Source organism: Terrilactibacillus laevilacticus, assembly GCF_006517395.1.
Classification (GTDB): Bacteria; Bacillota; Bacilli; order Bacillales; family Sporolactobacillaceae; genus Terrilactibacillus; species Terrilactibacillus laevilacticus.
In genome coordinates this window covers 1-57,671 of record NZ_VDCY01000004.1, presented here as the reverse complement: position 1 = coordinate 57,671, position 57,671 = coordinate 1, and the positions used below count along the sequence as shown (strand labels likewise).

The following is a 57,671-nucleotide window of genomic DNA, read 5'->3' as shown; positions in this document are numbered from 1 at the left end:
TTATGATCTCATTATGGTTTTTAGGAGGGCTTCTCCTCATTAGCGTAGGACTCATCGGTGAATACATAGGTAAAATCTATGAAGAAACCAAGCATCGACCACGATTTTCCGTAGAAAATGACCTGTTTAGTTCTGCTTTTAAAGAACGAAAAGTACCTACTCCGATCGTAAAGAAAACAAGAATAAGGTAATGAGTTGATTCGGACTAAAATTATTAATGTGATTTTTATTCGTATAAAGTGAATGACCGCTTCCTATTCAATCGTACAACCTTCACGTTCCTTCCAGGAAGGATTTCTTTCAGGGCTTGTTAAGTAATAATTCGACACGTTCAATGATTTTGAACGTGTTTTTTTTAGCACTGTAAAAAAATCTAAAAATTCAAGGTATAAAGTAGGCTCTGTCCCCGCCTTATAGGATCCCGCAATCGGCAAGTTTTCTTTAGCACATCCCTCCCGATCCGTTCTTATCGATATCAACCTTGGATAATAGGACCAAATAGATAAAATCCATAGGAAATATCATAACCTGTAAAAAATCAACAGGTCTAAAGGTCCCAATTAATAAGTTATATCAACAATTTATCGAATATTTTGTATTTTGATGTTATAATATAATTATTGAAAAGTCTGATGTAGGACCTATTTACTAAAAATAAGTACCGGAGGTTTGCCCATGTTTATACTAAAACCACGTGAGAAATCAAAAACTCAAAATCAACCGGATTTGGAGCCTAAAGAAGACTTAAATAGTCAGATCCAAGTTACGATAGACCAATTACTCGCCGTTAATGAAGAAATGAAGGTAACGACAGAAACATTAGAAATGGCTTCTAATTCAAGTAGAGAAAGCACTTCAGAATTAAAAGAACATACAACAAAAACAGCGCATTATACCGTTCAAGTGACTGAACGGATGCAAATGATCAAAAATTCCGCACGCAAAATCTCTTCAGTTGTTGAAGAAGTTCAAACGGACAGTCAGACAATCTATCAAAACTTAACCATTTCATGGGATGCGCTCAAAGGTTTAAAGTCACAAATGAATCAACTCTTAAAAAGCCACGATACGCTAATTAAACAAATGGATAAGCTCGTCCAACATTCAAAGACGATTAACGGGATTATTGAAACGATTGGGAGCATTTCGCAACAAACAAGTATATTAGCGTTAAATGCTGCTATTGAAGCAGCTAGAGCTGGTGAGCATGGACGCGGTTTCTCAGTTGTCGCCAAAGAAATTGGAAAATTAGCGGAGCAAACGAATGAAGCTGTTGAAGAAACACATATTAATATTAATCTGATCAATAAGGATATCTACCATTCCACAGACATGGTTCACACAGAAACAGGGCAAATAGATACGGGAGTTAGTGGATTAAACAATGTTTTTAATCGATTGGAAATTTTAAAGACGAACTTAAATAAAATGACAACGCTAAGTTCTGAGTCGCTCGAAGCCGTTGATCAACAAACATCAAACATTCAAGAAGTTAGTGAGTTTATACATCACATATCAGATATGACAGAGATAAGTAAAATCCATGTCGACAAGGTGGAAGAGGATATCAATAAACAGTATCAAAGCATCGATCAAATGGTGACCCTCAGTTCCGCTTTAACTGACACTTCGAAAGAGTTACATAAGTCGATTAAAAAAGATAATAAACAGGTTAACATTGAAATTAACCAAGAACTCAGCAAACGACTCCAAATTAAGATGAAAGATCTCGTAAATTCAAATAACCTGAATAGATTACAAAAAGCAGAACATAGCCTTTATCTCATGAAATTTTTTAAAAATGAAACTGATGTTGAAGCAATTTGGTCAAATCGTTCAGACGGTACGTTTATTTTTTCAAATCCACCCGCAGCCCTAGTTAATGGAAAAGCACGTTCTTGGTTTAAGGAGGCCATGAAAGGGGAAAGTTATGTCTCCGATCCATATATTTCTGTTCTAACTAAAAGAAATTGTGTCACTCTATCCTTACCGATTGTAGATAATGACCAAGTTATTGGAGTACTTGGAGCTGATATTACGGTCTAATAATGAGTTTAATTAAAATTAACGAATTAAAAAACCTTTGGAGGCTACTTTTTTGGTGCATTATACATAGCATTTGCAGCTGATACCAATTGCTAAATAGTCGTTTCCGAACGGTAAACAGATTGAAGAAAGAGCGGCAGGCGAAACACCATAAATTCAATTAGTTATTTCAATAAAAATTCGGACTGGACACTATTCGATCCAGTCTTTTTGGTTGTTCAATATCCCTCCTCCCTTGTTCTGTAAGTGTTCCATTTGTTTTTCAATACATAAATCCATGGGATTCCTAAATAAAAATCCTCGATGACTTAGTATATTCTGATGTGATCTTTGGAATACCTCTATAAAAGAAAAGACCCTCGTTAGTAACACGGGGTTGGAAATCAAAATATAATATTATCCTCTAATAGTTCCATGTTAGTAATAATTATTCGATGATCTTTAATGGTTATAATACCATTATGCTTCAATTGTTTTAGAATTCTGCTAACACTACTTGCTGTTGATATGCCGCAGAACTTTGCAATTTCTTCATTCGTAACTTGAAAATCAATCATCATCCCATCAGGTGTTCGAACACCAAAAAGATCACACAAATCGTAAAGTTGTGTACAAACAGCACCTAATTTACCATTTAACAACATCTGTTGCATTTTCTTCATAACATAAAGTAAACGGTATCTATAGAAGTCTTTTACGTAACGTTGGAATTCTGAGCTTTCATTAATATCCTTCCAAAATTCCACACGATTTATTCGATAAAATTCAGCTGACTCTGATTCAACGCGGATATTGTATGGTGAATCAATAAATTGTGAATACTCATCCCTTAATATTGAAACAATTTCAAGATCTCTAATGTATCTAAGATTAAATTCGCGACCATCATTAGTAATTACACTTGCCTTTACAACACCACTCCTCAAAATATAAGTATAACAATCCTCTACACCTTCAAAGGTTAAATACTTATGATATCTCTTTTGAACAATTGGTAAACGTTTTTTTTCAACATATTCTTTTAAAACTCTATTATCCAACAAATCCCCCCCCATCATTGATAAGACCTTAAAAATATGTCAAAATCCGATCTTTTTTACACTGGTAAGATAGTATTCAAGGGTACCAGTAACGAGCAACTAGCATAATCTTCTTCGATTAAGCATCGAGTTGCCAAGAAGGCGAAGCCGTAGTGATGAGCGTTACTTCACGAATATCCTTCGAATTGTCACGTATGCGAAGCAGTAGGGACACCTTTTTTCTACTAGGCCTCTGTCTATGCCTTTCAGGCCCCGCAAACGGCAAGTTTTCTTTAAGTTCGTTCCTAATTCACAAATGATATTAACATTTGTTATTTACTTAAATATATTACCACTGTGTTTTTAAACGTTCTATATATTTATTATACTTTCACTAGTAATTTCTATAAAGAAGGCGATCGAATATGAACTTTTGGGTGATGCTCGCCAAGGCTCAATAGAATTGGTAAAAATAATGGGAAGTGAATCAAATCAAGACTGTAAGGAATTTCAAGACTAGACTTAATCATCTCCACATGTGATCTATTTATTCAACAATTAGTAGATAGATACCCCTCAAATCATCATAATTTAGAAGTTCAATTGAAAAATTAAAAGCTTATTCAAATTAAGGAGACACGAAGTTACATGGAACAGAAACTTTTTAACAAACACTTTGTCGGAATTACATTAATTAACTTTATTGTTTACTTAGTCTATTATCTTTTGATGGTTATCATCGCAGTCATTGCTCAAGATAATTTACACGCTACTTTAAGTGAGGCTGGATTTGCTTCAGGAATCTATATTATTGGAACATTGCTAGCTCGTTTATTTATGGGTAAGCAGTTAGAACTATTTGGGAGAAAAATGGTTCTACGTGGTGGAGCCATTTTTTATCTTTTTACAACGATCGCCTATTTATTTACCCCAAATATCAGTATTCTATATTTAGTTCGGCTTTTAAACGGCTTTGGATATGGAACAATTTCTACGGCAACCAATGCTATTGTTACAGCCTATATTCCTGAAACTAAAAAAGGGGAAGGAATAAACTATTATGGATTAAGTACAAGTTTAGCTGCAGCTATTGGACCTTTTATTGGAATGATTTTGTTAAATATGACAAACTTCTATTTTATTATTTGGTTTTCCATTATTTTAATTTCCTTAGTGACTCTATCTTGCTTTATATTTCCCGTTAAAAATATTCAGTTATCCGGAGTACAAAAAGCTCAATTAAACTCTTGGAGTATTCATAGCTTTATAGAAAAAAAAGCTCTATTTATAACAGGCATCGCCTTTCTAATGGGACTTTCCTATTCTAGTGTGCTATCATTCTTGTCTTCTTATACTAAAGTGATTGATCTGGTTACAGCAGGATCCTTTTTCTTTGTTGTATATGCATTAGTAGTCACATTCACTCGCCCTATGTCTGGCCGAATTTTTGATTTAAAAGGTGAACAGTATGTCATGTACCCTAGCTATTTCTTCTTAACAGCGGGTTTATTTATGCTAAGTATTACGACTAATAGTACGATGTTGTTAATCTCAGGCGGATTAGTCGGATTAGGGTATGGTACCTTTATGTCAAATGGTCAAGCCGTTTGTCTCAAACTTGCTAACCCACATAGAATTGGAATTGCCTTATCTACTTACTTTGTTGGCTTAGATTTAGGATTGGGTGTTGGTCCTTATATTATGGGTACTTTAAGATCTCTCACTTCTTTTAGGGGTCTATACATCATCGCTGGAGTCATTCCTCTTGTTTGTACGGCTTTATATTTTACTAAAAATAAAATTTCACTGAATAAGAGTAAATCGAATGAGAGTAAGATGACTAAGAGTAAGGCTCTATGAACGAATTAAACTTAATCAGTAAATTTGGACTATGTCAGTTGAAAAACAACTTCGAATATTGGATAAATGAATAAATCAAACTTTGTTTTAAAGCAACAAAAAGAACTCGCCAGCTAGATTACTTATAATCAAATGCTAGTGAGTTTTTTAACATCTAAGGAATAGAAGCTTTACGTTTCCCATACCCTTAACCTCGATATATCTACGAACATTTTACCGAACAGTCATCCACAAGTCGAGATTTTATCGTTTCCTAAACAATTAAAAAACCTAGGAGATAAACTCCTAGGTCATGATTCGTTCGTTACATCATTATTTTAAAACATTTGTTAATACAGGAACAATTTGTTTTTTACGTGACACGACACCTTTTAGGACAGCAAGGTTTTGGTCTAATTTAACGTCATACGCTTTTTCAACCGCTTGCGCTTCTTTACCAAGGACTAATGCCGTTGAGTCATTCGTTAAAATATCTGTGATCGCAAATAAAAAGAGATCAAGTCCTTTATCTTTTATCTCACTGCCAATGACATCCTCAAGTTCAGCTTTACGAGAAAGAATATCCGCTGTATCTACCGTGTTCACTTGGGCGATTTCTACTTTGTGATCACCCATTTGGAATTCTTTTGCATCAAGCTTAATCCATTCATTTGTTGGTTTACTGCTTAAATCAGCCCCTGCTTTTAACATATCTAAACCATATTGCTCAGGATCTATCTCCGCAATAGCAGCCAATTCTTTTGCTGCTTGTACGTCTTCTTCAGTGCATGTTGGTGATTTGAATAACAACGAGTCTGAAATAATAGCTGAAAGCATAAGTCCCGCTATAGGTTTAGGTATTTCAACACCATGTTCTTTATATAATTTGTTTAAGATCGTTGCTGTACAACCAACTGGTTCTGCACGATAATATAAAGGATCGCTTGTCTCAAAATTAGCAATGCGGTGATGATCAATTACTTCTAAAACACGCACATCATTAATATCGTCCGCGCTTTGTTGACGTTCATTATGATCGACTAAGATAACTTCGTCCACTTCACTAGCGACTTTTTCGACAAATCGAGGAGCTGCAACTTTAAACGTGTCTAAAGCAAATAACGTTTCGCCATTAACTTCTCCTAAACGTACAGGCTCGACATCGAGACCTAATTGTTGTTTTAAATGAGCATATGCTATAGCTGAACAAATTGTATCCGTATCTGGATTTTTATGTCCAAAAACAAGAACTTTTCCCATGACACTTCTCCTTTATCATTTTAATAAATGGTATCTCTACACTAGATTCTATTCTATCATAAATGACAAATCAATTTGTTTATAACAAGTTGATGACTTTTATATTAAGAAATTATAATATTCCTAAAGCAAGTCAAAAAGTATCCTTTAAACCTCTTTATTTATTTATGAAATCCATATATCATTTATAGTGGTCAATCTTTTTGTAACTGGCCGGAAATCGTTCGTTACAGGGTGGTGTTTGTATCGTCAAAAAACATAAAAACAACAAAGTACGTAAACGTCACTATGTTTTAAAAAGTCTGTTCTTTCTATTCGCCGTATGTATGGTATTTATATGGTCCCTAACAGACTCAAATCAAATCCTCTCACTTTTGCCAAGACATGAACCAGTAAATAAAAATCAACTGCTTAAATACGAACCAACTATTTCACAAGAACTGAATAGTTATGGATTGAAAACTTATACACCTCTACTACTTGCCATCATGTCTCAAGAAAGTAAAGGAGAAGGAAACGATCCGATGCAGGCATCGGAATCTGCCGGATTAAAAAGAAATCAAATCAAAAATCCTGAAACGAGTATAAAACAAGGCGTCTATCATTTCTCTGAAATGTTTAAATATGGCAAACAAAAACATGTTGACTTAGATACCATTATCCAAAGTTATAATATGGGGCCTGGCTATATATCCTATGTCGCTGAACGTGGCCAGAAACACAAAGAAACGCTAGCCAAATCGTACTCTAAGATGAAAGTCGAAAAGTCGCCTAATACGTATACATGCGGAATTCGTGATACCTTTCGAGAGCCATATTGTTATGGTGATTTCACGTATGCAGAAAAAGTGAACAAGCAACTAGAATTAGTTCAAAATATGTTAAAAGAAAAATACGCTAAAAAAAATGATTCAAAAGTGAAGGCGAGTTTTGTTGCAAAGTAATGAATTATAATTTGATAATGAAAATGAAAAAAGCCTCACATCCGTGTGGAGCTTTTTTCTATTTGTAAAACATTTATTTTCCATCTAATACTTCAATACGTTTTTCTAAGTCATGAATTAATTTATAATTGAGGATGAGTTTTTTGATTAATTTTAATTCCGCCTGAGCTGTCATGACATGATCTTGGGCATGAATCATTAAGAAATTTGGAACAACGCCATTTTCACTTTCACGGATTAATTCTGTTTGTGATCGATGACCTTTTACAAATTCTTGTTCTGCAATCTCCAAATGACGATTTGCTTCATCAAACTGATAAACTTGATCTATTTTTCGCAAATCTCTCACTTCCTTGTTATCAATGAAGCTATAAAAAGAGCGATTGTAAACGCAAACGCTTTCTTTTGACCCTATAATTATTAATGATATTATTTATTTATCTGCCTCTTTAAGAGGTTGTTCAAAAAGTCACCAAATGATAAGCTACGAATCTCGGCGTTGGCTTGTTTTTCCGGTCCTCATGTAGTAAAAACCTACATTCCGGTCCTCAAAACGGCGCCGCCTTGATCTTCTTGCTTCTAATTTGTCACCTTTTTGAACACGCACTTTAAGTAATCAGCTAAACGTCTACAGATATCCTTACATTTATATTTAGGAAATGTGCAAAGTTTTTGCATACACCTTTTTTAATTTTTTTCTCAGATTCATATCTTGAAAGTATGTCATTACATTTATTTCATATATAATAATAACAACGACGTTCATTTGTTAACTTTTACAAATTAAAATAAATCAACATACTATTTACTTATTGATATTAATAAATATATTCTTGAGTCCTCTTATCTTTTATTTGTTTAACCAGAATATATATGACCATTCATCTTTCAACAGAAAGAAGGTTGTTTCATGAATATTGGTATTTTTACAGACACTTATTATCCACAAGTAAGTGGTGTTTCGACTTCTACCATGATTCTTAAAAAAGAGTTAGAAAAATTGGGACATTGTGTTTATATTTTTACTTCTTCAGATTCAAATGCTGATTTAATACAAGAAAAAGGACGAGTTTTTCGTTTCACAAGTTTCTCAGCACTTATCGTTCCTGAGAGAAGACTCGCTATCTCTGGTTTTATTAGGGCCACTCAACTTGCTCAACGCCTTCAGTTAGATATTATTCATACACAAACCGAATTTTCAATGGGGTTAATTGGAAAACACGTAGCTAAGAAATGCCAAATTCCGCTCATTCACACATATCATACCATGTATGAAGATTATTTACATTATATTGCAAATGGGTGGATCATAACACCTAAATTAGTTGAAAAATTAACCTGTCTCTTTTGTAAACAGGCTCAAACCATCATCGCTCCTTCAGAAAAAGTATCTAAAAAACTACGAACCTATGGGGTACAAAATCAGATTAAAATTGTTCCTACGGGCATTGATTTCTCTGTTTTTCAAGCATCTTCAGATCAAGTTGAAAAACAAAGGCTCTTACGTAAACAGATCGGCTTGAAATTAGACGATATTGTGATTCTTTCTATCGGTCGACTCGCTGAAGAAAAAAATATCGAAACCATTATAAGAGCCATGCCTGAAGTTAAAAAGAAATATAGAAAAGCAAAACTTGTGATTGTTGGAGATGGACCCGCACGTTCAAAACTTGAACGATTGACTCGTATTTTACATATTCAGGATATTGTTTTTTTTGTTGGGGAAAAAGAGTGGAAGGATATTCCTGCTTATTACCATCTTGGTGATGTCTTTGTCAGTGCATCGACGTCTGAAACACAAGGACTCACTTATATTGAAGCTATGGCATCCGAAATACCTGTTATCGCTAAGAAAGATTCTAGCATAACCCACCTCATTGAAACCCAAGTGACGGGATTTCTATTTAATGAGGATGATCGGTTGGCTCAAGCTATCATAAAGACTTTAGATGCTCGTCAAAACTGGTCTTCGATCGTAAAAAGAGCCAAATTACGCATTCATTCACTTTCAGCGGAACAATTTGGCAGACATATTGAATCCATCTATTTAAACAGCCAGAATCAGGAACTCAGCCCATCACAACCCCTATTAAGAAAAACAATCAATGGGATTCCTGCCATTCATTCTTTAACTAAACTTAAGGGCAAATGGCTAAGGAGAGAGAGTCGCCATCATGATTAAACTCAATATGTTCTCTTCAGCTGAAAAAGTCAAAGGGCAAGGTGTCGCCTCTGCTTACCGTGAATTGGTTAATGTTATTCAATCACATCTAACGTCTATCAACATGACGATAAACAAATTTACAAAGGCGGACATTACACATTACCATACTATTGATTTCCGATTTTTTCTCTCGACTTTTTTCAGACAACGTTTAGGAATCAAATTGGGGTACGTCCATTTTCTGCCGGAGACAATTGATGACAGCTTATCTTTACCAAAACCGATACGAAAATTATTTTATCGTTATATCATTCTCTTTTATCAGCGTATGGATGAATTAATTGTGGTTAATCCATCTTTTATACCCAAATTAATTGCTTATGGTATAGATGAAGATCGTATTCACTATATCCCTAACTTTGTGTCGAATAAATCATTTTATCCGGTATATGATAAAAGAGAAAAACAAGTCCTTCGCACAGAACATGGATGGCCTATTGACCAATTTATCGTTATTGGTGCTGGTCAAGTTCAATATCGAAAGGGAGTTCTAGATTTTATTGAGACAGCCAAACGACTCCCACATTTAACGTTTATTTGGGCTGGTGGTTTTTCTTTTGGAAAAATGACAGCTGGATATGAGGAATTGAAAAAAATTTATGATCATCCACCAAAAAATGTGCACTTTATCGGCATTGTTGATCGCGATAAAATGAATGTTTATTACCAAATGGCTGATATGTTCTTCTTACCTTCTTATAACGAACTCTTTCCAATGACGGTACTTGAGGCTATGAATTGTGAAATCCCTATACTCTTGCGTGATCTAGACCTATATCAATCTATATTGGATGGCTATTATCTAAAGGCATCTAATGTAGATGAATTTGTATCTTTAATTAGACGGTTAGAAGGAGAATCATCTATCTACAAAGAGGCTGTTCAACGTTCAAAGAAAGGGGCTGTTTATTACAGTGAAGAAAGAGTGGTCAAACTATGGAAAGATACGTATCTAACGTTACTTAATAGGAGACAACAGCATGACAAAACAAACTCGAAAAATCATCTTTAATGTTCTGATTATCATCGTGACCAGCGCGATATTTTTCTATTTTAAATTTCGGAATATTAATCTAGCTAATTTGTGGACAAGTTTTAAAGGGGTCAACGATGGATGGATTAGCCTATCCATGTTCATCATGTTTTTGTATTGGTTATGTGACGCAATGATCCTCCACCAAATGACAAAATCAATCGATCCAAGGTTCAGCTTTCGTTCTGCGCTACAAATAACGATGGTTGGCCAATTTTTCAATACTCTAACTCCACTACAAACGGGCGGGGGTCCTGCACAATTATATATGTTAAAACAAAAAGGAACAGATATAGGATCTGCGAGTTCCGTTTTATTAATTAAATTTATTATCTATCAGCTTGTTCTAGTGATTAACTTCATTGTTATTTTATTCTTTAGTTATGACAATTTAATCAAACACTTTCCTCGTTTGTCTTACTTAGTCTTATTGGGTTTTATTGTTCACTTGTTTGTCATTATTGGATTACTCATTGTCGCCATCAGCAAAAAAACCGCTCATTTTCTAGCACACCTTATCCTGAAATCTTTATTCATTTTTATCAAAAAAGAAAAAAGGATCAAATATGAACAAACCATCGATTACAAAATTGATACCTTCCATAACGAAAGCAGAAGAATGAGTAAGCATAGTTGGCTCTTAGTAAAAGGAGGTCTATTAACAAGTATTCAGCTTTTTCTTTTTTTTAGCATTCCTTTCTTTATATTTGAAAGCATTGGAATTTCACATGAAGGGTTAATTCTCGCTATGGCCTACCATGCCTTTATTATCATGTTTTCTAGTATCGTCCCGACTCCAAGTGGCACGGCTGGTGCTGAGTATAGCTTTACAATCCTTTTTGGTAGCTTAATGAATGGACAAGAATTATTACTCACCCTTATCATCTGGCGATTTATCTCATCTTATAGTTGCCTTATTTTCGGGGGAATTGCCTTATCTTTTGCTTCAAAAAAATTGGCTCCTTTGAAGTGATGACTGAAGTGATGACCTATGTAAATCGATTCTAGCCTCTTGCTGCCATGTAGCCATAAAAAAATTGGAACCTATATGACTAAGCTCCATAATTTTAATTTTATAAACCCATTAGCCACAGCATTTCTTAATTCATGTTTCCCAATTGCCTGTTCACTCGCGACATTAACAACTTCATTATATACTTCTTGTGGTATATAGATATCAAACAGTTTCCACAGTAATTCAAGCTGACCAATGACGTATAGGCCAATAATAGGGCTAGTATTACATATTGCTTTCATCTTGTTTACTATCTTCTTTTAAAATAAAATCAATGGTTTCATCATCTTGCTTTTTATGCTCCTCTGTATACTCAGCCCAATGAATATTATGATCAATTAAGATCTGACTGAACCTCTCATGACTAAAGTCACGAGTGTTCTCGGCTATTTCATAAAATCTGATAAACTTTTACCACAAAGTTCAGCTGCTCGTGCAAGTGTTAGTTTTCTTGAGGTAAACAAATACATGGCTAGTGATAAATTAACATCTTCATCAACTGAATTTATATTTTTTCCCTGTAAAAAAAGCAAGAATTCAGGATTTATTCCACCCTTTGCTTTTGATTCTTCCATTGCCAATGAGATATTCCTCTCTAGTTTATTGTTTTAATTATAACATTTAAAAGGGGGTGCTCCACAATCTGACCGTTTGTTGAAGATCACTGAATAATTAGTGTCTTCTTCAATGTAGGAGGGTGTTTTCCATCCGAGATACATGTTCAATTAGATCGAGCAAGTGTTCATTTTTTCCGAGAAGGTGGTTCAATCTAAACGAAATATTCAATCTGGTAAATCCCCCGTCAATCGGTTGTAAATTTCTTGTTAATCGTTGGTAAAAAAATAAACGATTTACAAAGGAAACTTAATTTTCACATCATATTAAAGCATAAAATTCCCCAAAATAAAAAGACTAGCTTCTGCTAGCCTGAATCTCCACTATGTATGGTGGAGACGGTGGGAATCGAACCCACGTCCAAAGATATTGTAATTTAAGCTTCTACGAGTGTAGTCGATATATTAGCGCTTCGCCAATACATCGGCCTACCGACAGGCTTCCGTATGGCTATCCTGATTGTTCTCTTCCTTCGTCCTCAGGAGGCGGACAGCCGGCGTATCCCACTAAGTTGAGTCCCTTACCCTACCACATGGGCGATGGAGGGAGGAACCGCTAAGCTACTTAGGCAGCTAAAGCGAAGTTGTTGTTTTGTTTGCCAGTTATTGGCTTTGGCGTTTTAACGAGGCCGACCCCCTCGACTCGCCACTTAAATCCAACCTACCCCTGTCGAATCCGTAACGTCCCCATGGTATAAGGACACAAAGGTATGTCTTCATAAGTGTCACAAGAAATATACTAACACAAATTCGAATGAACTTCAACCCTTTTACATTTTCTGGCGATCTCTAAGAGCTCTATCCATTTCTCGTTGTGCTGATTTCCGTTTTAACGTTTCACGCTTATCATAGTTCTTCTTACCTTTACCTAGACCGATAAGGATTTTAGCAAAACCATTTTTGACATAGATTTTCAAAGGAACAATCGCATATCCTGCTTCCTTTGTTTGACCAATCAATTTGTTGATTTGTTTCTTGTGAAGGAGCAGTTTTCTTGTTCGAAGAGGATCATGATTATATCGGTTGCCTTGTTCATATGGGCTAACGTGCATGTTATGGAGCATCAATTCTCCATTTTCAACACGTGCAAACGCATCTTTAATACTGACGGATCCTTTACGTATAGATTTAATTTCTGTACCTTGCAGAACAATCCCTGCTTCATATGTTTCTTCTATAAAGTAGTCATGGCCTGCTTTACGATTCTGTGCAAGCACACGGCTCTCTGTCTTTTCTTTTGTCAATTCAATTCACTCCTCAGCGCTTGTTGACATTCCCCGCCTAATTGTAGTATAAAGTAATTCCTTGTAGCAAGTTTTCCCGGGAAATGTCGATATTTCTCACTATTTCTTGGCATTCTCTTTTAAAAGTTGGTTTATTGCATAGGCTACGCCATCTTCTTCACAGCGTTTCGTGATCATTTGACAAGCTTCTTTAATATCCTGATAAGCATTTCCCATCGCTACACTGATGCCAGCAACTTCAAACATAGACAAGTCATTATAGTTATCACCAATTGCCACGGTTTGATCTAACTGAATATTCAAATGCTTGGCTAATAGTTTTAAAGCATGACCTTTCGAAACACCGTTTGCCATTATCTCGAAATTACCTGTACCTGATGTTACCATATTAACGTCCATCTGATCGGAAAAATGTTGTCTTCCCCTAGCTAATTTTTCATCATCATTGGAAAAGACGAGGACTTTAGTAATGTCGATGCGTGGATCTTGAAGTTCATCAATACGATCAAGCGTGCGATAATAATCCCGTCTAGTAGCTTCTTGAAAACCTTCTGCTCTCTCTTCATGTTTCTTCAAGTGATCAAGTTCTTCTTGTAACCAGTCTACTCCATCAGTCGGAACAAAGATGATGTCTTGTGTATAGATCCCTATATAAAAATGTTGATCTAAAAGCCATTTAATATCTTTCATAATGGATGGTTTATTTAACTTAGCCGAATAAAGAAGTTTTCCATCCTGCGTGTGAACCGATGCTCCATTTGTTCCAATAATATTCGCTTCCAATCCAATTTCACGAAGTTTGGTATTCACATCAAAAGAAGCCCTGCCTGTTGCTATTGTTATTTGGATATTTTGTCTTTGTGCTTCCTTTAAGGCTTTGATATTGGTTTCGCTTATTTTTCTTTCGCGAGTCAGTAACGTACCGTCCAAATCAATGGCAATGAGTTTCATTTTATCCTCCCCATGAAAAACGTCTTTTTACTTATGAATCTTTATTAGCCAATCGCTTAATAAAATTTCATTGAACAATCTCTTAGCTATTTAAGTATTTCTTTACAACAACAATAATCTTTCTCTGAAGTGATACCACTACTTAAATATTTTCATCAATCATTGGCGTTTATATGAACGTCTTAGCGTCAACTCTATCTTAACATGTTTATAATTTGAATGTGACATAAGTGAAGGTTAAATAAAGTGAAACTTCCATCAGTGGGGGTTTTTCGACGCACAGGATGGAAAGTAGCAGGCGCCAGCCAGGACGCCTGGTTTTGAGCCTGCGTCATCTTCCACTGATGGAAAGCCTGAGCTAATCGGACCTTTACGGGCAGTTGATCCCCACCTTTCTTCTTTGAATACTCAGAATCTTGAAGTGGGTGTCAATACTCTCCGTTATGAAGACAATATCCCTTTTACATCATAGAACAAGGACAACTAAACTAGTTGTCCTTAAAATTAATGTCTTCTTTTTTTCTTTTTCTTCTTATTCCCTTTTGGTTTTTCTGTAGCGGCATCTCGAGTCGACTTATGATGCTTACGTGTTTTATTACTTTTTTTAAAGCCTGTATCTTTTCCTTGAATGACCTTTGGTTGTGCCCGCCTTTCACGAGGTTTTCTTGGTTTCATTCCGACGATTTCAAAGTCAATGGATCGTTCATCGAGGTTAACTGAAATGACACGAACTTCAATTTCATCACCAATACGAAAAACATTACCGGTACGTTCACCAATTAAAGCCATATGTTCTTCATTGTAATGGTAATAGTCATCGGTAAGATAACTAATATGAACGAGCCCTTCGATGGTGTTCGGCAATTCTACAAATAGGCCAAAATTGGTTACACCACTGACAACGCCATCAAATGTTTCACCAATTTTATTTTCCATAAACTCGGCTTTTTTCAGATCGTCTGTTTCACGTTCTGCTTCGACCGCTCTTTGCTCACGTTCAGAAGTATGTCGCGCAATCTCTGGTAACTCTTTTTCATAGTAATAACGAGTATCTGGATCGACTTTTTTCTCAAACAAATATTTACGAATAAGCCGATGCACCATAAGATCTGGATAACGTCGAATAGGTGACGTGAAATGCGTATAAAATTCCGTTGATAAACCGAAATGGCCTAAGCTTTCATGATAATATTTTGCTTTTTGCATCGATCTTAGCATAACGGTGCTAATCACAGGCTCTTCAGGTTCACCCTTTACTTCTTCTAGCAAGGATTGCAAGGTACGAGGATGAATATTATCCACGCTTCCTTTCACAACATAGCCAAAATTCACCACGAAGTTATAAAATTTCGCTAATTTTTCTGGGTTTGGTTCTTCGTGAATTCGGTAAATAAAAGGCAACTCAAGCCAATGAAAATGTTCTGCAACCGTTTCGTTGGCACACAGCATAAATTCTTCTATGAGTCTTTCGGCTACAGATCGTTCTCTTATTACGACGTCTTCTGGTTTTCCATCTTCACCGACAATGATTTTTGCCTCGGTAAAATCAAAATCAATAGCCCCTCTTTGACGTCTCTTCTCAGTTAAAATACTGGAGAGTTCACCCATTAGTTCAAAGAATGGAACGAGATCATGATAACGCTCTAAAACGTCTTCATCTTCTTTAAGAAGAATCTTTCTAACATTTGCATAGGTCATTCGTTCGGTAGTTCGAATCACACTTGGAAATATTTCATGCTCGACGACTCTCCCTTGTGGAGTAATTTCCATTTCACAGCTAATGGTCAATCGATCAACTTGCGGATTTAAACTGCAAATCCCATTGGATAGACGATGCGGAATCATAGGGATGACGCGATCGACGAGATAAACACTTGTCCCTCGATCAAAAGCTTCCTCATCAAGGGGTGACCCTTCTTTTACATAGTGACTTACATCAGCGATATGGACACCTAATTTATAATTTCCATTTTGAAGTTTAACAACGTTCACCGCATCATCTAAGTCTTTGGCATCTTCACCATCTATCGTGACAATCGTCTCATTTCTTAAATCTCGTCGTCCTTCAATATCTGCCGGATCAATTGTGTCCGGGACAGCTTTTGCTTGTTCAAGGACTTCCTCAGGAAATTCAAGTGGCAATCCATGTTTATAGATAATGGAGATAATATCAATTCCAGGATCATTTTTATGACCTAGAATTTCTATAATTTTTCCTTCGGGACTCATTCTACCTTCTGGATATTTTGTTATCTCAACAACCACCTTATGTCCTTCAGCAGCTCCATTGACATGCTCTTTAGGAATAAATATATCGCTTACAAGCCTTTTGTCGTCTGGTATAACAAACCCATAGTGTTTATTCGCACTGTATGTTCCAACCACTTTCGAAATACCCCGTTCAATAATGCGAATAACTGTACCTTCAGGACGATCTCCTGAGGACTTAGTTGATAATCTTACGATGACGGTATCACCATTCATGGCGCTACCTAGATCACCTGAGGCAACATAGACATCTGATAGACCTTCTTCTTCTGGAAGAATAAAGGCAAAGCCTTTGGCATGAGCTTGAACTTTTCCTCGAACGAGATTCATTTTTTCTGGTAATCCATACCGATTACTTCTTGTACGTACAATTAAACCTCTATCTTCCATCTCATTTAAAGTCTTTACGAATGTTTTAAAATCCTCTGATTGATTGAAATGAAAGACATCTTCCAACTCTGATAGTGTCATCGGTTTATATGCTTCTTTTTTCATATAGTCAAGAATTTCTTGAATGAGCTCTTCTGACAAAAATATGACCTCCTTAAGAGATGGACCAGTCCAAGCTTTCAAGAAATTCATAAATATCCTGATGGAGTTGATCCTTCTCCTCGCCTAATGTAATAACATGATTTGAATTTTCGTACCATTTTATTCGTTTCATGTCTGATTGTACTTCGTTATAAATAATATCTGCACTATGTACGTCAATCATACTATCTTTTCTCGCTTGAACGACAAATGTTGGTGCATAGATCATATCAACATGCTCCCTAACTTCTCGTATAAGAAGTTGTAAATCCATTAAAGTCGTCATGGGTTTGGTTTTGAAGTCTCTCATTTCTACTTCGATTTGTTCCTTCGATTTTCCTTCATAATGCTTATAATTTCTCGCATATTGAAGAACCCCTTCATATATTTTTTCTTTTGTTTTGGCATTCATTGGGGCACACATGGAGACAATACCCTTCACTGGAAAAGTGTAACCACATTTAAGGGAAAATACCCCTCCTAAAGACAAACCGGCTACAGCAAATTCTTGGTACCCTTTCGTATTCAATGTGTTTATTGCCTGCTTAACATCTTCCCACCAATCCTTTGGACCTGTTTTAAGAATTTCTTCAGGTGGAACGCCGTGACCTTTATAGTGCGGTGCCAGGCACGTATAGCCTTTTTTATGCAAGAACCGCCCTAACATTCGAACATCTGCTGAGTGCCCGGTAAATCCATGTAACAGCAGTACGGCTCTCGGACCTCCTTCAAAAAAGAATGGCTTAGGTGGTCTTATATTTAACGCCATATATATTCACCCTCTTTATGTATTTAAAACAGCTAAAAGTGTGTTTTCCGTGCCAAAAGAAATAAGCTGAATCGAAAAAGTATAATCGTTAAATTTGAAAGGACTGATTGAAGTTTGATTTTATAAAAATAAAACAGCTGTCCAATATGGCAGCTGCAAATTCCATTCTCATTCATTCTACTTATTGAACAAAATAACCTAAAATAAAAGCACAAACAAAAAATACGACTGATAAAAAAATGGTGATACGATTTAAAACCGCTTCAATTCCTCGTGCTTTTTGTTTACCAAATAATTGCTCAGCACCGCCCGTAATGGCTCCTGATAATCCTTCACTTTTACTTGGTTGTAATAATACAAACAAGATAAGCGCTAATGATGCTATTATAAGAATCGTAAGCACTATTGTATGCAACATTTCAATCACTCCAATCTACCGTTAAAACCTACACTTACTTCTCATTACTATTAATCCTATCATATTGATATCTTTCAAGCAATACTGCTAACTATTATAAAAAAGAGGTATCCCAATCATAAGGATACCCCTTTTTATCATACAATGCTATAACTTAGATGTTTTTTAAGTTATAGAAAGCTGTTTTTCCTGCATATTTACCTTGTTCACCAAGTTCATCTGCAATGCGGATAAGTTGGTTATATTTAGCAACACGGTCAGTACGTGATGGAGCACCCGTTTTAAGTTGACCAGCATTTGTTGCAACTGCGATATCAGCAAGAGTTGTGTCTTCAGTTTCACCAGAACGGTGAGAAACGATTGCTGTGTAACCAGCACGTTTAGCCATTTCGATAGCATTGAATGTTTCTGTAAGTGTACCAATTTGGTTCACTTTGATAAGGATTGAGTTACCAATACCTTTTTCAATACCTTCAGCTAATTTATCTGTGTTTGTAACGAATAAGTCGTCACCAACGAGTTGAACTTGGTCACCAAGTTCTGAAGTAAGTTTTTTCCAACCTTCCCAGTCGTTTTCATCAAGACCGTCTTCGATTGAAACGATAGGGTATTTTTGAAGAAGTTCGCGATAGAATTCGATCATTTCATCAGAAGTTCTTGTGATACCTTCACCTTTAAATTCATATTTACCATCTTTGTAAAGCTCTGAAGAAGCAACGTCCATAGCGATTTTAACTTGATCGCCTGGTTTGTAGCCCGCAGCTTCAATAGCTTCGATGATTGTTTGAATCGCTTCTTCGTTAGAACCAAGGTTTGGAGCAAATCCACCTTCGTCACCAACTGCAGTATTGTAACCTTTCTTTTTCAATACTGATTTAAGGTTATGGAAAATTTCAGCACCCATACGTACAGCTTCTGGGAAAGTTTCAGCACCAACAGGCATGATCATGAATTCTTGGATGTCCACGTTGTTATCAGCGTGTTCTCCACCATTCAAGATGTTCATCATTGGTGTAGGAAGGATTGTACCATTGAATCCACCAAGGTAACGATATAAAGGAACATCTAAGAATGCTGCAGCAGCATGAGCAACAGCCATAGACACACCAAGGATCGCATTGGCACCAAGTTTACCTTTGTTAGGTGTACCATCGAGATCGATCATTGTTTGGTCAATAGCCACTTGGTCAAGAGCATCAAGACCAACAAGTTCAGGAGCGATCACTTCGTTTACGTTATCAACTGCTTTAAGAACACCTTTTCCTAAATAACGGTTTTTGTCACCGTCACGAAGTTCAACTGCTTCGTATTCACCTGTTGAGGCACCACTTGGAACAAGTGCGCGACCAACTGCGCCAGATTCTAGATAAACTTCAACTTCTACTGTAGGGTTACCGCGGGAATCAAGAACCTCGCGACCGTATACATCAACGATTTGGGACATCGTTTCATCTCTCCTTAAGTGTAATTAATATTATTGGTTGTTCAAAAAGTCCGGGGAAAATAGCAGTCGAATTCTTGCGTCAGCACAGCTCTAACCGGTGTTTTAAGCTGTGCTTCCTCTGAACTTCCGACGCTAAAGAAACGGGCTAGTTACTTACATTGCTGGTAGGGCAATCCTATTTTTTGTCTTTCTTTTTGAACACGTTCTATTAGTGATTAATTAATGTTTCGCCTGTCATTTCTTTTGGTTTTTCAACATTGAGAAGATCAAGTAACGTTGGTGTTAAATCAGCCAATTTACCATCTGTACGTAATGTTTCACCTTTTTTAGTAACAATAACAGGAACTGGATTTGTTGTATGAGCTGTCATTGGTTTACCTTCTAAAGTCACAACTTCATCAGAGTTACCATGGTCTGCTGTTATGATTGCGTCTCCACCTTTTGCAAGAATGGCTTCAATAACGCGGCCCAGACATTCATCAACGGCTTCGATTGCTTTTACAGTTGGTTCAAGCATACCTGAGTGACCAACCATATCAGGGTTTGCGAAGTTTAAAATAATAGCGTCATGATTACCTTCTTCAATATCTTTGACAAGTGCATCCGTAACTTCGTAAGCACTCATTTCCGGTTTCAAATCATAAGTAGCTACTTTTGGTGAAGGAATTAAGATACGGTCTTCACCAGGGAATGGCTTTTCACGTCCACCACTAAAGAAGAAAGTGACGTGTGGATATTTTTCAGTTTCAGCGATACGTAATTGTTTAAGATTGTTTTGTGAAACAACTTCACCAAACGTATTATCAAGGTTGGTTGGTTTGAAAGCAACTGTACCATGAACTGTTTCACTGAATTGTGTCATACAAACAAAGTGAACATCTTTAGGTGCCTTGTCGCCGCGATCAAATCCACGGAAGTCTTCGTTTGTGAAAACTTGTGAGATTTGAATTGCACGGTCAGGACGGAAGTTAAAGAAAATAACAGCATCGCCATCTTGTACCGTTGCAACAGGTGAACCGTCTTGACGTTTGATAACAGATGGAAGAACGAATTCATCGTAGATATCATTTTTATATGAATCATCGATCACTTCATTAGGATCTGTATAATCTGGTCCTTCTCCATACACCATGGCACGATACGTTTTTTCAATACGTTCCCAGCGGTTATCTCTATCCATAGCATAGTAGCGACCAGAAAGGGTAGCAATTTCACCTACACCATATTCCTTTATTTTACCTTGCAAAGCATCTATATAGGTTTTTGCAGACTTTTGACCGACGTCTCGGCCATCTGTGAAACCATGGATATAGACATTATCTACTTTTTGCTGCGCAGCAAGTTTTAGCAAGGCATACATATGGTCGATATGACTATGAATACCACCATCTGAAAGCAAACCAATAATGTGAAGGTTAGTGCCTTTTTCTTTAACGACATTCATGGCGTCGATAAAGGTTTGATTTTCAAAGAATTCACCCGTTTTAATCGATAAATTCACACGAGTCAAGCTTTGATAAACAACACGTCCAGCACCAATATTTAAGTGCCCAACTTCAGAGTTTCCCATTTGACCTTCTGGTAATCCTACATATTCGCCATCAGCCCGTAATGTGGCATGTGGGTACTCATTCCAATATTTATCAAAGTTAGGTTTTTTAGCATGGGCCACAGCGTTCCCTTTCGTTTCAGAGCGCAAGCCAAATCCGTCAAGAATAATTAAAGCATGTGGAGTTCTACCCAACTTTAACACCCTCTAACAATTTCAAGAAAGATTCTGGAACAAGACTAGCTCCTCCAACCAAAGCACCATCAATATCTGATTCAGCCATATATTGATCAATGTTGTTAGGTTTTACGCTACCGCCATATTGAATGCGTACTTGTTCTGCCACTTCCTCGGAATAGAGATCAGCAAGAACTTTGCGAACATAAGCACACACTTCGTTAGCATCTTCAATGGAAGCGGATTTTCCAGTACCAATAGCCCAAACCGGCTCATAAGCAACAACGACAGAAACAACTTGTTCAGCTGTTACGCCTTTCAATCCTTCTGTTACTTGAACTTTTACAACTTCTTGCCATTTGTTGCTTTCACGTTCTTCAAGTGTTTCACCTACACAAACGATTGGAAGAAGGTTGTGATTTAAGGCAGCATGCACTTTTTTATTCACAGTTTCATCTGTTTCAGCAAACATGGCACGTCGTTCAGAGTGACCAATGACGACATAGTTGACGTTTGCAGCTTCGAGCATGACAGGACTAATTTCACCTGTGAAGGCTCCAGATTCTTCGAAGTGGACATTCTGTGCACCAATTTTAAGATCTGTACCATTTGCAGCTTTCACGATTTGATCAAGAACAATCGCTGGAGCGCAAACAACAGTATCAACAGTCGAAGCAGAAGGAACTGATCCTTTGACTTCATTTACAAAGTCTACAGCTTCTTGGACTGTTTTATTCATTTTCCAGTTACCTGCAATAATAGGTTTACGCATGGTAAAACCATCCTTTCTGGTCGATCATGTCGTTAAATACCTTTTGCTTAAGAACATTTAACAAAAATAATCAGTGCTTATTCAGCGTCATCCAATGCATCAACACCAGGTAATACTTTGCCTTCCATTAATTCAAGAGAGGCGCCGCCACCTGTTGAGATATGGCTCATTTTATCAGCTAAGTGGAATTTTTCTACAGCTGCTGCTGAGTCGCCACCACCGATAATCGAGTAAGCATCTGATTTTGCAAGAGCTTCCGCCACGCCTTGTGTACCGTTGGCAAAGGCATCCATTTCAAACACACCCATAGGACCATTCCAAACCACAAGCTTAGAATTAGCAACAACATCGTTATAAAGAGCGACTGTTTTTGGACCAATATCAAGTCCCATCCAATCACTTGGAATGCTATCAACGTCAACAACTTTTGTATTTGCAGTTGCTGAAAATTCATCAGCGACTACTGTATCGACTGGTGTATAGAATTTAACACCTTTTGTTTCTGCTTTTTCTATGAATGATTTAGCAAGATCTAGTTTTTCGGCTTCTAACAATGATTGACCGATATCATAGCCTTTAGCTTTAATAAATGTATAAGCAAGACCACCACCGACAATCAAATTGTCTACTTTATCTAAAAGGTTATCAATAACCCCGATTTTATCCGTAACTTTAGCGCCACCGATAATAGCAGTAAATGGACGTTCAGGATTTTCCATTGCTTTGCCAAGAACATTCAATTCTTTTTCGAGAAGGAAACCGGCAACAGCTGGTAAATACTCTGCAACCCCTGCTGTTGAAGCGTGTGCTCTGTGAGCAGCTCCAAATGCATCGTTGACGTAGACATCTGCAAGAGCAGCGAAGGCTTTTGCAAGTTCAGGATCATTTTTCTTTTCGCCTTTAAGGAAACGAACATTTTCAATAAGTAAAACGTCGCCGTCTTGAAGTTTGCTTACTGCTGCTTCAACTTCTGGTCCGACAACTTCATCTGTTTTTGCAACGTCTTTGCCGAGTAATTCGCCTAAACGTTTTGCAACAGGTGTTAATCTTAAAGATTCTTTATTTTCTTCAGTTGGACGACCAAGGTGAGATGCTAAAATAACTTTGGCACCTTGTTCAGTTAAGTATTGAATCGTAGGCACTGCCGCACGAATACGTGTATCATCTGTAATGGTTCCGTTATCCAAAGGAACATTAAAATCCACACGACAGAAAACGCGTTTCCCTTTGACGTCGATATCACGGATTGTTTTCTTTGCCATGGATTGCACCTCCAAAAAGCCTATTTTTTGAAATAGCGGAAACTTTCGCTTCCGCTATTTAATGTCGTTCAAAAAGTCCGGATTTGTCCTCCTTTTTGAACATTTTCTATAATCTTATAATCAGATTTTGCTTGCGAAATATTTTACAGTTCTTACTAATTGAGAAGTGTAAGACATTTCATTGTCGTACCAAGCTACTGTTTTAACGAGTTGTTTGTCGCCGACAGTCATAACTTTTGTTTGAGTTGCATCGAATAATGAACCATAAGACATACCGATGATATCAGAAGAAACGATTGGATCTTCAGTATAGCCATAAGATTCGTTAACAGCTTCTTTCATTGCTGCATTAACTTCTTCAACTGTCACTGTTTCGTTTAATACAGAAACAAGTTCAGTTAATGAACCAGATTTAACTGGTACACGTTGAGCCGCACCATCAAGTTTACCTTGAAGTTCTGGGATAACAAGACCGATAGCTTTTGCAGCACCAGTAGTGTTAGGGATAATGTTTTCAGCTGCTGCACGAGCACGACGGAAGTCGCCTTTTCTATGCGGAGCATCCAAAGTATTTTGGTCGCCAGTGTAAGCGTGAATTGTTGTCATAAGACCTTCAACAATACCGTATTTGTCGTTTAATACTTTAGCCATAGGAGCTAAGCAGTTTGTCGTACAAGAAGCACCAGAAATAACTGTTTCAGAACCATCTAAAACGTCATGGTTAGTGTTGTAAACAACTGTTTTCATGTCGCCTGAAGCAGGAGCTGAGATAACAACTTTTTTAGCACCAGCTTGAAGGTGTAATTCAGCTTTTTCTTTAGTTGTGAAAAAACCAGTTGATTCAATAACGATATCTACACCAAGGTCACCCCATGGTAATTTAGAAGGATCAGCATCAGCTAATGTTTTTACTTCTTTACCGTTAACGAGGAAATAACCATCGTGAACTTCTACTTCGCCTTTGAAAGGACCTTGAGTTGTATCATATTTTAATAAGTGAGCTAACATTTTAGTATCAGTTAAGTCATTGATAGCTACTACTTCAATATCATTGTCATTTAATTCTGCAATTCTTCTAAACGCTAATCTTCCGATACGTCCAAAACCGTTAATACCTACTTTTACTGTCATTTAAATACCCTCCTTGAAATTGGTAAATCAAAGTTTTAAAATTTCTCGTGCAGCCCCTTCATCAGTCACTAAGATTGAATTAGGTCCTTCCTTGAAATAGGCCTTTATCGCCTTAGCCTTAGATTTGCCTCCAGCTACGGCAATCACTGTTCGGTCATCATATAGGTTATCCAACTGAAGCCCAATTGTTTTCACCTTATGAATAACCTTCCCACAATGATCGAAAAAATAACCAAAAGCTTCTGCAACAGCCTTCCCTGTCTCAATTTTCGTCAATAACGATTGACTTGAACCGCGACGAAGGGCCATTGTTCTTGCATCTCCAATTCCATGCACAACAATGGTTGCGGAGTGAATAAGGTGCAAGACTTCATGGATACTGGGCTCTTCAATTAAGGTTTGATATGACTCTTCACTTAATTGATCAGGGACGTGGAGCAAACGATAGCGTCCTTCTGCTTTCGTGGCCATCTTAGCACAAATCGTATTCGCTTGATTCTCAACTTGTTCACCAAGACCGCCTCTACCCGATACAAAGAGTAAATCGCGTGATTTCTTTAATGGATACATCATTTCTGCAACCGCTGCCAAGGTTGTTCCACCCGTCACGGCGATAATATTTTCCGCATTCATGTAGTGCTCCATCTCTCTAATACAGGCAAGCCCCATCTCATTTTTGACTAATGGATACTGATCGCTGTCACCGGATACAATAATGACGTTGGAAATGCCCAAAACCGCCTCTACTTGTTTCTCCATATCCTTAAGTCCAGAGACGTCTTTCATCATATCTTCAAGTAGATCGACTATCTTTTCTCCATCTGGGGTTAACTGCATACCGTTTGAAGCCATATGGATAAGCCCTTGTTTGCTTAAATACGTGACTTCGCCTCGTAATACACGTTCCGTCATCCCCAAACGTGCGGAGAGCGTACGCCTACCTATAGGTTGAAGAAAATGTAAAGATTGCAGGATACGATACCGGTTGGACATTATGTCTAAGACATCAGGGATAAGCTTCTTTTGGATATTAAGTAACCTTTCCACAATATCCCCCTTAAAAGCATCGGACTAAAAAAGTCCCGCATAGTCAAATTGTGTCCCATCAGCACCAAACTTATAATAGCAACTTTTATATCTGTTTACAAGTAAAAACACCAAAAAAGATTTTAAATAAATGTAAAAGACAACGATTTGTCAAAACTACATGATACGGTCCTATCCATCACAAAAAAAACGGGCTTTTATTTAATCAAAATCAACTTGTATGGCTTATAAGAGTCCCCCTTTATTTATCCTCTTTTCCCTTTATGCATGTTAACCATCAAAAAAGTCAAGATTCGATATTAATATGTAATGTAGTTCGATTAATTATTCATTATTTAAGATAAGTCGTCTAAAAAACAAAACGCTCCCCTTCCTCTGAACCTCTCATGACTAAAGTCACGAGTGTTCTCGGCTATTTCATAAAAAAGTGAAGAGGAGAAAAGGTGTGTTCTTATTCATGCTTTTTTTTGATAATTTTTCTTTTTGAAGCTGCTAAGTAACCACATTCCGTTCGATATTTACTAACCACTCGCCTTGATAAAGTGATCCCTTTATCGTTTAATGCTTCTACGATTTTTTGATCAGATAGGGGTTTCGATTTATCTTCATTTGTTATGATTTTCTGAATGAGCGATTTTATATAAAAAACAGAAACCTCTCCATCTGAAGAACTTAACCCCTTAGAAAATAATGAGCGATATGAAATAATTCCAAAAGGTGCCTGGATATATTTATTACTGACAGCTCTGCTTATGGTGGATTCATGAACCTCTAACTGTTCAGCTATTTTCTTCATCGTCAATGGTTGGATCGATTCCCACTTTCCGCTCTCAAAAAAAGACCGTTGATGGTTAACACACAATTCAGTCAATTTAATGAGTGTTTGTTTTCTTTTTGTGATACCCATGAGAAGCCATTCTGCTTCTTTAAGTTTTTCTTTTAGAAAGTGGTTTGTTTCCGGATCTGTAAGTCCTCTTAATTCATCAACGTATCTTGAGTCAATTGATACATTCGGAATTTGGCCCATTTCATCGTTAATCTTAAGCTCATCACCTTCTTTTGTAATATATATATCTGGAATAATATATCGCGAGGCATCTCCACTTCCCAATCCCGATACGATAGGAGTCGGATTCAATGCCCTTATATCCTTTAGAGCATCGTGAAGCTCTTCGTCTGATATACCGAGCGCTTCTTTTGCACGGACCCATTCCCCCGTTATAAAACAGTCAATATAATGTGTGACGATATCGATGGCAAATCTTGAATGATTTGTTTTCCTTTGAAGTTGTAAACTCAAACAATCTTTTAATGATTTCGCTCCAATACCAGGGGGATCAAGAGTACGAACAATCGAAAGAGCATTTTCTAATTGTTTTATAGGGGCTCTTAGAGCATTAGATAGGGTTAACATATCTTCCTCAAAGTAACCATTGTCACTTAGACTATCAATAACAAGGAAACATCTATTTTGAATCTCTGGACTCAGTGACATCACCTGAATTTGTGACCGAAGTTCCTCTCGAAAACTGGATCCGTTTGCGATTGTTTGTTCAATAACATCGGTCGTTGAAGTAACATGATTAGTTCCCCCTTCTCGATATGTAGATGAGGAGCTAGACCAATCACGAATAGAAAGAAAGGGATTTATTTCTGCTTGTTCATGAATCAGCTTAGTTAAATCTTGTGAATTGTACTGTAGTAAAGAAATGGCTTGATAAACTGCAGGTGTTAACTTAAGTTTTAAAGACTGAACTTGACTTAGGTTCATTCCCATTGCTTCACCCTCTATTAAGTCATATAAACCGATAGATTAATCACTTATAGTCTCTTTTCATTCTGACTTAGTCTACCTTTATTATATCAAAGAGCGTAGCGATGTGAGACTGGATTTTTTCGAAACTGAGATACACAAAAACCAGCCTCTTAATCGAAGCTGGTCTCAATTTCAAAAATATCTTTTCTTCCAAAAAATATACACTGTTGAACACGATAGTAATAAAGATATGACTAATGGAACAATAAATCCATTACCTAACTTTTCACCAGGAAATGAAACATTCATACCATAAAAGCTAAATACCATGGTAGGTAGTGACAAAATAATCGTGAAAGCCGTTAAAAATTTCATAACCACATTCACATTATTCGAAATAACCGAGGCATATGCATCCATCATTCCACTTAAAATGTTACTATGAACTTCAGCCATTTCTGCAGCTTGTTTAATTTCGATAATAACGTCTTCGAGTAAGTCCTGATCATCTTCATACATTCGTAAAAAGCGTTGTTTCGTCATTTTTTCCATCACAATATTATTCGCTTTTAATGATGTCATAAAATAAACAATTGTTTTTTCTAAGCTAAGAAGCATAAACAATTCTTTGTTTTTCATCGATTGGTGAAGTTCACGTTCAATGATAGACGTTTTTCGATCAATATGTTTAAGATAACGTAAATAATAGCTTGCCACTGAATATAAAAGTTGTAAGGCAAATCGTGTTTTTTTATACGTAAAAAATCCTTTAATTTTATTGTTAACAAAGTCTCCAATAATCGGCGTTTCTCGTAAACATACCGTAACAAAATAGGAAGGAGTTACAATAATACCAATCGGAATCGTGTCATATAGAGCTGAATCCGAATTATCTTCAACTAATACTGGTACATCCACGATTGTAAGAACATTATCGTCTTCTTTTTCAATCCGGGAACGTTCATCATCATCTAGCGGGTCCTTAATAAAATCTAATGGAATATTAGTTTCATCAATGACACGTTTAATTTCTTCCTCAGTTGGATGAATGAGATTTACCCAGCAACCTTTTGTAAACGTATCAGTTTTATTCATTTTCCCTAGTTCATCTGTTAAATAAATGTCTAGCATAATAGCAACCTCCTCATTTTTCTGAGGAAAAAAGGCATACTACAATATTTTAAATGGTCGATAACCTAATGAGCGACCATTTAAAGTCAGTATGAAAACTTCCTCTTTATTTCTCTTGGATATATGACTCCCCTCGGGTGTACTGTCTGAACTCATTAAGTTATCAACTCCTTTATTTAAGTTTTTAGTTTAAACAACGGTCCAGAATTTTTTAATAGATTCCACAATCTTATCATGGAGTGAACCAACACTCCTTATCATACATTGGTTTAATAAATAAAACAAATCATGTATTTTACAAAAACCTTATTATTAGTGCGTGTTCCACAAGGTGACAAATGAAAAGGGTTACTGGCTAAGTACGCTGGCATCCTGCAAGAAACGCCAGTACTAGCCCGTCCTGGGCGTCGGAGGCTAAGAGCGGCGCAGTTCCTTAGGGCCCGGCATACCACAGGATGTGGTAGCTTCAGGCGCGGGCCACACATAGAGATTTTAGCTAGAGATCCTCTTTTATCCACTACATGAGGACCGAAAAAACAAGTGGGCGCCGAGATTCGCATCTTATCATTTGGTGACTTTTTGAACAACCTCTATTATGTATTCTTATCCGAATAATAGAGATAAACCACCCATGTTCTAATCAAAACATGTTAAGTGAAGCAATCGTTATGTGGCAATAATTCAAAAAATAAAGTTTCAAAATAGTCATCAGTGAACGCCACTGATGACTATTTCATTAACAAGATATATTTGGACGCTGAGGGCAACCGCATTGAACGTTTCTATGTTGAACATCACAACAATGTGATACAGTGTGTGGGTAGTAATGTTGGTGTTCGTATAAATAGTGTGTTTGAATTTGAGTATGGGAAGGGTGAATGTGTTTAACGATAACAGGTTTATAAATATGGGCTACATCCATTGTTTGTGGATCAACGATATCTTTGCCTCGTGTTGGTGGACAATAAAGATTTCTTGAATGTCCCCCACTTTTACTTGGCCCTGTAGGAAATTCTGCACCTTTCATCATTTTTTTCCCATGCATTGGACCTTGATTTGGACACCCTTTCATACTTGGCATGTTAGCCTTTTCAGTTGGTTTAGAATGGGGCATTGGCATTGTATTCGGCATTGACATTGGGCTAACATTCGGCATTGTATTCGGCATTGACATTGGGCTAACATTCGGCATTGTATTTGGCATTGTATTTGGCATTGACATTGGGTTAACATTCGGCATTGTATTTGGCATTGACATTGGGTTAACATTCGGCATTGAGTTTGGATTCCATGTCATAAGTTTATTCCTCCTCATCTTTAGTACACTTATAGCCTATGTATTAGGGAATAGCCTTGTCATAATACGAATACCCATTTTATTCAAAAAGGGCAATATCATTATGTGCCAGTTTTGTGCCAAAAACCGATTTATATTAAAGTAAACTTGCCGATTGGCCAGCCTGTAAGGCGCAGATAGAGGCTTAGTTGCCCTTATACTTTATTCCTTGAATCTTAATCCTTTCTTAAAGTGTAAAAAAGGGTTTAGCATGATGTCTGCTAAACCCTTGATATATGTATGTTTAATGGCGCGCTCGAAGGGATTCGAACCCCCGACAGACGTGGTACCGGAAACCACCGCTCTATCCAACTGAGCTACGAGCGCATAATAGATGAAGACACGATAGTTATTATAACTTAATATGATAATAAAATCAATAGAGAGAAACTAACAAAGGTCTATAACCACCATAACAGCATCTGACATGCATATTAAGCCATGTTATAGACATTCTAATAGGAGGATGATTTTTAGATAGGGAGGAAACCGAATTGAAACATCGTATTCTTAATTCATTTCTTATTATTTCATTAATTTGTACAGGTCTTCTTTTTACGGAAAAATGGAAATATACGCATCCGTCAAGTGACCAGATTACCTTTAACCATATTGATCTTCCTACCGCCAAAGACCAAAAGAATCTGAATGTAACCATCAACCATATACTTGGTATTAAGAATTATCAGTATCACCGCAATCAACATTCTATCTCGATTAACTATGATCACCACGTTATGAAACCAGAATGGATCGAAAAATCACTAAAAGCATCTGGCATTCAAACGTCTGGTTATCAATTTCCACATAAATAATCGTTTAAAAAAAGGTAAATTAGGGAATGAATGCTTTTAGAGGTTGTTCAAAAAGTTTTGAACACGTACTTTTAGCATCTATATTTAAGGCAAAACGTATGGGATAGGGTTCATAGCCTGTATTTTTTATTAATTGGGACTACTTTCTTATACTTATTTGGGACACACAAGAATAACATAAAACATAGGAAAAAGCCTGCAAAACCATCAATATCTTCAATGATCAAAAAATTTGACCTAAATTGACCATTGAGGTATGATGAATATAGTTTTTAAAGAAAGATCACTTATGAAAGATAAAAAGGAGGGTGTTCAATGCCATTAATTCCAACAGTCATTGAGCAAACAAATCGAGGGGAACGTGCCTATGACATTTATTCCCGTCTGTTGAAAGATCGTATTATTATGCTTGGTACCGCTATTGATGATAATGTGGCTAACGCTATTGTTGCCCAACTGCTTTTCTTGGCAGCAGAAGATCCTGAAAAAGATATTTCAATCTACATAAACAGTCCTGGTGGATCAATCACAGCGGGTATGGCTATTTATGATACGATGCAACACATTAAACCGAAAGTATCTACTATTTGTGTCGGTATGGCAGCATCAATGGGTGCCTTTCTCTTAACAGCTGGAGAAATTGGCAAACGCTTTGCATTACCTAATAGCGAAATCATGATTCACCAACCTCTTGGTGGAACCCAAGGACAAGCAACAGATATTGAAATCCACGCGAAACGTATTATTAAAATGCGTGAAAAATTAAATGCAATCATGGCTGAACGTTCAGGTCAACCCATCGAGGTTATAAACCGCGATACAGAACGAGATAACTTCATGTCAGCAGATGATGCCAAAAAATATGGACTCATCGATGAAGTCTTAATTTCTAAATAATTTAACAAAAGGAAAGACTATCATTAGCATTTTGCTTTTGGTAGTCTTTTTTATACTTTAAGAAAGGATAAGCACAGGCTTAGGCCTCTGTCTGCGCCTTATAGGCCCCGCAATCGGCAAGTTTTCTTTCGTTATCCAGTTTTGTGAGAAACAGAAAATCAAATTTCATGATTACCTAACTGTTAGTTATAAAATTAACGAGAGCCTGAGCAGCGACCGCCTCATCATTTCCTTCAGCGACCACTTTTACTTGCGTTCCTTCACTTAAAGCTAGACTCATGATACCCATAATGCTTTTTGCATTAACTCGTACAGATTGATATTCCAAAAATAAATCCGAATGATACTGATTTGCTTCCTGAACAAATTGGGCTGCCGCCCTCGCCTGAAGACCACCTGGAATAGCAATATAAGCCGTTTTTTCCTCCAACAGAATTGACCTCCCATTTTCTTTTATCCGTACTCATTAGTCATAAGCCTCTTTATCTCTAGTAAGGATTTCAAAGAAGTGGATAGAGGGGCTTATATACCCCTAAAAAGCCGGGAATCATGGACTTAACTTCATTACCATTATGACCTATTTACCTCGCAGTTGATTCGCTAATACTTCAATTTTTCGAAATCGATGATTGATTCCTGATTTACTGATATGTTCTCCTTGAACTAATTCTCCAAGCTCCTTCATAGTAACATCCGGATGCTTCAATCGAACTTCTGCAATCTCACGAAGTTTATCTGGAAGTTGATCCAACCCCAATTTTTCTTCAATAATTCTAATATTTTCAATTTGTTTCATTGCGGCGCTCACTGTTTTATTAAGATTGGCTGTTTCACAATTAACCAGACGGTTAACCGAATTACGCATGTCCTTAACAATCCGTATATCTTCAAAATAAAACAGAGCTTGATGTGCAGCAATGATACTCAAAAAATCGGTGATCTTCTCACTCTCCTTTAAGTATATAATGTAACCGCTCTTACGTGGTAGTATTTTGACATTTAAATTAAATTCATTCATTAAACGAGCTAATGAATGAGTGTGATCTTCATAATTTGAAAAGATTTCAAGATGGTAAGATGACTCAGGGTGATTAAGTGATCCCCCTGCTAAAAATGCTCCACGTAGATAAGATCTTTTGCAACATGACTTTTTAATTAAGTCAGGATCTATTTCACGTGTAAACATAAAATTTTCATCGACAATTTTCAATGCATGCAAGAAATCTTTCGTATTTTCTTTCATTCTAACAATATAGACATTATTTTTCTTTAAACGCATCTTCCGTCGCACTAATATTTCAATCGGAAATGTATAATTTTTCTTAATTAAAACGTAGATTCTTCTAGCTATCGCTGCATTCTCAGTGCAAATATCTAAACTCAATTGTTTATTTACAATTGAGATCGATCCGTTCATTCGAATGAGTGCAGCTAGTTCCGCTGTTGCACAACATGGTTTGACTTCCAGTTGCGTCAGTTCTTTCTTTGTTTCTGCAGCAAAGGACATTTTTGCCACACCCCCCTTAATTATTAGGCGGAAGTAGTTTTACAAGCCAATCACTAACCACTTTCTCATTGTGTCGGATCACTTGATGATCATAGGAAACAAGATCATCACTTATCACTTGTATACCTAGTGCTTCGCATCTTTTACTGTCGCACAGTACTGGTTCTGCCTCTTCACGGGCATAGTTTTCTAAGATATCTTGATTAATTGTCTTATTATTAACGAGTATATAATCAAGAAATTGACTTGAAACATGATCCAATAACACTTTCACATGGTCAGCTGCCGTAAAGTAATCTGTTTCTCCTTTTTCGGTCATAATGTTACAGATGTACACTTTCTTTGCTTTTGCCTTTTTAATTTCTTCCGCAAGTTCTGGAACTAAGATATTTGGAATAACACTTGTATATAAACTTCCTGGACCGAGTACTATTAAATCCGCCTGCTTAATCGCTTCAACACTTTCTTGAAGAGGGGCTATATTTGATGGTTCCAGAAAAACACGTTTAATTTTCTTATTGCTTTCTCGAATAGTTGATTCACCTTTAACAATGGTCCCGTCTGTCATCAAAGCACCCAGTATGATACTTTGATTTGCCGCAGGGAGAACATTACCATTTACATTTAATATTCGACTCATTTCCGCAATGCCTTTAACAAAGTCACCTGTAATGGACGTTAAAGCAGCGATGAGCAAATTACCCAAAGAGTGACCACTTAAGCCATTCCCGTTTCTAAATCTGTGTTGCAAAAGTTGTTCAAACATAGGTTCAACGTCAGATAAAGCAACGAGAACGTTTCGAATATCTCCAGGTGGTGGAATTTGAAGTTCATTTCTTAACATACCTGAACTTCCGCCATCATCGGCCACCGTAACGATGGCGGTAATGTCCAACGGATGTTTTTTAAGTCCTCTTAAGATCCTCGATAAACCCGTTCCACCACCGATGGCTACAATTTTTTGTTTTTTTGTCATGTTAGTAATTTCCTTTTTCAACATCTCGATGCATCACACGAGAAGGATATACTTCGGATATTTCTTTACTAATATGCTCAGCCAAAGCAACTGAACGATGTCTTCCACCAGTGCATCCAATGGCGATGACAAGTTGTCTCTTACCCTCTCTCTTATACTGAGGTAGCATAAAACGCAAGAGATCGAGCAACTTCTGTAGGAATTGCTTCGTCTCAGTCCATTTAAATACATAATCTGCAACGTCTTTTTCTAGACCTGTTCGAGGTCTCATATGTTCAATATAATATGGATTTGGTAAAAATCTAACGTCAAAAACAAGATCAGCATCTATTGGAATTCCGTATTTAAAACCAAAGGAGAGAACATTCACTCGGAAAGATTGGTCATTCTCATCACCAAATTGAGCGATAATGGTGTCTCTTAATTGGACAGGCTTCATGTCCGTAGTATCAATATAACATTGAGCAAGCCCTTTGATTTCTTCTAATTTTTCTCTTTCAATCTTAATCCCCTCTAAAGGCAAACCTCTCGGTGATAAAGGATGAGAGCGTCTTGTTTCTTTGTAACGTCTAACCAACGATTGATCCTTTGCATCTAGGAATAGTATTTGGGGCTTAATTTTTTCATTTTTACTAAATGAATCAATGGACTCAAATAAAGAGTCAAATATTTCACGTCCCCTTAAATCCATCACAACGGCTAGTTTATTTAATTTTTCACCAGAATCTCCTACTAGATCAATGAATTTCGGCAGTAAGGACGGCGGCAGGTTATCAATGCAAAAGTAACCTAAGTCCTCAAAACTTTGAATAGCGACTGTTTTTCCTGCCCCTGACATACCTGTAATGATGACCACCTGAATATTTTTCCCCATAATACCCGAACCTCCCTTTTCATCTCTTTTAATTTGGATCGAGTCTGTAACTTAATAATTCAAAATCCGGCGAATAATGAAATGTTCCAAAAATCATCCCTCGCCCATGAAGGACGTAGTCTAATAAATGGTAATCTCCTTCCGCCATTGGGAGCTTTTGAAATTCATCTGCCTTCTGCCAAGCAAGCTCGCCTTCTTTACTTTGTCCTATAAGTTGGCCTTCATAATCATCCGCATAAAAAGTGAACATCATCCACTCGGATATGGTTTTGTCTCCCTCTTTTATTATAAAGGTAAATACACCTTTTAGCTCTGGATTTTGCAAATACAGTCCAGTTTCCTCACGAAATTCACGAATGACCGTATCCTTAATGGATTCCCCACTCTCCATTTTCCCACCGGGTGCTACCCACCAGCCTCTTCTCGGCTTTTTTAATAATAATACTTTATCGTCATGCTTTAACAAACAGTTCGTTACGCGCTGCAAGCTGCTCACCTCTATCTAATGTTACAACTATTTTCTATATAAAGATACTTATACCAATATATGGTTTATTAAATTGAAAATACATTGACTCTATTATATACGAGTCTATCCCATTTTTCATTTTATTTTACTTTGATTTAGCTAGTCCTGTCTATTCTCGAGTCACCTATCATTTATTCAAAAATTTTCCTGAATCATGTTCATCAACACACTACATTAGTATAAACGAAAGAGTATTAGAGTTTTGTGATATCCTTTTTAACATACAAAAGCAGTAACAGGCAATGATCTGTTACTGCTTAAGATATTTTCAAACTGTCCCCTAATTATTTTCAGTTTTCAGCTCGGCTTCTATATATGACCTCTTCGAAGATTCACCCATACGCCAATAAACAATAAAGCTAATAAAAATACAGATTGCTACATAGTAGAAAAACAACGACTCAAAACCGATACTTTTAAACCATAAGGCAACAAACTCAGCGGTTCCACCAAACACAGCAACCGTTAATCCATACGGAAACCCTACACCTAGAGCACGTATTTCTGTTGGAAATAGCTCTGCTTTAACGATCGCATTAATCGAGGTATAACCTGTAACAATAATAAGACCTAATAACATTAATAGAAATGCCGCAATGGCGCTATGTGATTGCTTCATAAGTAGAAATAATGGCACCGTCAATATTGTGCCGAAAATACCAAAACTCATTAATAGTGGTCTGCGTCCAATACGATCTGATAGCATCCCTGCTAATGGTTGAAGTATAACAAAAATGAGTAGTGCAACAAAATTGATTAAACTAACAAGTTCCTTATTAAGACCAACTGAATTAACCATAAACTTCTGCAAATAGGTCGTATACGTATAGAAAGCCACTGTACCACCAAGCGTTAATCCGACAACGGTTAACACCGCCTTCGGATACTTAATCAAAGCACGAATCGTTCCAGCTTTTTCTTTATCATCCTTATCCATTTTATTGAATTGTTCCGATTCATCCATCGTTCGGCGAAGCCAAAGAACCGTTAATGCCCCTAGAGCTCCTATGACAAATGGAATGCGCCAACCCCATGCTCTCATTTCAGAATCATCAAGCGATAATTGTAAAATAATTTGGACACCCAGTGCTATCATTTGCCCCGCAACTAGCGTCACATATTGAAAACTTGAGTAGAATCCACGTCGACCTGAATTCGCCATCTCAGATAAATACGTTGCTGACGTTCCGTATTCTCCTCCTAAGGATAATCCTTGAATGAGTCTAGCAATGACTAAAATTATAGGAGCAAATATCCCAATCGTTTGATAACTCGGCGTTATAGCAATAACAAGTGAACCAAACGCCATAATCATAATAGAAAGCGTCAGTCCTGCACGACGACCATAACGATCCGCATAACGACCCATTAACAAACTTCCAATCGGACGCATAAGAAAGCCAACAGCAAAAATTGCTGCAGTATTTAATAATTGGCTCGTTGTGTCCCCTTGTGGAAAAAATTCTGTTGAGAAATAAACAGCAAACGCAGCATAAACATACCAGTCATACCATTCAATCAGATTACCCAGCGAACCTTTTAAAATATTCCCTGTTATTCGACGTGTATTCGCGCGTTCAGTTGATTTAATCATGTCAAACATCCACCTTCTAATTTTTTTATATTGAAGAAATAACAATAGTGTTATTATGTAGGATTATTTTGAATATTTTATCCATTATTAAAGAACACTACCTGCTTGATCAGATCTGACTTATTTGAAAGAAATGACGTTTTCACAATTTCTTAAGATTCAAACCTCAGATCTCTGATAGGTAAAAGATTGCTTAAACGATTTAATTTTTGAAAATCAACTTGCTTTTCAAGAAGTCTTTAGCTAACTTGCCTGTGCTCACGATACCGAACCATTACATTAGGTTATGATTATAATAACATAAAGAACATTAATATTCACCTGTTCACAATAATTTCGAAATAATAAAAATTATTCAGCAAAAAAAATGCATGAACTCTGAATTTGAGCTCACGCAAAAATGTTACATATATATTAAGGGGGTCATTCTATCTTTATCATACCCCATTTGTATGTCACTAAGATTACAATTCATTTAAGAGAACATGATAAGAAATCAAAATCACATAGATAGTCTTCAGACTTTAGAAGCATCTTTGAGTTCTTCTACATATTTTTGAGCAGATTGTGCAGCGATACTTCCATCACCTGTCGCCGTGACAATTTGGCGCAATTCTTTTTCTCGCACATCTCCTGCTGCAAATATTCCTGGTATACGAGTTTCCATCTCTTCATTCGTTTCAATGTATCCCGTTTCATTCGTAATACCAAGAGACTTAACGGCACCATTCAAAGGAAGTAAACCAATGTAAATAAAGACGCCGTCCGCTTTTACTTCTTTTTCAGACCCATCAACGGTATTAACAAGTGTGACACTTCCAACTTTACCGTCCGCTTCATGAATTTCTTTGACCGTGTGATTCCAAATAAAGTCTACTTTCTCATTAGCAAACGCTCGGTCTTGAAGGATTTTTTGAGCACGAAGTTTATCGCGTCGGTGGACGATCGTCACCTTTGAAGCAAAACGGGTGAGATAAACGCCTTCTTCAACAGCAGAATCCCCGCCACCAATAACGAGAAGTTCTTTTTCTTTAAAGAACGCTCCATCACATACAGCGCAATAAGATACGCCTCGACCACCAAGTTCTTGTTCACCAGGGACACCAAGTTTTTTATACTCAGCTCCTGTCGCTACAATAACTGAAAGACCTTTGAATTCTTTGTTTCCTGCAATTACCGTTTTGTATTCTTTTCCATCTTGTATTTCCTTAATATCGCCATATGCATATTCAGCACCAAACTTTTTCGCATGCTCAAACATTTTATTGGATAAATCAGGTCCAAGAATGGACTCAAATCCAGGATAATTTTCAACTTCTTCAGTATTCGCCATTTGCCCCCCTGGAATCCCGCGTTCAATCATCAAGGTAGATAAATTCGAACGTGAAGCGTAAACAGCTGCTGTCATTCCGGCTGGGCCAGCACCAATGATAATCACATCGTATATTTTTTCTTCTGCCATATGCTTTTCTCTCCTTTATCCGTTAGTATTCCAACCTAACCCTCATTTTTACTAATGTAAAATAAATGAATCAATGAATTATGTTTTGTCTAAAATAATTATATATCTATAAGAGGTTGTTCAAAAAGTCACCAAATGATAACTTGCGAATCTCGGCGCCCACTTGTTTTTCCGGTCCTCATGTAGCGGATACAAGAGGATCGCTGGCTGAAATCGCTCACGTCCTGTGGCGGGCGCCTGAAGCTACCACAACGCGAGGAATGCCGGTCCTCGGGAACAGCGCCGCTCTTAGCCTTCCGACGCCCAGGACGGGCTAGTACTGGCGTTTTCTTGCAGGATGCCAGCGTACTTAGCCAGTAACCCTTTTCGTTTGTCACCTTTTTGAACACGCACTATAAGATAACCTTGAATAAAGCTAATCATAAAGGGTTAATAATACGTATTTGATTACATTTATTATAAATAACTCTGTAGAATCTATGCTATAAAAATAACCATCATCCGTCTATATATATGCTCAAAAACACATCTTTCTTATAATAATCCATTAAGTTGGAGAATGTGGCCTAATTCTTGAATGTGCTTCCTTATTCGATAAACAGATGTATGACAAAGTTTAGCTATTTCAGCTTGTGATGTACGTTGATTTTTTTCTTTCTTCCATAGGTAGATCAATGCCCCGGCCCATCCTTCAACATCAATCTCATCCTGCTGATCTAACATTTGATAAACAACGTACCAATAATCATATAATTCTGGATGTCTTACAACGGCTTTACCTCCAGATATGCACGATTGGACATGCCACATAATGTTTAATCTGTGGTCCACATTTTGTGATATATGAGCAAGATCCATGACCATTTCGCTTGCAATTGCTCTTATCACAGGATCCTCATGACTTTTTGCTGTATGTTGAAGTTCATCTTGAGCGGATAAATAATGAAGATAAAAAATAGCAAATAACTGTTCAGATTGGTCTTGATTGTTTAACTCGCGCTGAATTAATGAATGCACCATAAAATTATCGTAGGCCTTCTCATCTAGGAGCATATCTTGCACTTTTTCATACTGAAAAGGATGGAAAGGTGTTTCATCAAAGAAATGAACCTGGTTCCAAGCTCGCTTAGCTACGGTTAAATTGCCCACTTTATAAGCAGCATAAGCCATCCAAAAATAAAAAACTTGGTCTCCATTTACACCTGCTTTTTCAGCTGAGACCAACCAACGACATGCATTCTCAAAGTCGCCTATAAATAGATACGTTGAGCCTAATTTACTTCGGTGATCAGGAAAGTAAGGAAAGAGTTTATTTAAACGCGGAAGCATTTTATCACGTAATTCTATTTCATTGCATTGATGATAGAACGTCACCAAGTTACATAATGCGTGAATATTGCCAGAATCTTTTTCTAAAACATGGTGTAACGTTGTGTAAGCTTTATCCATCCATCCTAATGAAAAATAGGCAATCGCCAAATTATTATATGCTGCCCAAAAGTCCGGTTCTTCTTTTATGACTTGTTTAAATAAGGTAATGGCTTTCTTATATTGACCATGTTCTAACTGTTGGCGACCTTTTTCATGGTTAGAAATATACCTAGGTTCCTCTTCAACATCATACCCAACAGATTCCTCACTTATTAGATGAAGTAATTCTTTGGCATCTTGTACGAAAATGCCATGTGGTTCTTCTTGTAAATACAAATTGACTTCTCTTAAGGCATCTTGAAATTCTCCAAGATAGGCATAATTATTTGCCATAAAGAAATGGCATTCTGTTAGTCCTAAGTCAAGCTCTGTTACGATTCTATTTAAAATCCGATTTGATGATTTATAGTCTTCAAGTTCTGCTAATATAGATGCTTGTTGGCATAAATATTCAACCTCATTTGGTTCAAAAGCTATCGCACGATCAACATATTTATAGGCTTTATGAAGGTCTCCCTTCTGATAAGCTACCATGCCCTTTTGAAAATAGTACGAACCATTTGGGTTAAACGAAATGATGCGTGCCTTTTTAGACATCTGTTCTGATTTCATGTTTTCCTCCGTATTCATTCAGAATTTGTCCTTTGAAAAGTATAACATAGATTGTCCAATTTCGTTTTACGGAAACATGAAAAGGTTGTGTTAATTTATGAAATAGCCGAGAACACTCGTAACTTTAGTCATGAGAGGTTCAGGTCTATTTTCAAAATGATTCGATATGCAAATAATCACATTCTAGAAAAGAAAAAAACGCCCATTTGGCGTCATTTATTTTGATTTACCTGATCTCTTATTGAAGGCTAATTCAAACAACCCCGTTGATGATAGACCCGCTAATCCACCGCCCCATAATCTCTCTAGAATATCTAGTTGAGGGGCAAAAGGTTGCGCTGCGAAGCCTATCCCTATACCTATTATAAGAGCTATTAATGGAATGATATTTTTTGGAATAGATACAGCTTGTTTTATCATCTGTGTAACAGCCGTTACGATAGGTAAAATGATAGTGGCGAACATTAAAATTTCGTTCATATTTCTCACTCCCCTACTTTTATTACTAGCATATGCAAGCAGGAAGTAAGAAAGCACATATAAGTGCCCGCTAAATCGGGATCAGTGTAGAATTTGTCCAATAGCAGGAATTAAACCACTCAAGCCTACATATATACCTATTATATAAAGTATTAAAGGGTGGTGTTCCGTGCAAAAGAAGATCATAACCATAGCCTTTGCAAGTATTCTTATTGCTGTAGCTATAAATGGCTTTATCATTCCCTTGCATCTATTAAATGGTGGGTTTTGGGGGATTAGTATTTTAGCACATTACTTGTGGGGTTATAAAATAGCGCTGACTTTTGCCTGCCTGAATATTCCTATCTATCTTATTGCATTTAAATATAACAATGTTTTTTTCATTAATGGCCTCCTTGGAACATGCTTTGTCACTGTCGCAACGGACCTTTTATCTCCTCTTCAGAATATGATTAACTTTTCATTTTTTACAAGTATTGTTCTTGGTAGTCTTATTTTGGGTATTGGTGTTGGCTTAATGTTAAAATTTCATACAAGCCCTGGCGGAATGGATCTTCTTGCTTTAATGCTGTCAAGGTGGTTTAAGATAAATGTAGGGTTAATTATTTTTATTCTAGATTTACTGATTATCACTTCTGGAGTTATTCTCCTTCAGGATGAAAAAATATTTTACTCCCTCATTATCGTTTTTATGGTAGGGATCATCACAATGATGATGACCTCTATAAGGTCCATTATCTTTGAATAAACGTTTATTTAACATGAAAGCTACTCATATATTCAATTCAGTAGCTTTCACTTTTTAGAACTCTAAGTAGTCATAAAACTACGAATCACCCTCTTCATCAATCTCCGCATCCAGAGGTAGAAGCATTAAGATTTCTTTAACGACATTATTAATTCGTTCATTTATAACGTTTGACCCATATATTTTTTTGGCAATTTCAATCTTCAGAGTCACATCTTCGTCAAATTCCACTATGGGTTCATCATCTTCAAGATCATTAAACAGATTGATGATGGTATCCAGTGCCTTATCAAATTTATCTCTTTCTTGATCGTTTGCTTTCATTTTTTATCACCCATTGATAATATGAGTTAAAATGGGTGTTTTTATAACTTGATGATCTTTCAGAGCAAAACCCTATTATAATAAGCATCCTTTGATGTTTTACTTCATGATTTTTAAATAACCATTGAAATTGTTATTAAAACCACCGATACTATGTATAGATAGCTAGTCTATATAAAGATATTTTTTCTACTTTGACCCAAGTATAAACTAATATCGTTTGCTAGTTATGGTTTATATTTTAAAAGGGGGCCATGAAATGAATAAACGAATCCTAGTCCTTTTTGGTGGGATTTCAATCATTCTACTAATTATCGGCATAGTCATAGGAAATAAAACAGCAAAAGTGGATCTAAACAACCAAAAAATCAGCGCGGAGAAATTACAAAAAGAAATTTCTCAATTAAAAAATCAGAAAAAAGACCTTTCAAATTCAACTTCTAAACTAAACGATGTCAATAAGCAAATAACAGATGCAGAGACAAAGTTAGATGATCTAAAAAAACAGAATCAAGAAGTATTAGATTTAGTAAAAGATAAAGATGACTTAAAAAAGGAATATGACAAAGCTGCTAGCCAACTTTCAGATATTAAAAAACAACTAAGTGACGCTAAATCAGATTTAGATAGCACTAATGATCAAGTTGATAAGGCAAGCGGCACCCTTCAGCAAGCCAAAGGAGAGCCTAAGACGTTAAGTGCAGGTAATTATGTTGTCGGCAGTGATCTTCCAGCCGGACGTTATAAAGCCGTCCCAGTTGGTGAAGGAAGTAATTTCTTTGTTCGTGATCCTGGTGGGTCGACCTATGTTAATACCATATTAGGAAACGACGGCGAAGCATCTTATACGTTCGAATGTTCTAACGGTGATACAATAGAAACTGAATCATCAGTAAAATTGATTCCATTAAAGTAGTGAAAAAAAAAGAAAAAATCACAAAAAGAGAGTGTGGCAAGGTAATCTCACCTAACACACTCTCTTCAATATTATCTTATATTAAAAGACAAGAAAACGATTGAATAGCTAGAGGAAAATTAACGTTATGAAAACGTATTACACCCCTAATAATAATACTTTGGAATATCAGCTACTCACACCAAAGACAAGGAAACCAAGACAAAAAATGGTAATAATCGATTTAGAGGAACATAAAAGGTCAAGGTCGAGTCATGAACGACTCGGTGCCAGAACGACGTATGGAGGACGCAATAGATGCTATCTTTTGTTGAAGGAAAAGTTTTAAAGGTTGATTACTCTAAAGGCGAGAAAACAAAAGAAGAGCTTATTAACAAAATGTTTTTCTTCCACTCATTTAAAAGTTCATCCGCATATTGATCGGACTCTATATGCCAACCACGATCTGTAAACACAATCATTAGTAGTTTTCCATAATGCTCAAATTTCTATAATATCATGATCAATCATCCAATCAATTTTTTGCATAATATCATCTAATTTCTCTGACTTAAAATAGCCATAGACAGGACACCGATCAAGTCCTAGTTGTAATATTTTCTTCTCCCCTGCCCCTTTAGACCTTAGCACGAAGCGTCTTCGTCCTTGTGCAATAATTGCATCCGCTTCTCTCAAAATGACTTTTATTTCTTCATTAGATAATCGACTAACATCAGATTGCATCAAAATGGTAAGTCCTCTTCATCAATCCATCCATCGGAAACAATCAATTTATCTTGCTTTTTGGCTTTTCTTTTTATTTCTGAACTAGGTACAGGCTTAACTGTTAGGACCTTAGCGAACCTCTCCTCATATAAATCACGAATCCATACTTTTACAGGTGCTTTCCATTGCTGATTAGGCGTTGGAATATTTTTAATTAAGCTCTTTGCAGTCATCCCCAACTCCTTAGCCATTTGTATATCAGTCTCATTCAAATGGCATCTCTTTTTGGCCTCTGTCCAAGCTTGTGAATTCCTTTTTGCCACCAACATCATATCCTCCTTTTTAGATGATAAATTGTGAAAGATATTTTGCAATATTAAACCATGTATAATATCCTTTTGGACGCTCCGCTAAACTTTTAACATTTTTTCACTGTACGATTTTCAATTCCCACAACATTTCTTAAATTTCTTCCCGCTCCCACATGGACAAGGATCGTTTCTGCCAACCTTTTGATGGGTTTGGAGACTAATGACCTCTCCTTTTTTATTGGTCAGAGGCGGTAATGCCTTCTTCTCCTGTGCGAATAGCTCTTCTGATGTATATCCCTTTAAATACCATTCCCTCGTATTATTCATAAGAAGAACAACGGCATCCATCAGCTTTTGTACAGCTTCTAAGCTTTCAAATGTTAGTTGCGTTTGTATATATTTAAGAAGCTGGCTAGGTTGACTGCCTAATTTCACATGCATAATACAGTCCTCAACAAGCTCCTTTGCCTCTTGTTTTGACATCCGATACTTTTGCGTAAACAGTGATAAAAGTTGAGAATAACCTTTTGGACGCTCCACATAGTCCGTTTCACCTGCTTCAAGGAGCTGTTTCTTCGAGAATGGATAGTAGTCAAGATTCTTCCTAGATGCCTGCTCCTCTAAAACAACTAAAGGGTCGAGCACTTCCCAGTAGGAATAGCCTTTCCTGTCAATGTCTATTTCTTGGTAGTACTCCATCGCATCAAAAATAACCTGTTTGAAGTCGAGGTAATCTGGATGAACTGGCGTATATTTTTCAACTAAATTCACTAACTTGTCATTCGGCACTGTTCCGTAATAATAAAGTAATCCGCGGGTTATCTTTATCCATTCCGTATTCCGTTTAACATCTGTAAGGATCGTTTCGTCGCGAACGATTTCCCCTAGAGAAGGCAATAATTCCAAAGGAATCATGACGATTGGATTTCCATTCCGAACACCAGTAAACATAAAACCAGTTTTATAGAAATACTCCATCTCCTCAATTTCTACATTATTGGCGCTAATAGCTCCATTATTGGCAATAATATTTTCTACTAAAAATAGACGTCGCTCATCGAACTGACTGATAATATTTCTGAGATGAAAAGGGATTACCTCTGCCAAAAATTGAATTAATTCCGCCTTTTTCAAAGAGCTTATATTTCTGATATGCAGCTTTTTCCGTATGTCTTGAAGATCTGCGACCCTTAATGCGGATAGCCCTTCCTTTAATGAAGCTATTCCTTTAATTTTATTGTTTTGATTTTTGTTATTAGTTACTGCCATTTTATACCCCTTTCATCCAGAGTCTCCCTCTGAAATAATCACAAGTCACAGCTACCCCTTTTTAGCCATCATTTTCATCTCATATTTATTTTCCATTGTATCACGTATGTGCAAAATATAAACACATGAACAGGAGTGACTACTCTAAAAGAGGTTGTTCAAAAAGTCAGCAAATGATAAGCTACGAATCTCGGCGCCCGCTCGTTTTTCCGGTCCTCATGTAGTAAAAACCTACATTCCGGTCCTCAAAACAGCGCCGCCTTGATCTTCCGACGCCCAGGACGGGCTAGTTACTCTCGTTCTGGCAGGATGCCAGCGTACTTAGCCAGTAACCCTTTTCGTTTGCCACCTTTTTGAACACGCACTAAAAGGAACTCTCTTATTTCTCCAACAAAACTTTTATATATAAAAAAGAAGCTTCCCATAAGTTTGCTCAACTTATGAGAAGCCTCTGATATTTTTCGGTCATGGCACCAATTTTTATAATTTCGGCACCAAAACGGTATCAAATTTGATTGGTTTACCGGATAATCCTTGAATATCAGGGTTAATTCGGCGAATTACATCATGCCGCCCATTCCACCCATGCCGCCCATAGCGCCCATGTCAGGTGCTCCTGAGCTTTCTTCAGGTTTGTCAGCAACAACAGCTTCAGTTGTTAAGAACATAGAAGAAACAGACGCTGCGTTTTGAAGAGCAGAGCGTGTTACTTTAGTAGGGTCTACGATACCAGCTTCAAACATGTTTACCCATGTATCTTTTGCTGCATCATAACCGATTCCTACTTCTTCTTTTTTAAGTTTTTCAACGATAACAGAGCCTTCAAGACCTGCATTTTTCGCAATTTGACGGATTGGTTCTTCAAGAGCACGAAGAACAATATTCACGCCTGTTGCTTCATCGCCTTCAGTTTGAACAGCTTCAACAGCCTTGATTACGTTAACAAGTGCTGTACCGCCACCGGAAACAATACCTTCTTCTACCGCTGCACGTGTAGAGTTAAGAGCGTCTTCAATGCGGAGTTTACGTTCTTTAAGTTCTGTTTCAGTTGCAGCACCGACTTTAACAACCGCTACGCCGCCAGCAAGTTTTGCCAAACGTTCTTGAAGTTTTTCTTTATCAAATTCAGATGTTGTTTCTTCAAGTTGAGCACGGATTTGGCTTACACGGCTTGCGATTTGATCCGTTTCACCTGCACCATCAACAACTGTTGTATTTTCTTTTGTTACAACGACTTTAGATGCAGTACCTAATTGATCAACGGTTGCTGATTTAAGATCTAATCCAAGATCTTCTGTAATCACTTGTGCACCAGTTAATACAGCAAGGTCTTCAAGCATGGCTTTACGACGATCACCAAAACCAGGAGCTTTAACAGCTACTGCATTGAAAGTACCGCGAAGTTTGTTAAGTACAAGCGTTGAGAGAGCTTCGCCTTCAACATCTTCAGCAATGATAAGAAGGGATTTACCTTGTTGAACCACTTGTTCAAGAACTGGCAATACTTCTTGAATGTTAGAGATTTTTTTATCCGTAATTAAGATATATGGTTTTTCAAGAACAGCTTCCATTTTATCTGAATCTGTAACCATGTAAGCAGATGCATAACCACGATCGAATTGCATACCTTCAACCACTTCAAGTTCTGTGTTGAATCCTTTAGATTCTTCGATAGTGATGACACCGTCGTTACCAACGCGTTCCATTGCTTCAGCAATGATTTGACCAACTTCTTCGTCTGCTGCAGAAATTGCGGCAACTTGTGCGATAGAAGCTTTACCTTCGATAGGTTTTGAAATGGTTTTGAGTTCAGCAATGGCTGCTTTTGTTGCTTTTTCAATACCACGACGGATGACCATTGGGTTAGCTCCAGAAGTGACGTTTTTAAGTCCTTCGCGGATCATCGCTTGGGCAAGAACGGTTGCCGTTGTTGTACCATCACCTGCAACATCGTTTGTTTTGCTTGCAACTTCGGAAACAAGTTGTGCTCCCATGTTTTCAAAGCGATCTTCAAGTTCAATTTCTTTAGCAATCGTTACACCATCATTTGTGATAAGTGGTGAACCGAACTTTTTATCTAGGACAACATTACGGCCCTTTGGTCCAAGTGTTACTTTAACTGCATTTGCTAATGTATCAACCCCACGAAGCATTGCGCGACGAGCGTCTTCACTAAATTTAATATCTTTAGCCATGTTCAGTTAGCCTCCTTGTTTTATATGTAAAATCAATTAACCGATGATGGCAAGAATGTCATCTTGACGTAAGATGAGATACTCTTTTCCGTCATACTTAACTTCAGTACCTGCATATTTTGAGAAGATCACACGATCACCCTCTGACACTTCAAGAGCAATACGTTCACCGTTGTCAGTCACTTTACCAGTACCTACTGCAACAACTTGACCTTCTTGTGGTTTTTCTTTTGCTGAATCTGGAAGAACAATACCACTTGCTGTTTTTTCTTCCTTTTCAACGGTTTCAATAATCACACGATCACCTAAAGGCTTTAACATTGATAACCCTCCCTGATTCATTACACTAATTTTTTATTAGCACTCTAAACAGGTGAGTGCTAATCCAGTTAATATAATAATCAATCTTGGACAATTTTGCAAGAGATTCGATTAAAAAAAAGTATTTTTGTAGACACAAACTTGTCTCTTTACTGTTAAGGTTGGTCATTGTTATCCAATGATTAAAACTCGCCTTTATATGACGATCCAAGAAGAATGAAGACTTGCTTTAAGTGCGTGTTCAAAAAGGTGGCAAATGAAAAGGGTTACTGGCTAAATACGCTGGCATCCTGCCAGAACGAGAGTAACTAGCCCGTCCTGGGCGTCGGAGGCGGCGTCAGTTTTCTTTGGACCGGCATTCCACATGACGTGTGGTAACTTCAGGCACCAGCCACAAGACATGAACTATTTTAGCCAGAGATCCTCTTGTTTTTGCTACATGAGGACCGGAAAAACAATCGGGCGCCGAGATTCGCAAGTTATCATTTGGTAAATTTTTGAACAACTTCTTTAAACTTTGATTTTAGTATAGTCACCCTTAGCCTCTTTCATTTGCGCTTTTCTTAGGTATAATAAAAGCTAACCTAAGAGGACATTTCTGCTAAATGATATGAATATATATAGCACTCTTAAAGGTTATCTTAATAATGTCCACATTATGCCTAAATTTTTATCAAGGGAGCGATTATTTTGCTTAAAAATTACATATGGATTGTCATTACATACGCTGCTTGCTATTTTTCAGGTTATATTCCCCGCCATTTTCCAGAAGTTTTGACCTTTGTACCTACTTCCCAGCGCCCTGCTGTATGGACTGTTGTTACATTTGGAATCGCTTTTATCATCATTGTCCTTCTACTTTTGCCCGAAAGAAAATTAGATTATCGTCATCGATTATCCTTCAGAAAGTCGCTTTCTTGGGCTATTGCAGGACCTTTTTTACTATTTTTCACTCAGATTATTATTAATATCATCATCATTAATCTATTTCATATTAATCCAAAATCTGAAAACACGACAACTATCATTAATATTACGAGAAATTCTCTATATTTGATTCTTTTTATTAATATCATTGGTCCTATACTTGAAGAAATTATCTTTCGAAAAATTATATTTGGTTTAATTTATCGAAAAACAAATTTTATCATTGCCGGTTTGATCAGTTCTCTGATTTTTGCTTTTGCCCATCGTGACTATCTCTATCTTGTCCCTGTTTATGTTGCTATCGGTCTAGTCCTATGCTTCCTATATAAAAAAACTGGACGTATTTGGGTATCGATGTTCGCTCATGCTTCGATGAATGCTGTCGTGACCTTGTCGCTACTTGTTAAAAAACCTGAAATCCCACAGCACGCCTTAAGTTTTCTTTATCATAGTCAATATTTCTTTATCCCGCATTAACGGCTAGTCTAATCCCCCACTTCAAGGTAATGAGTGTAAACGAGCCTTCCTAGATGTGAGATAACTGCCCGTAAAAGCCCGATTGGTTCTGGATTCCAATCAGTGGGGGATGCAGAAAATCCCCACTGATTGGAATCACTTTATCTGAAAAACAAATTCATATCCAAAACAAAAAATCTCCCGTTCATGATGGCCATGACACGGGAGATTTTTTACTCATTCATTATTTTAATTTCGTTAAAATCAAAGGTTTATCATCTGTGATTAATAATGTATGTTCATATTGAGCAGATAGCGAGCCATCCATTGTTCTAGCTGTCCAGCCATTACTATCTAATGTTGAACGCCAATCGCCAATATTGACCATCGGCTCGATCGTGATGACCATTCCTTCACGTAATCTAAGCCCTCTTCCAGGCCGACCATAATGAGGGACTTGAGGATCTTCATGAATGGTTGGGCCAATGCCATGACCAACGAAGTCCCGCACAACCCCATAACCTTTACCTTCAACAAACGTTTGAATAGCTGAACCTATATCGCCTATACGGTTACCGACTACCGCTTGCTCAATGCCTAAGTACAATGACTTTTCTGTTACATCCAACAAATCCTTAACTTTGTCTGATACTTGACCAACAGCGTAAGTCCAAGCTGAGTCAGCTAAACCTCCATCTAGATTTACAACCATGTCAATCGTCACAATATCACCGTCTTTTAATGGTGTTTTACGAGGGAATCCATGGCATATTTCATCATTAATGGAGGCACATGTTGCATATTTATAACCGTTATATCCTTTTTGTTCTGGTGTTGCTCCATGTTCTTCTAAAAAGCTATTCACGAATTCTTCAATATCCCATGTAGAAACACCTGGTTTAATTCTTTTTTTTATTTCTTGATGACAGCGAGCTAATAGGTCTCCAGCTTCTCTCATTTTTTCAATTTCATTCTTTGATTTAAGTTGTATCATTTTGATATTCCACCTTTTTTAATTTACACAAATTTAGCCTATTCAATATTAAAAAAATCGATACATAAGGACTTTTTTTCAGTTAGCTACCTATGACCATTTTCTTCCATCTTTTGGTTTAACAAATATATCAAGGATTGTAACTCAACAGATAGATCAATATGACGAATATACACATCATCTGGCAGAGCTAAACGAATCGGCGTAAAATTTAAAATTCCTTTAACACCAGACTTTACGGTTTTTTCTCCAACAATTTGAGCTTGATCTTGTGGAACAGCTAAAATAGCGGCTGCAATATCCCGATTATCATCATGGTCTAAATCATGAATAGATTGAACCGTTAAACCCACGATTTTTTGACCAATCTTTCTAGGATCTGCGTCATATGCCTTCGTGATTTGAGTATTATTGTTTTTTAAAAAATTGTAGTTAAGTAAAGCTGTTCCAAGGTTCCCTACGCCAACTAACATGGCTTTCTTTAATTCGTCTTGTTTTAAAACTGAACCTAGAAAACGAATTAAATACTCAACATCATAACCATATCCTTTTCTTCCCAAGGTGCCAAAATAAGATAAATCTTTCCGAATTGTAGCGGAGTCAATTTGGATTAGCTCACTAAATTGGGAGGATGAAATACGTTTCCCGCCTTTTTCAGCATATCGTTGCAAAAAGCGGTAATACAGAGGCAATCTTTCCGACGTTGCTAAAGGAATATGTCCATTTGATAACATTTTCATCAATCCTTGTCAAATGCCCTAGTTATCTTTTAAGATACATGTTCAAAAAGCAACTCTGAATTTATATCATATCTCAAAAGATGGGTTGAACTTTTTGAACATATCCTTAACCATGATAAACGAAATTTAATGACGTTAATAGCATTTTTATATTCTTTTATAAGTTGACTATATCGCAATTTTCGAGATATGTCCTCAAAAATAATTAGATATTTCGTGAACAAATCTCGTAACTCCGCTCATTCACAGATTTTATTGTTTGCAAAAGGATATCTTAACAATTCATATTGTTGTAAAGGAATTTAGTTGATTGTCAAAACAAGTATACGATAAACTGAAGTAAGATAGAGGTGAACAACAATGATACTATTACAAACCAACCAAATCAGCAAATCTTTTGCAACAGATCTTATTTTATCGAATATTTCAATTGAAGTACAATCTGGAGAACGTGTCGCATTGGTAGGTCGAAACGGAGCCGGTAAGTCAACCCTTTTAAAAATAATAGCTGGTGCGATGAGTGCCGATTCAGGAGACATCATCATTCCTAAAGATAAAACGATGGGCTATCTACCTCAAAATGCGACACTCAATTCCAATAAATCCATATATGATGAATTGCTAACGGTCTTTCAACCTTTACTTACTATGGAAAAAAAATTGAGGAAAATGGAAGAAGATATGGCAAGTCCTGATCTTATAGAAAATCAGACTGAATATAATCAACTTCTAAAGAGCTATGATCAACTTCAAGTCTCTTTCAAAGACCAAGGAGGCTATTCGTATCAATCTGATATTCAGTCTGTATTAACAGGGTTAAATTTCCAGTCTTATCGTCAAGATACACCCATTTCATCTCTTTCCGGAGGACAAAAGACTCGGCTAGCATTAGGTAAACTTTTGCTCATTCAACCTGATATCCTAATCTTAGACGAACCAACAAACCATCTCGATATTGAAACCCTTCAATGGCTTGAAAACTATTTGCAACGCTATAAAGGATCCATTTTAATTGTTTCACATGACCGTTATTTTCTCGATAAAGTGGTCACGAAGGTTTATGAAATATCCCATCATAAGGCAATCAAATATACAGGTAATTATAGTCGCTATTTAGTTCTTAAAGAGGCCGAATATGAACGCGAACTGAAAAACTATGAGAAGCAACAAAAAGAAGTTGCTAAATTAAATGATTTTATCCAAAAAAACATTGTTCGTGCCTCAACCACTAAGCGTGCCCAAAGTCGCCGAAAACAATTAGAGAAAATGGACCTTATGGAACATCCTCAAGGTGATTTAAAATCAGCTCGATTTTCATTTCAAACGAAAACGCAAAGCGGACATGACGTTCTTAGTGTCAGTGATCTTAAAATTGGTTACCAAGCAAACAACCCACTGATGTCAAATTTAAACTTCATGATAACACGCGGTGAAAGTGTCGCCTTAGTCGGACCGAACGGGATAGGAAAATCAACCTTACTTAAAGCGATTGTAGGCACACAAACACGTTTATCTGGTCATGTGACACTAGGTAGCCAGGTTTCCATTGGCTATTATGATCAAGAACAAGCTAAACTTACCTCAAACAAGGATGTCTTACACGAATTATGGGATGAATATCCATTAACACCTGAAAAAGACATACGTACCGTATTAGGAAACTTTCTCTTCTCGGGGGATGACGTCTTAAAACTTGTGTCACAGTTGAGTGGTGGAGAAAAAGCCAGGCTTGCCTTAGCCAAACTCATGATGAAAAAAGACAATCTGCTCGTTCTTGATGAGCCAACAAACCATTTAGATATTGATAGCAAAGAAGTTTTAGAAACAGCTCTAATCAATTATCCCGGAACCATTCTATTTGTTTCACACGACCGATTTTTCATCAACAATATTGCGACGAGAGTGCTAGAATTATCGAAAGAAGATGGCATTACAAATTATCTAGGGGACTATGATTACTATCTGGAGAAAAAAGAAGAAATGCAAGCTATTTCATTACTTGAGGAAAATGAACATGTCCGAGATACTAAGCCATCTAAAGAAGACTCCAATCAAACGGACGGAAAAGCTCAATTTTTAAAAGATAAAGAACGAAAGAAAAAGGAAAGGCAATTGGAAAGAAAGATCGAACAATTAGAAGAAACGATTCAAGATCTTGAAATTCGAATTGAGGAAAACGAAGCCGCCTTATTAACTCCTGAAGTATTTAATGATACGAAACGGGCGAAAGAAATTCATGAATCAACGGTTCAAGATAAAGACAAATTAGAGAAATATATTCATGAATGGGAACAAGTTCAGCAGGAATATGATAACCTTTCTAGTGAATAAAATTTATCGTCCATAAAATTTTATTCACTACTATAAATTTAGTATTCAATTATTCACAAAAACGTATATACACTTACGATCGAGTAAGAGTAATATACGTTTTTTCTGTGGATAAACCACCTGAAACGGAAAATAGGCTGTGAATAACATTGATTTGTGCATAACTAAGGGGATAAGTCATGTTAAATGTGAATTTAATTCACTCTTCTAAAATGACTTATCCCCAAAATTGTTTTTAGTTTGCCATTTAATAATGTTGGTAAACAACCCTTGGCTAATTATATAGACCTCTCAGACCGCTGATAGGCGGTGTTAAAGAAAACGTGCCGATTACGGGGTCTTTAAGGCGCAGACAGAGGCCTCGTTGCACTTATAAATTACTTTCTAAAAGTGTAAACAAAAATCAACCTAGATATTTTTATTTTCTTCTACAGATTCTATGCTAATAATCTGTAAAAATATATCCTGGTCAAAGTTCGGACATTTTAGATACTGAATTTTTCGATAGCAAGACTCGGATTCCCGTTCAAGGCTAAGTCTGCTCGATCTCCTTTTAGATAGCCAATAGATCCTGCCGCTGCAATCATCGCTGCATTGTCAGTACACAATTTCAGTGGGGGTATCGATAATGGGATACCTGCATCATGGCATGCGGACTCCATTCGCTTTCTTAAGCCTTGATTCGCGGATACTCCGCCTGCGACAATGATTTGCTCCACATGATATTCCTTGGCAGCTTTCATTGTCTTAGCCACTAGCACATCCATGACACTTTCTTGAAAACTCGCAGCGATATTTTCTTTTGATATTGTTTCACCTTTTTGTTTTGCGTTATGAACTACATTAATCACAGCAGATTTTAAACCGCTGAAGCTAAAATCATAAGAGTCTGGTTCCAGCCATGCCCGAGGGAAATCAATGATTGGTTCCCCTTTACTCGCAAGTCTGTCAATTCCTGGTCCCCCTGGATAGGGTAAATCTAATGTCCTAGCAACTTTATCAAAAGCTTCACCTGCCGCATCATCGCGTGTTTCACCGATCACTTCGTAGGATGCATGAGACCGCATATAAATAAGTTCGGTATGACCTCCTGAAACAATCAAGGCTAATAAAGGAAATTTCATCTCATTAACCAAACGATTAGCATAAATATGTCCAGCAATATGATGGACGGGGACTAAAGGCTTTTGATGAGCGAAAGCTAATGCCTTTGCCCCATTAACACCAATCAGTAAGGCACCTATTAGGCCTGGTCCTTGCGTAACGGCTATGGCATCAATATCTTCCCATTCCACATTCGCTTCTTTAATCGCCTGTTCACAGACCACTGTAAATTGTTCTACGTGATGTCTAGAAGCTACTTCGGGAACGACACCACCGAACCGTTTATGTATCTCAATTTGGGATGCTACAACAGATGACCGAATGACGGTTCCATTTTCCACGACAGCTGCTGCTGTTTCATCACAGCTTGTCTCTATTCCTAATATGATATTTGGTTTTTCAAAATTCATGATATGTTCACCCACATTACAATAGCATCTTCATGATTGTCTGAATAATAACTTTTACGGATGCCACCTTTTTTAAAACCTAATTTCGTATATAAATTCTGTGCAATATGATTTGATACTCGACATTCCAAAGTTACGGATTTTGCTCGTTTCATAGCAGCAAATAAAAGCACTTTTCTAAGCAACGTCTCCCCAATCTTCTTCCCACGATACTCAGGCAAAACCGCTAAATTAGTGATATGGGCTTCATCAATAATAACCCAAACGCCGCAATATCCAATGCTTCGTTGATGATGCTCTGCAACAAAGTAAGTAGCATATTGGTTTATCGTTAATTCATTTTCAAAGGCCTGTCTTGTCCAAGGCGTCGCAAACGCCTGATGCTCAACAATAAGAACGTCATCAATATCATTAAGATTCATTGGTCGAATGGTTACTCTATCTGTCTCATTCATTTTTTATTCACCTGTTTCTCAAGCCACTTTGATTCAGCTTCTGCTAATCGCAGATAACTTGGAACTACGTGATGAACATCTTTTGATGGTTCCCTTGTAAAGGCTAACTTAGCTATTTCAGATGGGCGTGGATTGTTATATACGGCTTCACCGATAACAGAGTTTGGCAAAATCTCCTGTATTAAAGCTTCGTGTTTATCGAAATCATTACTTAAGAAAAGGATGGATTCTTGACATTTCTTTAGCTCAGCTAACCAATCCTTCATCATCGTTAGACGATCTTCTTGAACACACTCTACTTTACCATCTTTGCTTTGATACAAACCAGTATAAACTTGACCTCGCCTTGCATCAAAGAACGGTACAATTAAACCATTAAAATGTATGCCGTTTTGAGCGAGCGCCTCTAAACTAGAAACACCTACAATTTCTTTATTTGCTGTCCATGCTAATGTCTTTGCGATTGTAACACCAATTCTTACTCCTGTATAAGAGCCTGGTCCAATAGCCACTGCAATTCGATCTATTTGATCTAGAGTAAGATCGACATCCCGAATAATCTGCTCAATGGCGGGCATGAGTCTGATTGAGTGATTCTTTTTCACGTTAGTTATAATTTCACCAAGTACTTTGGTTTCCGTGCTTACTGCAACACCCATTACTAAATTTGAAGAGTCAATAGCTAAAATGTTCATCAATAATTAAACTCCTTACACATACGTTCAAAACGTTCCTGATGTGGAATCAAGATTATTTTTCTTTGATTGTCATTTAAACGTTCAATCTGAATCTCTAGACGTTGTTCTGGAATCAAAGACGGTATATTTTCTGACCATTCAACGACAACAACGCCGGAACTATCAAAATAATCCTCTAGACCAATGTCTTCTTCGTCTGTAATACGGTAAACATCCATATGATATAATGGCAAACGCCCGGTATATTCTTTAACAATTGTGTATGTTGGACTATTCACAAGTTTTGTAATTCCTAAACCGACTGCAAGTCCTTTAGTAAACGTCGTTTTACCGGCCCCCAAGTCTCCCGATAATGTTAACACATCACCTGCTTCGAGAAATTCAGCCAGTCGTTTTCCAAATCTTTGTGTCTCCTCTGGAGAAGAGAGAATCCAATAATTCATCAATATCCCTCATTTTCTTCATCATATCAAAGGTTCTTTAACATATAAATTAAATTGGATTATACCAAACGAATAAAATGGCGAAGCGCTTCAATTGTTCTTTAACATACATAAATTAAATTGGATTAAAGACTTTTTCTATATCATTAATCAGTAAAATGGTTAAATCCTTTTTTAGATAACAAAGCTTTATCCTGTCCATCTACCAAATAAACTGATGGAGAACCTTCCTCAACGTAACCAATTCTTGTTAATCTAATGCCTACTTTTTTAAAAGCCTGTTGATATTCCAATACTGCACTCTCAGGAGCAGTTATTAATAATTGATAGTCTTCTCCTCCAAAGAGGCTATACTCTTTTTGGAGTTTTGGATCTAACTGCAACAATTCATCACTCTTTGGTAAAGATGAGTAATCAATGATAAGCTTAACACCACTTGCCTCTGCAATTTCATTCGCTTCACTTGCTAAACCATCACTTATATCATTTAATGACGTATGATATGGCATTTGAGCCATTATCTGTCCAGCTTCGATTAAAGGAAAAGGCAATTGATGATTCTTAATTAAAGTTCTTTCCATCTCATCATCGTTACCTCTTAATTCACCTAATAAAATTCGAAGCCCAGCTGCACTATCCCCTAAAGTTCCTGTGACTAAAATTACATCTCCAGGCCAGGCTTGGCTTCTTAAAAAATATTTTCTTTTAAAAGTATGACCAATAGCAGTAACCGTAATCGTTAATTTGTCACTGCTTACTGTGTCACCACCAATTAGATCTATATTAAAACGTTTAGCTAAATCAGACAATCCTCGATAAATTTCATTAATTCGATCATACCAGACACTCGGAAAAGCAATTGACACAAGATAATAATCCGGTGTACCACCCATAGCCGCTATATCGCTCAAATTGACAGCAAGTGCTTTCCAACCAATTTGAAAAGGAGACATCGTCTGCTCTGTAAAATGTACACCCTCAACCATCGTATCCATACAAACAATCTGATGCTCATTCTGAATAGGTGTATAAATAGCTGAATCATCACCTATGCCTTGAATAAGTTCTTTATGATAAGCTTTCTCTGGGGTTATAGATCTAATTAATGAAAATTCATCCTTCACTCTCAGCACTCCATAACTGATTTTTCATCTATTTAAAATGTCCATTTTTCTTTTCTTAGTGTACCATATCCCATCAAAAATCCATAGACAGTTAAACAAGGGTGGGCATCTTTATAGTTGCTAATGTGTGACTTTCCGTTTTATTGAGCTACTTTCCGTTTTATTGAGCTACTTTCCGTTTTATTGAGCTACTTTCCGTTTTATTGAGCTACTTTCCGTTTTATTGAGCTACTTTCCGTTTTA

General features: G+C 36.9%; 54 protein-coding genes, 1 tRNA gene and 1 other RNA gene (1 of these 56 running past the window's edge). 13 read left to right on the top strand and 43 right to left on the bottom strand.

Annotated elements, in window-relative coordinates; all coding sequences use genetic code 11:
* Positions 1-191, top strand: the 3' portion of a protein-coding gene (locus tag FG390_RS06730; RefSeq protein ID WP_141190275.1) for a glycosyltransferase family 2 protein. 817 nt of this gene lie to the left of the window's left edge; the window shows 191 of its 1,008 coding nt (coding positions 818-1,008); its start codon lies beyond the left edge, outside the window; its stop codon occupies positions 189-191.
* A 484-nt stretch (positions 192-675) separates the two neighbouring features.
* Positions 676-2,046, top strand: a complete 1,371-nt coding sequence (locus FG390_RS06725) for a methyl-accepting chemotaxis protein (protein ID WP_141190274.1) — start codon at positions 676-678, stop codon at positions 2,044-2,046.
* 383 nt (positions 2,047-2,429) lie between these two features.
* Here the strand turns inward: FG390_RS06725 and FG390_RS06720 are convergent, their stop codons facing one another.
* The gene (locus FG390_RS06720; protein ID WP_141190273.1) at positions 2,430-3,086 is read right to left on the bottom strand and encodes a Crp/Fnr family transcriptional regulator; all 657 of its coding nucleotides are present in this window, start codon (positions 3,084-3,086) and stop codon (positions 2,430-2,432) included.
* 627 nt (positions 3,087-3,713) lie between these two features.
* Here FG390_RS06720 and FG390_RS06715 point away from each other — a divergent pair.
* Positions 3,714-4,925, top strand: a complete 1,212-nt coding sequence (locus FG390_RS06715; RefSeq protein WP_141190272.1) for an MFS transporter — start codon at positions 3,714-3,716, stop codon at positions 4,923-4,925.
* A gap of 312 nt (positions 4,926-5,237) precedes the next feature.
* On the opposite strand, the gene FG390_RS06710 is transcribed toward FG390_RS06715, so the two are convergent.
* Positions 5,238-6,164, bottom strand: a complete 927-nt coding sequence (locus FG390_RS06710; RefSeq protein ID WP_141190271.1) for a manganese-dependent inorganic pyrophosphatase — start codon at positions 6,162-6,164, stop codon at positions 5,238-5,240.
* A gap of 326 nt (positions 6,165-6,490) precedes the next feature.
* Here FG390_RS06710 and FG390_RS06705 point away from each other — a divergent pair, with 326 nt between their 5' ends.
* Entirely contained in the window at positions 6,491-7,108 is a 618-nt protein-coding gene (locus FG390_RS06705) for a lysozyme family protein (protein ID WP_141190270.1), read from the top strand.
* A 73-nt stretch (positions 7,109-7,181) separates the two neighbouring features.
* Here the strand turns inward: FG390_RS06705 and FG390_RS06700 are convergent, their stop codons facing one another.
* Positions 7,182-7,448 carry a PTS sugar transporter subunit IIA gene (locus tag FG390_RS06700; RefSeq protein ID WP_181406407.1) on the bottom strand — a complete coding sequence of 89 codons (267 nt, stop codon included), beginning with the start codon at positions 7,446-7,448 and terminating at the stop codon, positions 7,182-7,184.
* Positions 7,449-8,018: 570 nt separating this feature from the next.
* Between FG390_RS06700 and FG390_RS06695 the strand changes: the two genes are divergently transcribed.
* Genes FG390_RS06695 through FG390_RS06685 form a run of 3 tightly spaced genes read left to right on the top strand, consistent with a single transcriptional unit; the run spans position 8,019 to position 11,338 of the window.
* On the top strand, positions 8,019-9,290 hold the full coding sequence (locus tag FG390_RS06695) for a glycosyltransferase family 4 protein (protein ID WP_141190268.1): 1,272 nt from the start codon (positions 8,019-8,021) through the stop codon (positions 9,288-9,290).
* On the top strand, positions 9,283-10,344 hold the full coding sequence (locus FG390_RS06690) for a glycosyltransferase family 4 protein (protein ID WP_141190267.1): 1,062 nt from the start codon (positions 9,283-9,285) through the stop codon (positions 10,342-10,344). The genes FG390_RS06695 and FG390_RS06690 overlap by 8 nt, the downstream gene beginning before the upstream one ends.
* Positions 10,313-11,338, top strand: coding sequence for a lysylphosphatidylglycerol synthase transmembrane domain-containing protein (locus FG390_RS06685; protein ID WP_141190266.1), 1,026 nt, complete (start codon positions 10,313-10,315; stop codon positions 11,336-11,338). The genes FG390_RS06690 and FG390_RS06685 overlap by 32 nt, the downstream gene beginning before the upstream one ends.
* Positions 11,339-11,409: 71 nt before the next feature.
* Here the strand turns inward: FG390_RS06685 and FG390_RS16315 are convergent, their stop codons facing one another.
* From FG390_RS16315 to FG390_RS06595, 18 genes are all read right to left on the bottom strand, one after another.
* Entirely contained in the window at positions 11,410-11,622 is a 213-nt protein-coding gene (locus FG390_RS16315; protein WP_484421954.1) for a PIN domain-containing protein, read from the bottom strand.
* Positions 11,623-11,766: 144 nt separating this feature from the next.
* A complete protein-coding gene (locus tag FG390_RS16040; RefSeq protein WP_246092711.1) occupies positions 11,767-11,955 on the bottom strand; it encodes a UPF0175 family protein in 189 nt (62 codons plus the stop codon).
* A gap of 370 nt (positions 11,956-12,325) precedes the next feature.
* Positions 12,326-12,683: a transfer-messenger RNA gene (gene ssrA, locus FG390_RS06670) on the bottom strand.
* Between the two features lie 81 nt (positions 12,684-12,764).
* Complete coding sequence (gene smpB, locus FG390_RS06665) at positions 12,765-13,238, bottom strand: SsrA-binding protein SmpB (protein ID WP_141190265.1); 474 nt, start codon at positions 13,236-13,238, stop codon at positions 12,765-12,767.
* 99 nt (positions 13,239-13,337) lie between these two features.
* The gene (locus FG390_RS06660) at positions 13,338-14,189 is read right to left on the bottom strand and encodes a Cof-type HAD-IIB family hydrolase (protein WP_141190264.1); all 852 of its coding nucleotides are present in this window, start codon (positions 14,187-14,189) and stop codon (positions 13,338-13,340) included.
* Positions 14,190-14,693: 504 nt separating this feature from the next.
* Positions 14,694-16,988 carry a ribonuclease R gene (gene rnr, locus FG390_RS06655; RefSeq protein WP_141190263.1) on the bottom strand — a complete coding sequence of 765 codons (2,295 nt, stop codon included), beginning with the start codon at positions 16,986-16,988 and terminating at the stop codon, positions 14,694-14,696.
* 13 nt (positions 16,989-17,001) lie between these two features.
* Positions 17,002-17,757, bottom strand: coding sequence for an alpha/beta hydrolase (locus tag FG390_RS06650; protein ID WP_141190262.1), 756 nt, complete (start codon positions 17,755-17,757; stop codon positions 17,002-17,004).
* Positions 17,758-17,938: 181 nt separating this feature from the next.
* Positions 17,939-18,172, bottom strand: coding sequence for a preprotein translocase subunit SecG (secG, locus tag FG390_RS06645; RefSeq protein WP_141190468.1), 234 nt, complete (start codon positions 18,170-18,172; stop codon positions 17,939-17,941).
* A 157-nt stretch (positions 18,173-18,329) separates the two neighbouring features.
* Positions 18,330-19,619, bottom strand: coding sequence for a phosphopyruvate hydratase (eno, locus tag FG390_RS06640; protein ID WP_141190261.1), 1,290 nt, complete (start codon positions 19,617-19,619; stop codon positions 18,330-18,332).
* Positions 19,620-19,827: 208 nt separating this feature from the next.
* Complete coding sequence (gpmI, locus tag FG390_RS06635) at positions 19,828-21,363, bottom strand: 2,3-bisphosphoglycerate-independent phosphoglycerate mutase (protein WP_141190260.1); 1,536 nt, start codon at positions 21,361-21,363, stop codon at positions 19,828-19,830.
* Positions 21,356-22,117 (bottom strand): triose-phosphate isomerase, encoded by a 762-nt coding sequence (gene tpiA, locus FG390_RS06630; RefSeq protein WP_141190259.1) that lies wholly within the window; start codon positions 22,115-22,117, stop codon positions 21,356-21,358. Before tpiA ends, gpmI begins: the two co-directional genes overlap by 8 nt.
* Before the next feature lie 77 nt (positions 22,118-22,194).
* The gene (locus tag FG390_RS06625) at positions 22,195-23,379 is read right to left on the bottom strand and encodes a phosphoglycerate kinase (protein ID WP_141190258.1); all 1,185 of its coding nucleotides are present in this window, start codon (positions 23,377-23,379) and stop codon (positions 22,195-22,197) included.
* 120 nt (positions 23,380-23,499) lie between these two features.
* Positions 23,500-24,510 carry a type I glyceraldehyde-3-phosphate dehydrogenase gene (gap, locus tag FG390_RS06620; protein ID WP_141190257.1) on the bottom strand — a complete coding sequence of 337 codons (1,011 nt, stop codon included), beginning with the start codon at positions 24,508-24,510 and terminating at the stop codon, positions 23,500-23,502.
* A gap of 27 nt (positions 24,511-24,537) precedes the next feature.
* Positions 24,538-25,557, bottom strand: a complete 1,020-nt coding sequence (locus tag FG390_RS06615; RefSeq protein WP_141190256.1) for a sugar-binding transcriptional regulator — start codon at positions 25,555-25,557, stop codon at positions 24,538-24,540.
* A gap of 451 nt (positions 25,558-26,008) precedes the next feature.
* Positions 26,009-27,334: an RNA polymerase factor sigma-54 gene (gene rpoN, locus FG390_RS06610; RefSeq protein WP_141190255.1), complete on the bottom strand. Its 1,326-nt coding sequence runs from the start codon at positions 27,332-27,334 to the stop codon at positions 26,009-26,011.
* Positions 27,335-27,505: 171 nt separating this feature from the next.
* Positions 27,506-28,444, bottom strand: a complete 939-nt coding sequence (locus tag FG390_RS06605) for a magnesium transporter CorA family protein (RefSeq protein WP_141190254.1) — start codon at positions 28,442-28,444, stop codon at positions 27,506-27,508.
* A gap of 736 nt (positions 28,445-29,180) precedes the next feature.
* Entirely contained in the window at positions 29,181-29,741 is a 561-nt protein-coding gene (locus FG390_RS16035; protein ID WP_258311607.1) for a CotD family spore coat protein, read from the bottom strand.
* Between the two features lie 287 nt (positions 29,742-30,028).
* A tRNA-Arg gene (locus FG390_RS06595) sits at positions 30,029-30,107 on the bottom strand.
* 167 nt (positions 30,108-30,274) lie between these two features.
* Here FG390_RS06595 and FG390_RS06590 point away from each other — a divergent pair.
* The gene (locus tag FG390_RS06590; RefSeq protein WP_141190253.1) at positions 30,275-30,595 is read left to right on the top strand and encodes a hypothetical protein; all 321 of its coding nucleotides are present in this window, start codon (positions 30,275-30,277) and stop codon (positions 30,593-30,595) included.
* 315 nt (positions 30,596-30,910) lie between these two features.
* A complete protein-coding gene (gene clpP, locus FG390_RS06585; RefSeq protein WP_141190252.1) occupies positions 30,911-31,492 on the top strand; it encodes an ATP-dependent Clp endopeptidase proteolytic subunit ClpP in 582 nt (193 codons plus the stop codon).
* A 175-nt stretch (positions 31,493-31,667) separates the two neighbouring features.
* On the opposite strand, the gene FG390_RS06580 is transcribed toward clpP, so the two are convergent.
* The 9 genes from FG390_RS06580 to FG390_RS06535 all read right to left on the bottom strand — a co-directional run bounded on the left by FG390_RS06580 (position 31,668) and on the right by FG390_RS06535 (position 40,957).
* Positions 31,668-31,922 (bottom strand): HPr family phosphocarrier protein, encoded by a 255-nt coding sequence (locus FG390_RS06580; RefSeq protein WP_141190251.1) that lies wholly within the window; start codon positions 31,920-31,922, stop codon positions 31,668-31,670.
* A 147-nt stretch (positions 31,923-32,069) separates the two neighbouring features.
* On the bottom strand, positions 32,070-32,999 hold the full coding sequence (gene whiA, locus FG390_RS06570; RefSeq protein ID WP_141190466.1) for a DNA-binding protein WhiA: 930 nt from the start codon (positions 32,997-32,999) through the stop codon (positions 32,070-32,072).
* 16 nt (positions 33,000-33,015) lie between these two features.
* Positions 33,016-33,975: a gluconeogenesis morphogenetic factor MgfK gene (gene mgfK, locus FG390_RS06565; RefSeq protein ID WP_141190250.1), complete on the bottom strand. Its 960-nt coding sequence runs from the start codon at positions 33,973-33,975 to the stop codon at positions 33,016-33,018.
* Between the two features lies 1 nt (position 33,976).
* Positions 33,977-34,849, bottom strand: coding sequence for an RNase adapter RapZ (gene rapZ, locus FG390_RS06560; RefSeq protein ID WP_141190249.1), 873 nt, complete (start codon positions 34,847-34,849; stop codon positions 33,977-33,979).
* Positions 34,850-34,877: 28 nt separating this feature from the next.
* Positions 34,878-35,336 (bottom strand): 8-oxo-dGTP diphosphatase, encoded by a 459-nt coding sequence (locus FG390_RS06555; protein ID WP_141190248.1) that lies wholly within the window; start codon positions 35,334-35,336, stop codon positions 34,878-34,880.
* A 322-nt stretch (positions 35,337-35,658) separates the two neighbouring features.
* Positions 35,659-36,972, bottom strand: a complete 1,314-nt coding sequence (locus FG390_RS06550; RefSeq protein ID WP_141190247.1) for an MFS transporter — start codon at positions 36,970-36,972, stop codon at positions 35,659-35,661.
* Positions 36,973-37,489: 517 nt separating this feature from the next.
* Positions 37,490-38,434: a thioredoxin-disulfide reductase gene (gene trxB, locus FG390_RS06545; RefSeq protein WP_141190246.1), complete on the bottom strand. Its 945-nt coding sequence runs from the start codon at positions 38,432-38,434 to the stop codon at positions 37,490-37,492.
* A 534-nt stretch (positions 38,435-38,968) separates the two neighbouring features.
* Positions 38,969-40,477, bottom strand: coding sequence for a tetratricopeptide repeat protein (locus FG390_RS06540; RefSeq protein WP_181406406.1), 1,509 nt, complete (start codon positions 40,475-40,477; stop codon positions 38,969-38,971).
* A 216-nt stretch (positions 40,478-40,693) separates the two neighbouring features.
* Positions 40,694-40,957 carry a holin gene (locus tag FG390_RS06535; RefSeq protein ID WP_141190244.1) on the bottom strand — a complete coding sequence of 88 codons (264 nt, stop codon included), beginning with the start codon at positions 40,955-40,957 and terminating at the stop codon, positions 40,694-40,696.
* A 169-nt stretch (positions 40,958-41,126) separates the two neighbouring features.
* On the opposite strand from FG390_RS06535, the gene FG390_RS06530 reads away from it, so the two are divergent.
* Positions 41,127-41,705 carry a YitT family protein gene (locus FG390_RS06530; RefSeq protein ID WP_181406405.1) on the top strand — a complete coding sequence of 193 codons (579 nt, stop codon included), beginning with the start codon at positions 41,127-41,129 and terminating at the stop codon, positions 41,703-41,705.
* Positions 41,706-41,783: 78 nt separating this feature from the next.
* Here the strand turns inward: FG390_RS06530 and FG390_RS06525 are convergent, their stop codons facing one another.
* Positions 41,784-42,029: an atypical membrane-integrating protein (Mistic protein) gene (locus FG390_RS06525; RefSeq protein WP_141190242.1), complete on the bottom strand. Its 246-nt coding sequence runs from the start codon at positions 42,027-42,029 to the stop codon at positions 41,784-41,786.
* 259 nt (positions 42,030-42,288) lie between these two features.
* On the opposite strand from FG390_RS06525, the gene FG390_RS15745 reads away from it, so the two are divergent.
* Positions 42,289-42,945, top strand: coding sequence for a coiled-coil domain-containing protein (locus tag FG390_RS15745; RefSeq protein WP_181406404.1), 657 nt, complete (start codon positions 42,289-42,291; stop codon positions 42,943-42,945).
* A gap of 480 nt (positions 42,946-43,425) precedes the next feature.
* Here the strand turns inward: FG390_RS15745 and FG390_RS06515 are convergent, their stop codons facing one another.
* From FG390_RS06515 to groES, 5 genes are all read right to left on the bottom strand, one after another.
* Positions 43,426-43,671 (bottom strand): hypothetical protein, encoded by a 246-nt coding sequence (locus tag FG390_RS06515; protein WP_141190241.1) that lies wholly within the window; start codon positions 43,669-43,671, stop codon positions 43,426-43,428.
* Positions 43,668-43,979 carry a hypothetical protein gene (locus FG390_RS06510; protein ID WP_141190465.1) on the bottom strand — a complete coding sequence of 104 codons (312 nt, stop codon included), beginning with the start codon at positions 43,977-43,979 and terminating at the stop codon, positions 43,668-43,670. Before FG390_RS06510 ends, FG390_RS06515 begins: the two co-directional genes overlap by 4 nt.
* Before the next feature lie 114 nt (positions 43,980-44,093).
* Positions 44,094-45,230: an SEC-C metal-binding domain-containing protein gene (locus tag FG390_RS06505; protein ID WP_141190240.1), complete on the bottom strand. Its 1,137-nt coding sequence runs from the start codon at positions 45,228-45,230 to the stop codon at positions 44,094-44,096.
* A 560-nt stretch (positions 45,231-45,790) separates the two neighbouring features.
* Positions 45,791-47,425: a chaperonin GroEL gene (gene groL, locus FG390_RS06500; RefSeq protein ID WP_141190239.1), complete on the bottom strand. Its 1,635-nt coding sequence runs from the start codon at positions 47,423-47,425 to the stop codon at positions 45,791-45,793.
* Between the two features lie 36 nt (positions 47,426-47,461).
* Positions 47,462-47,746 carry a co-chaperone GroES gene (groES, locus tag FG390_RS06495; protein WP_141190238.1) on the bottom strand — a complete coding sequence of 95 codons (285 nt, stop codon included), beginning with the start codon at positions 47,744-47,746 and terminating at the stop codon, positions 47,462-47,464.
* Positions 47,747-48,436: 690 nt separating this feature from the next.
* On the opposite strand from groES, the gene FG390_RS06490 reads away from it, so the two are divergent.
* Positions 48,437-49,150, top strand: a complete 714-nt coding sequence (locus tag FG390_RS06490; protein WP_181406403.1) for a CPBP family intramembrane glutamic endopeptidase — start codon at positions 48,437-48,439, stop codon at positions 49,148-49,150.
* A 223-nt stretch (positions 49,151-49,373) separates the two neighbouring features.
* Here FG390_RS06490 and map read toward each other — a convergent pair whose 3' ends face one another.
* Together map and FG390_RS06480 are read right to left on the bottom strand one after the other, a co-directional pair.
* Positions 49,374-50,123 carry a type I methionyl aminopeptidase gene (gene map / locus FG390_RS06485; RefSeq protein ID WP_141190236.1) on the bottom strand — a complete coding sequence of 250 codons (750 nt, stop codon included), beginning with the start codon at positions 50,121-50,123 and terminating at the stop codon, positions 49,374-49,376.
* A gap of 86 nt (positions 50,124-50,209) precedes the next feature.
* Positions 50,210-50,857 carry a redox-sensing transcriptional repressor Rex gene (locus tag FG390_RS06480; RefSeq protein ID WP_141190235.1) on the bottom strand — a complete coding sequence of 216 codons (648 nt, stop codon included), beginning with the start codon at positions 50,855-50,857 and terminating at the stop codon, positions 50,210-50,212.
* 366 nt (positions 50,858-51,223) lie between these two features.
* On the opposite strand from FG390_RS06480, the gene FG390_RS06475 reads away from it, so the two are divergent.
* Complete coding sequence (locus FG390_RS06475) at positions 51,224-53,194, top strand: ABC-F family ATP-binding cassette domain-containing protein (RefSeq protein WP_141190234.1); 1,971 nt, start codon at positions 51,224-51,226, stop codon at positions 53,192-53,194.
* 485 nt (positions 53,195-53,679) lie between these two features.
* On the opposite strand, the gene tsaD is transcribed toward FG390_RS06475, so the two are convergent.
* The 5 genes from tsaD to thiL all read right to left on the bottom strand — a co-directional run bounded on the left by tsaD (position 53,680) and on the right by thiL (position 57,428).
* A complete protein-coding gene (gene tsaD, locus FG390_RS06470; protein ID WP_141190233.1) occupies positions 53,680-54,708 on the bottom strand; it encodes a tRNA (adenosine(37)-N6)-threonylcarbamoyltransferase complex transferase subunit TsaD in 1,029 nt (342 codons plus the stop codon).
* A complete protein-coding gene (rimI, locus tag FG390_RS06465) occupies positions 54,705-55,163 on the bottom strand; it encodes a ribosomal protein S18-alanine N-acetyltransferase (RefSeq protein ID WP_141190232.1) in 459 nt (152 codons plus the stop codon). The genes tsaD and rimI overlap by 4 nt, the downstream gene beginning before the upstream one ends.
* Complete coding sequence (gene tsaB, locus FG390_RS06460; protein WP_141190464.1) at positions 55,160-55,858, bottom strand: tRNA (adenosine(37)-N6)-threonylcarbamoyltransferase complex dimerization subunit type 1 TsaB; 699 nt, start codon at positions 55,856-55,858, stop codon at positions 55,160-55,162. Before tsaB ends, rimI begins: the two co-directional genes overlap by 4 nt.
* Positions 55,858-56,304 carry a tRNA (adenosine(37)-N6)-threonylcarbamoyltransferase complex ATPase subunit type 1 TsaE gene (tsaE, locus tag FG390_RS06455; protein ID WP_141190231.1) on the bottom strand — a complete coding sequence of 149 codons (447 nt, stop codon included), beginning with the start codon at positions 56,302-56,304 and terminating at the stop codon, positions 55,858-55,860. Before tsaE ends, tsaB begins: the two co-directional genes overlap by 1 nt.
* Positions 56,305-56,450: 146 nt before the next feature.
* Positions 56,451-57,428 (bottom strand): thiamine-phosphate kinase, encoded by a 978-nt coding sequence (thiL, locus tag FG390_RS06450; protein WP_141190230.1) that lies wholly within the window; start codon positions 57,426-57,428, stop codon positions 56,451-56,453.
* Positions 57,429-57,671 lie beyond the last annotated feature (243 nt).

Excerpts from the sequence above, each read along its gene's own strand:
- FG390_RS06540 (WP_181406406.1), bottom strand. The coding sequence starts at position 40,477 with ATGAAATCAGAACAGATGTCTAAAAAGGCACGCATCATTTCGTTTAAC.
- FG390_RS06625 (WP_141190258.1), bottom strand. The coding sequence starts at position 23,379 with ATGGCAAAGAAAACAATCCGTGATATCGACGTCAAAGGGAAACGCGTT.
- FG390_RS06685 (WP_141190266.1), top strand. The coding sequence starts at position 10,313 with ATGACAAAACAAACTCGAAAAATCATCTTTAATGTTCTGATTATCATC.
- whiA (WP_141190466.1), bottom strand. The coding sequence starts at position 32,999 with ATGTCCTTTGCTGCAGAAACAAAGAAAGAACTGACGCAACTGGAAGTC.
- FG390_RS06525 (WP_141190242.1), bottom strand. The coding sequence starts at position 42,029 with ATGAAAGCAAACGATCAAGAAAGAGATAAATTTGATAAGGCACTGGAT.
- FG390_RS06660 (WP_141190264.1), bottom strand. The coding sequence starts at position 14,189 with ATGAAACTCATTGCCATTGATTTGGACGGTACGTTACTGACTCGCGAA.
- groES (WP_141190238.1), bottom strand. The coding sequence starts at position 47,746 with ATGTTAAAGCCTTTAGGTGATCGTGTGATTATTGAAACCGTTGAAAAG.
- FG390_RS06725 (WP_141190274.1), top strand. The coding sequence starts at position 676 with ATGTTTATACTAAAACCACGTGAGAAATCAAAAACTCAAAATCAACCG.
- FG390_RS06475 (WP_141190234.1), top strand. The coding sequence starts at position 51,224 with ATGATACTATTACAAACCAACCAAATCAGCAAATCTTTTGCAACAGAT.
- mgfK (WP_141190250.1), bottom strand. The coding sequence starts at position 33,975 with ATGACAAAAAAACAAAAAATTGTAGCCATCGGTGGTGGAACGGGTTTA.
- tsaE (WP_141190231.1), bottom strand. The coding sequence starts at position 56,304 with ATGAATTATTGGATTCTCTCTTCTCCAGAGGAGACACAAAGATTTGGA.
- map (WP_141190236.1), bottom strand. The coding sequence starts at position 50,123 with ATGATACAACTTAAATCAAAGAATGAAATTGAAAAAATGAGAGAAGCT.
- FG390_RS06535 (WP_141190244.1), bottom strand. The coding sequence starts at position 40,957 with ATGAACGAAATTTTAATGTTCGCCACTATCATTTTACCTATCGTAACG.
- eno (WP_141190261.1), bottom strand. The coding sequence starts at position 19,619 with ATGTCCCAAATCGTTGATGTATACGGTCGCGAGGTTCTTGATTCCCGC.
- tsaB (WP_141190464.1), bottom strand. The coding sequence starts at position 55,858 with ATGAACATTTTAGCTATTGACTCTTCAAATTTAGTAATGGGTGTTGCA.
- groL (WP_141190239.1), bottom strand. The coding sequence starts at position 47,425 with ATGGCTAAAGATATTAAATTTAGTGAAGACGCTCGTCGCGCAATGCTT.
- FG390_RS16040 (WP_246092711.1), bottom strand. The coding sequence starts at position 11,955 with ATGGAAGAATCAAAAGCAAAGGGTGGAATAAATCCTGAATTCTTGCTT.
- gap (WP_141190257.1), bottom strand. The coding sequence starts at position 24,510 with ATGACAGTAAAAGTAGGTATTAACGGTTTTGGACGTATCGGAAGATTA.
- FG390_RS16035 (WP_258311607.1), bottom strand. The coding sequence starts at position 29,741 with ATGACATGGAATCCAAACTCAATGCCGAATGTTAACCCAATGTCAATG.
- rpoN (WP_141190255.1), bottom strand. The coding sequence starts at position 27,334 with ATGGGAATGAACCTAAGTCAAGTTCAGTCTTTAAAACTTAAGTTAACA.
- FG390_RS06710 (WP_141190271.1), bottom strand. The coding sequence starts at position 6,164 with ATGGGAAAAGTTCTTGTTTTTGGACATAAAAATCCAGATACGGATACA.
- FG390_RS06550 (WP_141190247.1), bottom strand. The coding sequence starts at position 36,972 with ATGATTAAATCAACTGAACGCGCGAATACACGTCGAATAACAGGGAAT.
- rapZ (WP_141190249.1), bottom strand. The coding sequence starts at position 34,849 with ATGGGGAAAAATATTCAGGTGGTCATCATTACAGGTATGTCAGGGGCA.
- FG390_RS06715 (WP_141190272.1), top strand. The coding sequence starts at position 3,714 with ATGGAACAGAAACTTTTTAACAAACACTTTGTCGGAATTACATTAATT.
- FG390_RS06505 (WP_141190240.1), bottom strand. The coding sequence starts at position 45,230 with ATGGCAGTAACTAATAACAAAAATCAAAACAATAAAATTAAAGGAATA.
- FG390_RS06480 (WP_141190235.1), bottom strand. The coding sequence starts at position 50,857 with ATGTTATCAAATGGACATATTCCTTTAGCAACGTCGGAAAGATTGCCT.
- FG390_RS15745 (WP_181406404.1), top strand. The coding sequence starts at position 42,289 with ATGAATAAACGAATCCTAGTCCTTTTTGGTGGGATTTCAATCATTCTA.
- FG390_RS16315 (WP_484421954.1), bottom strand. The coding sequence starts at position 11,622 with ATGAAAGCAATATGTAATACTAGCCCTATTATTGGCCTATACGTCATT.
- trxB (WP_141190246.1), bottom strand. The coding sequence starts at position 38,434 with ATGGCAGAAGAAAAAATATACGATGTGATTATCATTGGTGCTGGCCCA.
- FG390_RS06510 (WP_141190465.1), bottom strand. The coding sequence starts at position 43,979 with ATGTTGGTGGCAAAAAGGAATTCACAAGCTTGGACAGAGGCCAAAAAG.
- rimI (WP_141190232.1), bottom strand. The coding sequence starts at position 55,163 with ATGAATGAGACAGATAGAGTAACCATTCGACCAATGAATCTTAATGAT.
- FG390_RS06650 (WP_141190262.1), bottom strand. The coding sequence starts at position 17,757 with ATGGCGTTAAATATAAGACCACCTAAGCCATTCTTTTTTGAAGGAGGT.
- FG390_RS06705 (WP_141190270.1), top strand. The coding sequence starts at position 6,491 with ATGGTATTTATATGGTCCCTAACAGACTCAAATCAAATCCTCTCACTT.
- clpP (WP_141190252.1), top strand. The coding sequence starts at position 30,911 with ATGCCATTAATTCCAACAGTCATTGAGCAAACAAATCGAGGGGAACGT.
- tsaD (WP_141190233.1), bottom strand. The coding sequence starts at position 54,708 with ATGAATTTTGAAAAACCAAATATCATATTAGGAATAGAGACAAGCTGT.
- FG390_RS06695 (WP_141190268.1), top strand. The coding sequence starts at position 8,019 with ATGAATATTGGTATTTTTACAGACACTTATTATCCACAAGTAAGTGGT.
- FG390_RS06690 (WP_141190267.1), top strand. The coding sequence starts at position 9,283 with ATGATTAAACTCAATATGTTCTCTTCAGCTGAAAAAGTCAAAGGGCAA.
- tpiA (WP_141190259.1), bottom strand. The coding sequence starts at position 22,117 with ATGCGTAAACCTATTATTGCAGGTAACTGGAAAATGAATAAAACAGTC.
- FG390_RS06605 (WP_141190254.1), bottom strand. The coding sequence starts at position 28,444 with ATGCTAGACATTTATTTAACAGATGAACTAGGGAAAATGAATAAAACT.